This window comes from Allobosea sp. 10L422, from assembly GCF_056395345.1.
Map to the genome: position 1 here is coordinate 283,832 of NZ_JBFTJI010000005.1, position 57,671 is coordinate 341,502.

Here is a 57,671-nt window from a genome sequence, read left to right on the forward strand (position 1 = left end):
TGCTTCCAGCGGATCATGCCGTAGGCGCCATCGTTCAGCACGAGCACGACGAGGTTGAGGCCGAGCCTGACGGCGGTCTCCATCTCCTGCGAGTTCATCATGAAGCCGCCATCGCCGCAGACGGCCATGACGCGCCGCTCGGGATGGAGCATCGCCGCCATCATCGCCGAGGGCAGGCCGGCGCCCATCGTCGCCAGCGCATTGTCGAGCAGCAGCGTGTTGGCGACATGCGTGCGGTAGTTCCGCGCGAACCAGATCTTGTACATGCCGTTGTCGAGGCAGACGACGCCATCCTCCGGCATCACCGCGCGCACGTCATGGACGAGCCGCTGCGGCGTCACCGGGAAGCGGTCCTCTTCGGCGCGGGCATTGATCTTCGTCAGGATCTTCTGGCGCAGCTCCAGCATCTGCTTCTGCTCGGGCACCTTGCCTTCGAGCCGCTCGGCCAACCCCGTCACCGTCGCGCCGATATCGCCGATCACCTCCGCATCGGGGTGGTAGACCTGTTCGACATTGGCCGACTGGTAGCCGATATGGATCACCTTCGGCCCGCCCGCATTGCGCATCAGGAAGGGTGGCTTCTCGATGGTGTCGTGTCCGACGGCGATGATGAGATCGGCCAGCGCCACCGCCTCATGGACATAATCGCCCTCCGACAGCGCGGCCGTGCCGATATAGAGGTTCGAGCCGCCGGTGACGGCGCCCTTGCCCATCTGCGTGTTGAAGAAGGGCAGGCCGGTGCGGCGCACGAAGGCGGAAAGCGGTTCGACCAGTCGCGGCCGGTTGCCGGCGGCGCCGATCATCACCAGCGGCCGTTTGGCGGCAAGGATCATCTCGGCTGCGCGGTCCAAAGGCGCGTCCGGAGCGATCGGCCGATCCAGCGGATGCACCGGGATCAGCGCGGTATCCTCGATCTCCTCGGCGGCGACGTCCTCGGGCAGTTCGAGATGGACCGGGCCCGGCCGCTCTTCCATCGCGACGCGGAAGGCATCGCGCACCACCGAGGGGATGCTGGCCGGGCTGACGATCTGGCGCGTCATCTTGGTGAGCGGACGCATCGAGGCGACGACGTCGACGATCTGGAAGCGCGCCTGCTTGGCCGTCATGATCGCCTTCTGCCCGGTGATCAGGATCATCGGCATGGCGCCGAGATGGGCGTAGGCCGCGCCGGTCGAGAAGTTCAGCGCGCCCGGGCCGAGCGTCGCGATGCAGACGCCGGGGCGGCCGGTCAGCCGCCCATGCGTCGCGGCCATGAAGGCGGCGGCCTGTTCGTGGCGCGTCAGCACCAGCTCGATTTTCGATTTGCGCAGGGACTCGACGACATCGAGGTTTTCTTCGCCCGGAACGCCGAAGACGCGATCGACGCCTTCATTCTCCAGCGCCTCGACCAGAAGATCCGAACCCTTCTTCATCGCCCGTGCCTTTCGTGGAAGCGGCCTTGCCTGAACGGCCAAGCTAGGCGCTCGACGTAGGAAGGCAACAGGGGATGCGTCAGCGCGCGCGGCGCATGGCAGCCGCGCATTCCAGGGCGTATTCGCCGTTCACGCCCGCCGGCGGCGGCTGGTTCAAGCGGGTAGCGCATGTACTCGGCGAGTTTCGGGCGATACACGTGAAAGTGAGTGAAAGCAGTCAACGAGGAGTATTGGCAGCTACTGCGGGATGGTTACTTGAGCTTGACGGGTGACAAGGACAAGGTGCAGGAGGCTGTCATGCTTTCACGCAAGATCGTTGCCGTCGCCGCCGTGGTGATTCTCTCGGGGGCCGGGTCGGCCGCTTATGCCGCCGAACTCGGTGCGGAGAGCATCGTGCACGAACAGAGCGAGAGCCAGCGGGCCGCGGCGGAACAGGCGCAGTATCTGGCCTATCACAATCACTTCAATGCCCGGTCCGACCAGTCCAATCAATCAGACCAGTCGGGCGGCAATAGCGGCGTGCTGCCCCACCACAACTGAGGCCCGGCACCGCTTTCGGAGAGGGGCCGTGCATAGCGGCCCCTTTCCAACTGCCTCTCGGTGCTGCTGCCGGTTCAAGCCGCCTGCCGCAGCCCGACCAGGAAGGGCGCAAGCGTGACCTTGCCACCCTCGACCCTGGCCAGCGTATTGCAGGGCAGGGCCTGCCAGCATTCGCGGGCGGCGTCGACGGGCTCTGAGGCGACGACGACACTATCTGGCCGCGGGCAGACATAAAGGCTCGGCGGCCTCGTGTCGGAGGACCAGCGGATCGCGTGGATCGTTTCTCCGTCGGCGAGCGCGGCCGCGCAGCGCAGCGGCTCGCGGACGCCCGTCCGTTCCATCAGGGCGAGGGTGTCGGAGAGGGCGGCGGCAAGCGCTTCGCCCGGTGCCATTCCTTCGGCGAGATGGGAGAGGGCGAGCAGGAAGAGGGCCTCGGAATCGGTGGTGCCGGCGCGGGCGCCGTAGAGCGCATCCGGGATCAGCGCCTCGAGTTGCCTGCGGATCAGGCCGTAGCCGCCGATCTGGCCGTTATGCATGAAGAGATAGCGGCCATGAACGAAGGGGTGGCAGTTGGCCCGCGTCGTCGCGGTGCCGGTCGCGGCCCGGACATGGGCGAAGAAGAGATGGGAGCGCACCTGCCGCGCGATCGAGAGCAGGTTCTCGTCGGACCAGGCGGGGCGAACCTCGCGATACTGCCCCGGCTCGGCCCGCTCGCCATACCAGCCGACGCCGAAGCCGTCGCCATTCGTGCCGGTCTTGGCCTCCTCGGCATGGAGCGACTGATGGATCAGCGAATGGCAGGGCGAGGCGACGAAATCCTCGAGAAAGACGGGTGCGCCTGAATAGGCGAGGAAACGACACATCGCGGCCTCGAATCAGCCGGTTGAAGCGGTGATGGAGAATATTGTTCCCCAAAGGTGAACGCGAACATAATAAATCATCTCCGCCGTTTCTGTGGCGGGCCGGCACAGCCGTTGGCGCAAAAATGTGCAGTCCGGGGCGTCGTCCTTTGGTCCAATGGATAAGAACGACACAGTCTTGCGTGGTGCGCATCCCTCCTATACCGATCCTGCCGACAAAGGGGCGGAAACGGCGCAGAATTGCGCCCTCACGGGAGCGGGAATGTGAAGGGTCTCCTCGCCATCAGCCGTGTCATCGACGCGGTCAACGGCTTCATCGGCAGGAAGGTCGCCTGGCTGATCCTCGCGGCGGTGATCGTCGCGACGGTCAACGCGATCGTCCGCAAGATCTTCAACGTCTCGTCGAATGCCTGGCTCGAACTGCAATGGATGCTGTTCGGCGCGGTCTTCCTGATGTGCGCGTCATGGACGATGCAGGTGAAGGAGCATATCCGCATCGACATCGTGAACAGCATGCTGCCGAAGCGCGTGCGCCAGTGGATCGAGCTGTTCGGCCATATCTTCTTCCTGATGCCGTTCTGCCTGCTGATCGTCTACCACTCCTGGCCGTTCTTCCTGCGTTCCTATGCCATCAACGAGCAGTCGCTCTCGGCTGGCGGCCTGCCGCAATGGCCCGCCAAGGGCCTCGTCGTCGTCGGCTTCGTGATGCTGAGCTTCCAGGGCGTCTCCGAGATCATCAAGCAGATCGCGATCATGCGCGGCGACCTTGAGGATCAAGAGGCCGCCGCCGGCCATGCGGCCGCGGCCGAGGCGGAAGCCCAGCGCCTGCTCGATCAAGCCAAGGAACAGGGCCTCGCTTCGTGAGCGGCCCGCAAGAAGTCCGGAACGATCCCATGCACGCTCATCGCCTCCCGCGCGTCGCCGGCCTGCTGCTGGCGCTCACCGTCATCGCCTTCTTCGGCCTCCACACCGGCGACGCTTTCGCTGCCGGCGGCGGCGTCGGCGACTTCCTGCGCGTCAACATGGCGCCGGTGATGTTCGCGACGCTCGTCGTCTTCCTGCTGCTTGGCTATCCCGTCGCCTTCGCGCTCGCCGCCAACGGCCTGCTCTTTGCGCTGATCGGCATCGATCTCGGCATGTTCCAGGAGAATTTCCTCCAGGCCCTGCCGGAACGCATCTACGGCACGATGAACAACGACGTGCTGCTGGCGATCCCGTTCTTCACTTTCATGGGCTTGGTCCTCGAGCGTTCCGGCATGGCGGAGGACCTGCTCGACACCATCGGCCAGCTCTTCGGCCCCGTTCGCGGCGGCCTCGCCTATGCGGTGATCTTCGTCGGCGCGCTCCTGGCGGCAACCACCGGCGTCGTCGCCGCTTCCGTGATCTCGATGGGCCTGATCTCGCTGCCGATCATGCTGCGCTACGGCTATGACAGGCGCCTCGCCTCGGGCGTCATCGCGGCATCCGGAACGCTGGCTCAGATCATCCCGCCCTCGCTCGTCCTGATCGTGCTCGCCGACCAGCTCGGCCGCTCGGTCGGCGATATGTATGAAGGCGCCTTCATCCCCGGCCTCGTCCTGGCGAGCCTCTATGCCGGCTACGTCTTCCTCGTCACCATCGTCTACCCGCAACGTGCGCCGGGACTGCCGCCGGAGGCGCAGACGCTGCGCGATGCCGACGGCAAGACGCGGCGCTTCTCGCTGCTGGTCGTGACGCTCATCGCCTTCGCCCTGTCCTATGCCTACATGAAGCTGTTCACGAAGGTGACGGCAGGCTCGGACTTCGTCGTGCTCACCATGTCGCTGATGGTGGCGGTCTCCTTCGTCATCGCGCTGATCAACAAGTTCCTGAAGCTCAACCTGCTGTCGCGGATGACCGAGCAGGTCATCTTCGTGATGGTGCCGCCGCTGGCACTGATCTTCCTGGTGCTCGGTACGATCTTCATCGGCGTCGCCACGCCGACGGAAGGTGGCGCGATGGGCGCTGCCGGCGCGATCCTGCTCGCCTGGGGCAAGAAGCGGATGACCTTCGAGCTGCTCCGGCAGGCGACGGAATCGACCGCCAAGCTCTCGGCCTTCGTGCTCTTCATTCTGGTTGGCGCGCGCGTCTTCTCGCTGACTTTCTACGGCGTCAACGGCCATCTCTGGGTCGAGCATCTCCTCGTCGGCCTGCCGGGTGGCGCGACGGGCTTCCTGATCGTCGTCAACGTGATGGTCTTCCTGCTCGCCTTCTTCCTCGACTTCTTCGAGCTGGCCTTCATCATCGTGCCGTTGCTCGGACCGGCGGCGGACAAGCTCGGGATCGATCTGATCTGGTTCGGCGTCATCCTCGGCGTGAACATGCAGACGTCGTTCATGCACCCGCCCTTTGGCTTCGCGCTGTTCTTCCTGCGCTCGGTCGCGCCGAAGAACCCCTACAAGGATCGCGTCACCGGCAAGATGATGGCGCCCGTCACCACCGGCCAGATCTATTGGGGCGCGGTGCCCTTCGTGGTGATCCAGTGCATCATGGTCGCGCTCGTCCTGCTCTTCCCGCAAATGGTGATGCACTACAAGGCATCGGCCGTGCAGCTCGACCAGAAGGCGATCGACAAGCAGTTCGATTCGATCCAGATCCCCGGCCTCGGCGGACCGGGCCTGCCCGGCGGCTTCGATTTGAATGCGCCGCCGGTGATCGAGGCGCCGAAGCCTTGACGGCCGGTCTCTGAGATGACGCGGCGCGGGGGAGTCTTGATCGCAGCGGTGCCGGCCGTTCTGGCCGGGGGGCCGGCGCTTGCCGCCGGCGATATCGGCGGGGCGACGATGGGTGCCGGCTGGGCTCTGCCCTTCGCCGGCATGCTGCTCTCGATCGCGCTGGGCCCGGTGGTGTTTCCGCATCTCTGGGAGCGTCACTATGGCAAGTTCGCCGCCTTCTGGGCCGCCCTCATGCTCGTCCCGCTGGTGCTTCTCAGAGGGCTCGACCCGGCGCTCGGTGCACTGCTTCACACGGCGCTTCTCGACTACATCCCTTTCATCATCCTGCTCTTTGCGCTCTTCACCATCGCCGGCGGCATCCTGATCAGCGGCAATTTGCGCGGTACGCCGCTGACCAACACCACCCTGCTGGCGATCGGCACCGTGCTCGCGAGCTTCGTCGGCACGACCGGCGCTTCGATCATCATGATCCGCCCGGTCCTGCGGGCGAATGACGATCGGCGCTTCAACGTCCATGTCGTCGTCTTCTTCATCTTCCTGGTCTCGAATATCGGGGGATCGCTGACGCCGCTCGGCGACCCCCCGCTCTTCCTCGGCTTCCTGCGCGGCGTCGACTTCTTCTGGACCACGACGCATTTGCTGCCGGAGACCGCCTTCGCAGTGATCGTCCTGTTGGCGCTGTTCTACGCATTCGACAGCGTCCTCTTCCGCAAGGAGAAGGGCTATCCGACGCTCAAGGACCCGACGCCGGATCGCGCCATCAAGCTCTGGGGCAAGGTCAACATCCCGCTGCTGGCCGGCGTCATCGCCGCGATCCTGATGTCGGCGAACTGGAAGCCGGGCACCGCCTTCACCGTGCACGGTGTCGCCGTCGAAGGACAGAACCTGCTGCGCGACGTCATTCTGCTCGCTCTCGCAGGTCTCTCGCTCAAGCTCACGCCTGGCCCCGTCCGCGCCGGCAACGAGTTCTCCTGGGGGCCGATCAAGGAGGTCGCCAAGCTCTTCGCCGGCATCTTCATATGCATCATCCCGGTTCTGGCGATGCTGCAGGCGGGGCGGGAAGGCGCCTTCGCGCCGCTGGTCGCGCTGGTGACGAATGCCGATGGCGGCGCCAATACGACCGCCTATTTCTGGCTGACCGGCGCGCTCTCCTCCTTCCTCGACAACGCGCCGACCTATCTCGTCTTCTTCGAGCTCGCCGGCGGTGACCCCAGGGCACTGATGACGAACGGCGCGTCGACGCTGGCGGCGATCTCGGCGGGCGCGGTGTTCATGGGGGCGAACAGCTATATCGGCAACGCGCCGAACTTCATGGTCTACGCCATCGCCAAGGACCGAAAGGTCGCGATGCCCAGCTTCTTCGGCTACATGCTCTGGTCGGGTGCAATCCTCATCCCGCTCTTCGTGGTGCTGACCTTCCTGTTCTTCAGGTAGGGGGGGCGAGCCGATCCGTCAGGGTCGGCCTCGTGCCGATCATCCCCGTCCTCGTCGATACAGAGCGGTGTTCAAGACGGGGATGCTCGCCACAAGGGCGAGCAAGACGTTGCGAGCTTTGTGGCGGGGGGCTAGGCCGGCCCGCGGCCCCGTGCCCGGCCATGACGGCACGGTGCCTCACGGCCGCCCCGTCGGAACGCCTTCCCTGATCTTCGCGGAGAAATCCGGGTCGTCGAGCGAGAGCGTGCGAGCGTGGTCGCCGATGCGGGCGAGCCGGACCAGTTCGGCCAGCGGGATATCCTGCCGGATCGCGCCGATCTGCTGCAGATAGCCCGGCAGATAGCCGGAGAGCAGCACACGGGGGTCGAGCGGCAGCGAGAACTTCCAGCCGGGCGCGACGCTGCCGACGAGGTGGTAGACCACGGTCGTGCAATTGGTCGTCAGGGTGTTGTACCAGCGCGGCCTGGCGGCAAGGTCGTTGATATCGGCGATATAGGCGAGCAGCAGGTCGCGCGCCTGGCTGGCGGAGGCGCTGAGGCGGAAGAGCCTGGCATCCTCATGCCGCGCATGGGTGCGCAGACCTACGATGTCGCGCTCGTCCGCGGCGACATAGGCCATCTCGTAGCTGCGGAAGAAGCCGGCCAGCGCCGACCATTCCTCGCCCTTTTCGCGCCGGACCTCGATCGAGAAGGTCAGTGGCACGGAATCCGAGAAGGTGAAGCTGACCAGGAGATGCGCGATCGCCTCGCCCGACCAATAGGAGAGGAAGATGTCGGCGCCGCTGATCGCAGCGAGGTTGTAGCGGCGCGTCTCCCAGCGCCGGTCGTAGTCCTCCTCCGTGCGCCAGCGGAAATGGCGCAGGTTGGAGACGGTCAGCACGTCGCCCTCGCGTGCGATCGTCGGAAGACGGGCGAGCTCGGGAATCCAGTCGCGATCATGCGAGGGCTGGAAGCTGCTCCACCAGGAGAGCAGGCCAACAAAGACCATGGCAAAGCCGAGCGGCAGGCGCGTATCGCTCGTCCAGACGCCGATGAGGCCGGCCAATGCGGCGATGCCGAAGCCGATCGCGCCGACGATCGCGATCGCGCCCGTGAGCCGGAACAGCAGGAAGCCCGTGCCCCAGGTTGCGGCACCGAGAATGACGAGGGTCAGGAGAAGCTTCAGCASAATCRAAAAGAGGCGGCYCATSGCCGCCTCTCGTAACACATGCCGGATGGCTTGGCGTCAGGCCGCGAGCGAGTTCGTCGGGGCGGCCGCCTTCACGGCGTCGTCGACATGGGCCTCGAACTTGGCGAAGTTCTTGGCGAACATGCCGACGAGATCATTCGCTGTCTCGGCGAAGGCGGCTTTGTCGGCCCAGGTCTTCACCGGATAGAGGATGTGCGGCTCGACGCCGGGCACCGAGCTCGGCACCGCGAAGCCGAAATAGGGGTCGCGGCGGAAATCGGCGCGGTTGAGCGAACCGTCGAGCGCTGCCGAGAGCAGGCGGCGGGTGACGCGGATCGGCATGCGCCGGCCGGTGCCGTATTTGCCGCCGGTCCAGCCGGTGTTCACCAGCCAGCAATCGACATGGTGCTTGGCGATGAAGTCGCGCAGCAGATTGGCGTATTCCGACGGGTGGCGCGGCAGGAAGGGCGAGCCGAAGCAGGTCGAGAATTCCGGCTCGACGCCGGTGAGGCCGCGCTCCGTGCCGGCGACCTTGGCGGTGTAGCCGGAAAGGAAGTGGTACATCGCCTCTGCCGGGGTCAGCTTGGCGATCGGCGGCATCACGCCGAAGGCGTCCGCCGTCAGCATGACGATGTTCTTGGGGATGCCGGCGCGGCCGGTGCGCGAGGCGTTGGGGATGAAGTCGAGCGGATAGGCCGAGCGGGTGTTCTCGGTCTTCGACTGGTCGTCGAAATCGACCTCGCGCGTCAGCGGGTCCATGACGATGTTCTCGAGAACAGTGCCGAAGCGCAGCGATGCCGCGTGGATCATCGGCTCGGCCTCGGCCGAGAGGCGGATCGTCTTGGCGTAGCAGCCGCCCTCGAAGTTGAAGATGCCTTCCTTCGACCAGCCATGCTCGTCGTCGCCGATCAGGGTGCGGTCGGGATCGGCCGAGAGGGTCGTCTTGCCGGTGCCGGAGAGGCCGAAGAAGATCGCGGAATCGTCCTTCGCGCCGACATTGGCCGAGCAGTGCATCGGCACGACGCCCTTGGTCGGCAAAACGTAGTTCAGATAGGTGAAGACCGATTTCTTCATCTCGCCGGCATAGGCCGAGCCGCCGATCAGCACGATCTTGCGGGTGAAGTCGATGGCGACGACAGTCTCGCTGCGGCAGCCATGGCGCTTCGGATCGGCCTTGAAGCTCGGCAGGTCGACGATCGTCATCTCCGGCGCATAGCCGTCGATCTCGTCGCGCGGCGGGCGGATCAGCAGGTTGCGGATGAACAGCGAGTGCCAGGCCATCTCGGTGTAGACGCGGGCGCGGACGCGGTGAACCGGGTCGGCGCCGCCATAGAGATCCTGCGCGAAGAGCTCCTTGCCTTCGGCATGGGCCAGGAAGTCGCCGAGCAGCGTCTCGAAATGCTCAGGCGACATCGCCTGGTTGTTGTCCCACCAGACCGTATTCTCGGTCAACGCGTCGCGCACCGTGAACTTGTCCTTGGGCGAGCGGCCGGTGTGGGTGCCCGTATCGGCGCAGAGCGCGCCACCACGCGCCAGCTGGGATTCGCCACGGCGCAGCGACTCTTCATAGAGCTGCGGCGCTTCCAGGTTCCAGCGCACGGCCTTGAGCTTGCGGAAGCCGAAGGCCTCGGCACCATGGGCGGCGTTGAACTGACCGATATTGTCCACTGAATTCCTCCGGAGGCCGGTCCCTGTCAGGGCAACCTGTTGTCGAAACACATCCGCACGGGCCGGTCGACGGTCCGGGCGTCTAGGCAAGGCACTGGGCCACGCCCGGTCTTTACGGCCATGATCGCCCGGGCTCAAGCATTGGAAAAGCCCGGTCTACTTCCAGAATTCGCTAAATCGATTGAAATGCCGGCGTGGTGAATCGGTAGGCGGTGCCTCCCGAGCCAAGGCGCCGATCTGGTCTTCCGGCTGCGTCAGGCGGCCTGCGCACGCGCCTTTCCGGCGAGCTCGGCGAGGGTCCGGCGCAGGGCCGCAGGACCGTCTACGGAAGCAGGGAAGGGCAGGCGCACCGCGGCGCTGCCGAGCGTCATGTCGAGCCCGTCGGGGTCGAGACCGATCGCCCGCCAGCCCCCCGGCCTGGCAGCGAGAAGCCGGGTTGCATAGAGCCCGATCGCCTCGGCATGGTCGGCATTCATATGCTCCACAGCCCCTTCCTCGACATCGGCGAGCGCAGCGGCATGGGCGGGATCGCTCATCAGATCGGCCGGCGTCGGCGCGAAGGCGCGGGCGAAGCCGCCATTGAGGCTGGCCCCCTCGACCATCAGCGCGAAGAAGCTGAAATCGGGGAAATCGGCATAGAGCGCGGATTTCGGCTGGCGTGCCAGATAGCGGCGGCGGATGCGCAGGCCTTCCTCGCTCTCGCGCTCGATCTTGCGGGCCCGGACCTTGAGCGTGATGCGCGCATGGGCGAGCGGATCGCCCTTGCCGCCGGGCGAGATCAAAAGGGAAGCGCGGGGATCGGCGATAAGGTTCGCCGTATGGGCGGCCAGAGCCGAGACCAGGATGATCGGCGTGCCGTCGATGTCGGTGGCGAGCCCGACCAGGCTGGCCGATGGGTGGCCGTCGGGCCGGAGCGTGGCGAGAGCCGCCGAGCGGGCGCCGCGCAGCAATCCCTTGGCCTCCGCGCGTACGCCGTCGTCCATCGGCTGGATGACGTCTTTGGGGTCCTTGGCCATGGAACCTCTCTCCGATTTCAGGCTTGTGATACGGGGACATAGGCAAATCGCCACGTCCCGGCTAGATTGCCGCCACGCTTTGGCCTCTCTCCCGCGAGAGGGGAACCCGTTTATTGCAACGAGACCAAGAGACGAAAGCCTTATGCCAACGATTGCGCTGGTCGATGACGACCGCAACATCCTGACGTCGGTTTCCATCGCTCTCGAAGCAGAGGGCTATCGCATCATGACCTATACGGACGGTGCCTCGGCTCTCGACGGGTTGAAGCAGAACCCGCCGGATCTCGCGATCTTCGATATCAAGATGCCGCGCATGGACGGCATGGAGCTGCTGCGCCGCCTGCGCCAGAAATCCGATCTGCCGGTCATCTTCCTGACCTCGAAGGACGAGGAGATCGACGAGCTGTTCGGCCTCAAGATGGGCGCCGACGACTTCATCCGGAAGCCGTTCTCGCAGCGGCTGCTGGTCGAGCGCGTCAAGGCGATCCTGCGCCGCGCCGGYGCCAAGGACACCACCACGGTTGCCCGCGCCGAGGACGCCAAGGCGCTGGAGCGCGGCTTGCTGCGCATGGACCCCGAGCGCCACACCTGCACTTGGAAGGGCGAGCCGGTGACGCTCACCGTCACCGAGTTCCTGATCCTGCAGTCGCTGGCGCAGCGTCCCGGTGTGGTGAAAAGCCGCAACGCATTGATGGACGCCGCCTATGACGACGAGGTCTATGTCGACGACCGCACGATCGACAGCCACATCAAGCGTCTGCGCAAGAAATTCAATCAGGTCGATCCCGAGTTCGATATGATCGAGACGCTCTACGGCGTGGGCTATCGTTTCAAGGAAGTCTGAGGCAGGAAGGCGGGACGCGCCGCCTCCGGCGCATCGATCGTCTCCTGAGCGGGAAGTCAGCCGCAAACCATGGCAACCGTCGACAACCAGGCCCGGCCGTCAAAGCCAGCCGCCGGCTGGCGCGGGGCGCTGCGCCGCCGTGTCGGCCTCGTCTGGCGGCGGATGGGCCGCGCGATCTCGGCGCGCGCAGCCTCGAGCCTGACGCGGCGCATCCTCGTCCTCAACCTCGGCGGCCTTGTGGCGCTGTTGCTGGGCTTCCTCTACCTCAACCAGTTCCGCGAGGGCCTGATCGAGGCCCGCGTGCAGAGCTTGCTGACACAAGGCGAGATCATCGCCGGCGCGATCGCCTCTTCGGCCACGGTCGAGATCGACACGATCACCATCGATCCCGACAAGCTTCTGCAGCTCCAGGCGGGCGAGAGCGCCGGCATCGCCGAGGATCCGCTCGACTTCTCGATCAACCCGGAAAAGGTGGCGCCGCTGCTGCGCCGGCTGGTCACGCCGACCAAGACCCGCGCGCGGGTCTACGACAAGGACGGCCTGCTCACACTCGACTCGCGCAGCCTCTATTCGCGCGGCGACGTGTTGCGCCTCGACCTGCCGCGCGTCGGCGAGCCCGACGAGCCGCCGCTGCTGGAGCGCACCTGGAACATGCTGCGCAACCGGCTCGGGAAGGCCGACGTGCCGGCCTATGACGATTTCGAGAACGCCAACGGCAAATCCTACCCTGAGGTCGCCCGCGCACTGGCCGGCTCGCCGGCGAGCGTGGTGCGCGTGAATACCCGCGGGCAAACGATCGTCTCCGTCGCGGTGCCAGTGCAGCGCTTCCGCACAGTCAAGGGCGCGCTGCTGCTCTCGACGCAGGGCGGCGACATCGATGCCGTCATCGCCGCCGAGCGTTTCGCCATCTTCCAGGTCTTCGCCATCGCGGCGGGCGTGATGATCGTGCTCTCGGTCCTGCTCGCCGGCACCATCGCCGAGCCGATCCGCAAGCTCGCCGATGCCGCGCAGCGCGTGCGCAAGGGCGTGAAATCGCGCGAGCAGATCCCGGATTTCAGCAGCCGGCACGACGAGATCGGCCATCTGTCGGGCACGTTGCGCGACATGACCAAGGCTCTCTACAGCCGCATCGAGGCGATCGAGAGCTTCGCCGCGGACGTCGCGCATGAGCTCAAGAACCCGCTGACATCGCTGCGCAGCGCCGTCGAGACCTTGCCGCGCGCCAAGACCGACGATTCGCGCTCGCGTCTGCTCGCGGTGATCCAGCACGATGTGCGCCGTCTCGATCGCCTGATTTCGGACATCTCTGACGCCTCGCGCCTCGATGCCGAACTCGCACGCAACGACTCGGCGCCGGTCGATATGGGACGGGTTCTGGAAGCCGTGGTGACGATCCAGAACGAGACTCGCCGCGAGGGCCAGGGCAGGATCGAACTGGTGGCCGACCGTCGCAGCCAGCGCGCCGGCAATGATGCCTTCCTCGTGCTCGGCCACGATTCGCGGCTCGGCCAGGTCATGGTCAACCTCATCGACAACGCCCGCTCCTTCTCGCCGCCGGACAAGCCGGTGCGCGTCATGCTCTCGCGCATCGCCAACGATGTGCTCGTCACCGTCGAGGACGAGGGGCCGGGCATCGAGCCGCATGCGCTGGAGCGGATCTTCGAGCGCTTCTACACGGACCGCCCCAATGAGGGCTTCGGCCAGAATTCGGGCCTTGGCCTCTCGATCTCCCGCCAGATCGTCGAGGCGCATCGCGGCTCGATCCGGGCGGAGAACCGGCTGGGTCCGGTCGGGCCGGATGGCGAAGCCTGCCGGATCGGCGCCCGCTTCATCGTCTGCCTGCCGGCTGCCTATTCACATGCCGGCTGAGACGAACGCGAAGATGGGCGAGCGCATCCACGCCACGGCGATCGCGATCGGCGAGGCAGGCATCCTCCTGCGCGGCGCCTCCGGCAGCGGCAAGTCGTCCCTCGCGCTGGCTCTCATCGGCCTCGCCGGGCGGTCCGGTCGCTTTGCGCGGTTGGTCGCCGACGATCGCGTCGCCTTGACGGCGGCTGGGGGCCGTCTGCTGGCGCGGCCGGTCGCGCCGCTGGAAGGGATTATCGAACGGCGCGGCCTCGGCCTCACGCCCGAACCCTTCACCGGGGCCGCCGTCGTGCGTCTGCTCGTCGACCTCATCGGCGAAGAGCCGGCCCGGATGCCTGAGCCCGAGGAACTGGTCGATCGCATTGCCGGGTTGGATCTGCCGCGCCTGCGGATCTTCGGTCGCGCCGGCGACGAAGGGCAGGTCCTGACCGCCCTCGACTTATTCACAGAGTCGGATTTGTAACCACGATTTTGACAAGTTTAACGGCTGACACCTTGCGATTGTCTCGCACCTGCCGCATAAACCGCGACCTTGTCCGGGCGCCGATGTGCGCTCTCCGGTGCTGGATTGAATGATCGGACTGGTCCTTGTGACTCATGGGCATCTGGCGACGGAATTCCGCGCCGCCCTGGAACATGTCGTCGGCCCCCAGGCATACCTGGCGACGATCGCCATCGCTCCCGATGACGACATGGAAAGCCGCCGCCGCGACATCATCGCTGCCGTCGAGCAGGTCGAGAACGGCGATGGCGTCATCATCCTGACCGACATGTTCGGCGGGACCCCCTCCAACCTGGCTATTTCGGTCATGGAGCCCGGCCGCGTCGACGTCGTCGCCGGCATCAACCTGCCGATGCTGATCAAGCTCGCCAGCGTCCGCGAGGAGAAGACCCTCGACGAGGCCGTGACCAGCGCGCAGGATGCAGGCCGGAAGTACATCACCGTCGCCAGCCGCGTGTTGGCCGGCAAGTAAGCGCGCGCGACCGGGGAGGGCGGCTTGGACGAGAATTGTGACTGCCCCGAAATCCAGGTTCCCGACGGCGCTCTCCACGGCGAGTTCGAGATCGTCAACAAGAAGGGCCTGCACGCCCGCGCCACCGCGAAATTCGTGCAATGCGCCGCCCGCTACGATGCCGACATCACGGTGAGCCGCTGCGGCGAGACTGTCGGCGCCACCTCGATCATGGGCGTGCTCACGCTCGGCGCCGGCATCGGCTCGACGATCACCATCGTCGCCAAGGGCGCAGAGGCCAAGCCCGCCCTCGATGCGCTGGCAGCCCTGATCGCCGACAGGTTCGGCGAGGGCGAGTAACCCGGCGACCGGGCGAGGTCGGCATTCCCGTCGTTGGGAGCGAAAGCGAAGGTGGCTCCCAAGGCCGCCCCGTCATGGTCGAGCTCGTCCCCGCCATCCACGTCCTTGCCGGCCGAATGCGGTGTTCAGGACGTGGATGCTCGCCACAAGGGCGAGCGCTCGGGCGACACATAAAGACATCTTTATATCTTTGATTGCCTTCCGCCTCGGTCGCTGCTAGAGAGCCGGCACGTTTCAGGTGCCAGGATTGGAGCTCCCCGTGTCGGATTACATCGTCAAGGACATCGCGCTTGCGGATTACGGCCGCAAGGAAATCAACATGGCCCAGGACGAGATGCCGGGCCTGATGGCGATCCGCGCCGAGCACAAGGGCAAGGCGCCGCTCAAGGATGCGCGCATTGCCGGCTGCCTGCACATGACCATCCAGACCGCGGTGCTGATCGAGACGCTGAAGGAACTCGGCGCCGACGTCCGCTGGTCCTCCTGCAACATCTTCTCGACCCAGGACCACGCCGCCGCCGCGATCGCCGCGACCGGCACCCCGGTCTTCGCCATCAAGGGCGAGACGCTCGAGGAGTACTGGGAGTATGTGCTGAAGACCGCCACCTGGGGCGATGGCGGCACGCCGAACATGATCCTCGACGATGGCGGCGACCTGACCATGCTGATCATCCTCGGCGCCGAGGCGGAAGCCGGCAAGGCCGAGTTCCTCGACAAGCCCGGCAATGAGGAAGAGACGATCTTCTTCGCGCTGATCAAGCGCCAGCTCAAGGCCAATCCGGGCTGGTTCACCAAGACCCGCGCCGCGATCAAGGGCGTCTCCGAGGAGACCACCACCGGCGTCCACCGCCTCTATGAACTCGCCAAGGCCAGCCGCCTGCCGTTCCCGGCGATCAACGTCAACGACAGCGTCACCAAGTCGAAATTCGACAACCTCTATGGCTGCCGCGAGTCGCTGGTCGACGCCATCCGCCGCGGCACCGACGTCATGATGTCGGGCAAGGTCGCRGTCGTCGCCGGCTATGGCGACGTCGGCAAGGGCTCGGCCGCTTCGCTGCGCCAGGCCGGCTGCCGCGTGCTCGTCACCGAGGTCGACCCGATCTGCGCGCTGCAGGCGGCGATGGAAGGCTACGAGGTCGTGACCATGGAAGATGCGGCCCCGCGCGGCGACATCTTCTGCACCGCGACCGGCAATCTCGACGTCATCACCGTCGACCACATGCGCGCGATGAAGCACCGCGCCATCGTCTGCAACATCGGCCACTTCGACTCGGAGATCCAGGTCGCCGGCCTGAAGAATTTCAAGTGGGACAACGTCAAGCCGCAGGTCGACGAGATCGAGTTCCCCGACGGCAAGCGCATCATCCTGCTGTCGGAAGGCCGCCTGGTGAACCTCGGCAACGCCACGGGCCACCCGTCCTTCGTGATGTCCTGCTCGTTCTCGAACCAGACGCTCGCCCAGATCGAGCTGTGGAACCACCACGCGAAGTACGAGAACAAGGTCTACACCCTGCCGAAGCATCTCGACGAGAAGGTCGCGGCGCTCCACCTCGCCAAGGTCGGCGCCAAGCTGACGAAGCTCAACGACGCCCAGGCGAAATACATCGGCGTGTCGCAGGCCGGCCCGTTCAAGCCGGAGCACTACCGCTACTGACGCGCGCCAACGCACAGTCTCTCGAAGGCCCGGCATCCGCCGGGCCTTTTTTTATCCCTGTGCCATTATGGAATCACGCAGCGCGATACTACAAATTGTAGGTCGAGCCGATTTTGAATCTACTTCTTGATATTTTGCTCCCGGTGAACCGGGCTGCCCGAAAATCTCTCCATTTACCGGCGATTAAGCACTTCCTGACGGACTCCACCGATGATTACAGTGGGGGTGATTCGGGCTTCCGCCATGGCGCGGAACGGATCAAAGCTCTGATGTGATTGGCGTGGTGGTGCGCGTGCATCGGCCTTCGAGACGGCGGTTTCCGCCGGCTCTCTAAGCCGATTCCGACGAGTGTGGCGGATTTGGCGGCTGCGGCCGCCGCGAGATGATGGGCGCAGGATGAGACGGTTGAGGCAACAGAGGCGGGCTGGGGACTGGACTCCGCGCGCATTGCTGCCTGCCTTGACCGCTTCGGTCGCTTCCGCCCCCGCCTTTGCGCAGGATCACTGGCTGGCGCCGATGCGGGTCGACATGATGAGCACGGGCGCGCTTTCGCTGACGCTCACCGGACTGACGGTCTTTGCCGCGACGACCTCGCTTCTCTATGTCCGCGAGCGCGCCCGCTGGCAAAAGCGCGAAGCCAAGCTGGCGGCAGATCTCGAAGCCGCGCGCAGCCATCAGGAACGACTCTCGATCCTTCTGGGAGCTGACCCGCAAGTCGTCGTGAGCTGGAACGGGCGGGACGCGCAGCCGGTCTTCGAGGGTGACAGTGGCTTTCTCGGCGCTCCAGGAGCTGCGCTCGCACTGGCCTATGGCAGCTGGGCGGCGCCTGCCGACGCCAAGCGGCTGGAACTCGCCACCGACGCGCTGAAGGAACGCGGAGAGGCTTTTACGGTCACTTTGCGCAGCAAGGCCGGACCTTTCATCGATATCGAGGGACGGCCCGTGGCGGGCCGGGCCGTCATCCGCTTCCGCGAGGTTACCGGCGAGCGGGCGCAGGTCATGACGCTGCGCGGCGAATTGGAGCGCGTCACGGCGGATCACGCGGCGCTCGCCCATTTGCTCGCGGGGCTCCCGCACCCGGCCTGGATGCGCGACGCCGATGGTCGCCTGACATGGGTCAACGCCGCCTATGCGCGGGCTGTCGAGGCCAGCGATGCGGCGAGCGCGGTGAAGGGCGGTCTCGAGCTGCTCGACCGGGCCGAGCGCGAGGCGGCGACGCGGGCGCGGCGCGAAGGCAGCCCCTTTACGGCACGGGCTCCGGCGGTTGTCGCGGGCCAGCGCCGGACCTTGGACATCGTCGAGCTGCCGGTTGCGACGGGCTTTGCCGGGTTCGCCACGGATATGAGCGAGCTGGAAGCGGTGCGGGCCGATCTTCAGCGCCAGATGGATGCCCATGTCCGCACGCTCGACCGGCTGAAGACGGCGGTTGCGGTCTTCGACGGCTCGCAGCGCCTCGTCTACCGCAACTCCGGCTTCGACACGCTCTGGTCGCTGGACGGCGGCTTCCTCGACGGTCTGCCGACCGACGGCGAAATCCTCGATCGGCTCCGGGCCGAGCGGCGCCTGCCCGAGCTCGGCGACTACCGCAGCTGGAAGGCGGCGGCCCAGGCTGCCTACACCGCGACGCGCGCGAGCGAGGATTGGTGGTATCTGCCGGACGGGCGCACCATCCATGTCGTCGCCAGCCCCAATCCGCAGGGCGGCGTGACCTATCTCTACGATGACGTCACCGAGCGCTTCACACTCGAATCGCGCTTCAATGCGCTCTCCCGCACCCAGCGCGAGACGCTGGACTCGTTGCGCGAAGGCGTTGCCGTATTCGGCTCGGACGGGCGGCTCAAGCTTTCCAACCCCGCCTTCGCCCAGTCCTGGCGCATCCAGGGCGGCGATCTCGCCGCCAGCACCCCGCATATCGACGAGGTCATTCGGCTGTGCCGGCCGCTCTTCCCGCAGGACGAGGTCTGGAGCGAGTTGCACAGCGTAGTCACCGGCGTGCGCGATGCGCGCGAGGATTATCGCAGCCGGATGGAGCGGCGCGATGGCACCGTGCTCGACATGGCGGCCGCGCCGCTGCCGGACGGCGCGACGCTGATTTCCTTCGCCGACGTCACCGCCAGCGTGAATGTCGAGCGGGCGCTGACCGAGAAGAACGAGGCGCTGGAGCGCGTCTCGCGGCTGCGCGAGGACTTCGTCCACCACGTCTCCTACGAGCTGCGCTCGCCGCTGACCAACATCATCGGTTTCGCCCAGCTGCTGGGCACCGAAACGGTCGGCCCGCTCAATGAGAAGCAGCGCGACTATGCCTCGCATATCGTGCGCTCCTCGGGCGCGCTGCTCGCCATCATCAACGACATTCTCGACCTCGCCACCATCGACAACGGTGCGCTGACGCTGGAGATCCAGGATGTCGACGTCGCCGATACGATCGCCCAGGCCGCGGCCGGACTGCACGACCGGCTGACCGACAGCAGGCTTGAGCTCAAGGTCGAGATCGATCCGCGCACCGGGCCGCTGCGTGCGGATGGCAAGCGCTTGCGACAGGTGCTGTTCAACCTGCTCTCCAATGCGATCGGCTTCTCCTCGCCCGGCCAGGCCGTCGCCGTCAGCGCGACGCGGCAGGGCAGCGACATCCGTATCACCGTGGCCGATCAGGGCCGCGGCATCCCGGCCGAGGTCATGGAGAAGGTCTTCGAGCGCTTCGAGAGCCATTCTCTCGGTTCGAGCCATCGTGGCGTCGGCCTCGGGCTATCGATCGTCCGGTCCATCGTCGAATTGCACGGCGGCCATGTCGAGATCGACTCCGCGCCGGGCCGTGGCACGAAGGTGACGGCCATCTTCCCGGCTCAGGGCATGCCGCTGTCGGACGCTGCTGAATGACGGAAGAAGCCCGCAAGGCCGGCCTGCACCGGCTCGTGCTGGTGGATGAGGCGGCGACGCTGCGTCTCGCCGCCGACATCGCCGCGATCCTGAAACCGGGCGACATCGTCGCGCTTTCCGGCCATCTCGGCTCCGGCAAGTCGCTGCTGGCGCGCGCCATCCTGCGCGACCTCGCGGACGACCCCGCGCTGGAGGCGCCGAGCCCGACCTTCACCCTCGTCCAGAGCTACGACACCCGGCGCGGCCTCGTGCTGCACGCCGACCTCTACCGCGTGCGCTCGCCGGACGAGCTCGACGACATCGGCCTGATCGAGGATGTCGAGCGGCTGATCACGCTGGTCGAGTGGCCGGACCGCGCCGGCACGCGCCTGCCCGCAGGTCGCAGGCTCGACATCGTGCTCGACGTCGACCCCGACAATCCGGAGACCGGCCGCATTGCCGATCTCTCGGGCGGCGTGCTCTGGAAGCAGCGGCTCGCCATCGCCGTGGCCTCGCGCCGCCTGCTCGACGCTTCCGGCTGGGGCGGCGCGCGCCGCGATTTCATGCTGGGCGACGCCTCGACGCGCGCCTATGAGCGGCTGACGCAGCCAACCGGCGAGACCGCCGTGCTGATGATCTCGCCGCCGCGTCCCGACGGCCCGCCGATCCGCCTCGGCAAGCCCTACAGCACACTGGCTCACCTCGCCGAGAACGTCGACGCTTTCGTCGCGATGGATCGCGGCCTGCGCTCGCTGGGCTACTCCGCGCCCGAGATCTTCGCCGAGGATCTGAACACCGGCCTGCTCGTCATCGAAGATCTCGGCAACGAGGGCGTGATCGACGCCGAGCGTCGGCCGATCGCCGAACGCTACGAAGCCGCCGCCAGGCTGCTCGCCGACCTCCACCGTCACACCCTGCCGGCGATCCTGCCGGTGGCCGAGGGGCGAGACCATCCGATCCCGGAATACGACCGGCAGGCGCTGGCGATCGAAACCGAGCTCATCCTCGAATGGTACGCCCCGCATATCGCCGGCGTCACCCTGCCGGCGGTGACGCAGGCTGAATTCGCCCGCATCTGGAACAAGCTCTTCGACGAAATCCTTGCCCAGCCCACGACCTGGACGCTGCGTGACGTTCATTCGCCGAACCTGATCTGGCTGGAGCGGCGCGAGGGCCTCGCCAAGCTCGGTCTTATCGATTTCCAGGACGCGGTGCTCGGTCACCCCGCCTATGATCTCGCGGCGCTCGGCCAGGATGCGCGCGTCGATGTTCCCGCCTCGTTGGAACTGAGGCTGCTGGCTGCCTATGGCGCAGCCCGGCGCACTGAGGCGCCCGACTTCGACCTCGCCGGTTTCGCTCGCGCCTATGCGATCCTCGGCGCGCAGCGCAACACCAAGATCGCGGGCATCTTCGCCAGGCTCGACAAGCGCGACGGCAAGCCGGACTACCTCAAGCATCTGCCGCGCATCGAGACCTATCTGCGCCGCAACCTCGAACACCCCGCCCTCGAAGAGCTGAAGGGCTGGTATCAGGCCCATATGCCCAAGCTGTTCGAGTTGGAGTGAACGGGCTCTTCGTCATGCTCGCCCCGGGGGCGAGCATCCGCGCTTCGAACACGGCCTTGAAGACGTGGATGGTCGGGACAAGCCCGACCATGACACGCTATGGATGGCCATCCGTCCGCTTCGGGAGATTCGCGTGACTTCAACCGCTTCGCTGCCGATCCGCCGGGCGATGGTGCTGGCGGCCGGGCTCGGGCAGCGCATGCGCCCCATCACCGACACGCTGCCGAAGCCGCTGGTGAAGGTCGGCGGCAAGACGATGCTGGACCATATGCTCGACCGGCTGGCGGATGCCGGCGTCGAGGAGGCCGTCGTCAACGTCCATCATCTCGCCGGGCAGGTCGAGGCGCATGTTGCCGGACGCACCACCCCGCGCATCGCCATCTCTGACGAGCGCACCGAGTTGCTCGAGACCGGCGGCGGCGTGAAGAAGGCGCTGCCGCTGCTCGGCGCCGCGCCGTTCTTCCACGTCAATTCCGATGCGCTCTGGCGCGAAAGCGGGCGGCCCGCCATGCAGGCGATGGCCGAAGCCTGGAACCCCGGGCAGATGGACATGCTGCTTTTGCTCGCCGAGCGCGAGACCAGCCTCGGCTTCGACGGCGCCGGTGATTTCTTCCTCGGAGAGGACGGCCGCCTGACCCGTCGCGGCGCGGCAGCGAGCGCACCCTGGGTCTATGCCGGCGTCGCCATCCTGAAGCCGGAGCTCTTCGCCGAGACGCCCGAGGGGCCGTTCTCGCTGAACCTGCTCTTCGACCGCGCCATCGCCAGCGGCCGCCTGTTCGGCGAGGTGCTGGAGGGGCGCTGGCTGCATGTCGGCACGCCCGAGGCGATCGCGCCGGCCGAGGCTGCCTTCGCCGCACAGCCGGTCGATGCCTGAGCTCAACCTGTTCAGCATACCCGCCGGCGCACCCTTCCTCGAGGTGCTTGCGGGGGCGATGCTGGATGGGCGGCTGGGGCCCGTCCATGACCCGGCCGATCCGGCCGCGATGGCACGGGCGACGCTTTACCTGCCGACCCGTCGCGCTGCCCGCGCCTTCACCGCGATCCTGGCCGAGAAGCTCGGCGGCAAGCCGCTGCTGCTGCCGCGCATCGTTCCGCTCGGCGATGTCGACGAAGCCGAGACGGCGCTGATCGGCTCCGGTGCCTGGACGGGCGAGCGTCTCGCTCCGGTCGAGCCGCTGCAGCGCCGCATGCTGCTGACCCGGCTCGTCGACGCCTGGGGTCGCACCGCCAACCGCAGCCATCTCAGGCTTGACCCTTCCGAGCCGTCGCTGGTGCCGGCCACGCTGGGGGAGGCCTATGGACTCGCCGGCGATCTCGCCGCCCTGCTCGACCAGATGCAGACCGAAGGCGTGCCGGTCGAGAAGCTCGCCGGCCTCGACGCCGCCCGTTTCGACAGGGTCTGGCAGCTCAATGCCAGCTTCCTCGCCATCCTCGGCGAGGCCTGGCCGCAGATCCTTGCTGATCAAGGCGCGATCGACCCGGCCGAGTTTCGCAATCGCATGCTGGCAGCCGAGCGCGAGCGCTTGCTCGCGGGCGGGGCGAGGGGGCCGATCATCGCCGCAGGCTCGACCGGCACCGTCCCGGCCACGGCGCGGCTGCTCTCGGCCATCGCTCGGCTTCCAAGCGGGGCGGTCATCCTGCCCGGCCTGGATCTCGGGCTGGACGAGCGCGCCTGGAACGCCATCGCCAAGGAACCCGCCCCGTCGCATCCGCAGGCGGCGCTGCATCAGCTGATGGAGACGCTTCGAGCCGAGCGCGCCGATGTCCGCGAACTTGCTGTGCCCGACGCGGCACGCCATGCACGGGGGGAGCTGCTGCGCGAGGCGATGCTGCCGGCCTCGGTGACGGAACTCTGGGCCAGCCTCGGCCAGCGCTTCGCGCCCGGCGAGGCGGAAGCAGGCTTCGCCGGACTGCGTATCGTCGAGACGGCCGACGAGCGCGAGGAGGCGCTCGCTGTCGCCATCGCACTGCGCGAGACGCTGGAGCGGCCGCAGGCGCGGGCCGCGCTGGTCACGCCGGATCGCGGCCTTGCCGAGCGCGTCGCCGTCGAACTCGCGCGCTGGGGCGTCGAGGTCGATGATTCCGCCGGCCAGCCGCTCGGCCGATGGCCGGCCGGGTCGCTGCTGCGGCTGATCCTTGAAGCGGCCTTGGGACATATGACGCCGGCCTCGCTCGTCCCGCTCTTTGGTCATCCGCTCTGCCGGCTGGGCTTGGGCCGGGAAGCCCTGACGCGGGGCGCCGCGGCGCTGGAGATCGGCTGCTGGCGCGGCAATGCCGTCGGCCGGGGGCTGGCGGGCCTGCATGTCGCGCTCGCTCAGTGGAACGAGCTGCGCGAGGCCGGACACGTTCCCGGCCCGCGTAAACGATTGACGGGGGAGGATGCAGCCGCTGCGGCGAGCGTGCTCCATGCGCTGGAAGCAGCCTGCGCGCCGCTGCTCGAAGCGCTTTTCCTCGGCGAGCCCTCGCTTGCCGTTGTCGCCGTAGCCGCACGGGCGGCCGTCACCGCTGTCAGCGCGACGGAGGCCGGCACGCCGCTCGCTTTCGTCGGCCCTGACGGCGAGGCGCTGGCCGGGCTGTTCGACGAACTCGACGGGGCGAAGGAAGTCATGCCGCCCGGCGGACGGCCGCAGGATTTCGTCGCGATTCTCGACGGCCTGCTCGCCGAGCGAGCGGTCAAGCGGGCGACACCGGGCCATCCGCGCGTGGCGATCTGGGGACTGCTCGAAGCACGCCTGCTCGAAGCCGATCATGTCGTGCTCGGCGGCTTGAACGAGACGGTCTGGCCGCCGCAGACCACGACCGATTCCTTCATCAACCGGCCGATGCGCGCCGAGCTCGGCTTGTCGCCGCCGGAGCGCCGCATCGGCCAGACCGCGCATGATTTCGTTCAGGCGCTGATGGCGCGCGAGATCACGCTGACGCGGCCGCGCAAGGTCGGCGAGGCCGAGACCATCGCCTCGCGCTTCTGGCAGCGCTTGCAGGCGGTGACGCCGAAGGAGGCATGGAGCAGGGCGCGCACGGACGGGGACCGTCTGCGCGGACTCGCTGCGCTCTTGAGCGCCCCCGCAGCCGCGAAGCCGGTCGCGCGGCCGGCGCCGCGCCCGCCGCGCGCATTGCAGCCGCTCTCGCTCAGCGTCACCGAGGTCGAGACGCTCTATCGCGACCCCTACCAGATCCACGCCCGCAAGATCCTGAAGCTCGATGCGCTCGACGCGCTGATCGAGGATCCGACCGCGCAGGATCGTGGCCGGCTGCTGCACGATATCGTCGAGAGCTTCACCGCGACCTATCCCGAGCAACTGCCGGCGGACGCGTTGGGACAGTTTATCGCCATCGGCGACAGGCTGTTCCGCGACTTCGACGACGTGCCGGAGGTACGCGCTTTCTGGTGGCCGCGCTTCCTGCTGACGGCCGGGCATTACATCCGCTGGGAGGAGCGCCGGCGGCCCGTTATCGCTCGCATCGGCGTCGAGCTGTTCACCGGGGCGAGTTTCAAGCTGGCCGACGGCAGCGAATTCCGGCTCAGCGGCCGCGCCGACCGCATCGAGCTGACGCGTGAGCCGGCGCTGCGCATCGTCGATTTCAAGACCGGTGCGCCGCCGAGCAAGGCGCAGGTCGAAAAAGGATTCGCACCGCAATTGACCTTGGAAGCCGAGCTCGCGGCGCGCTCCGGCTTCAAGGGGCTCGCGGGGCCGACGCCGGTCGAGGCTGTCATCTACATGAAGCTCCACCACGACCCGAAGGGCTGGGCCAAGGACAAGCCGCTCGATTTCGACGGCGAGCCGCTGGCCGATGTCGCGGCGCGCCATCTCGAGAACCTGCTCAAGCACGTCGATGCCTTGCGCTCCGGCCGCGAGGCCTATGTCTCCCGCCGCGCGCCGGACTACATCCGCTACGCCAGCCCCTATGATCACCTGGCCCGGGTCAAGGAATGGTCGGCTGCGCCCGGCGGCGACGAAGGAGGCGAGGCGTGAAGCCGGGCTGGATCGTCCCGCCGCTGACCAACCAGCGCCAATCGCTGGCCGCCGATCCCGGCCTCTCGGCCTGGGTCTCGGCCAATGCGGGCTCCGGCAAGACCCATGTGCTGGTCAACCGCGTCCTCAGGCTCCTGCTCGACGGTGTGCAGCCGAGCCGCATGCTCTGCATCACCTATACCAAGGCGGCCGCCGCCAACATGGCGAACCGCATCTTCAAGGCGCTCGGCACCTGGGCGACGCTGGATGAGGCCGTCCTTGCGAGAGAGCTGACCAATCTGACCGGTCGTGTTCCCGCTGCGGCGGAGCGCGCCAAGGCGCGCCGTCTCTTCGCCGAGGCGCTGGAGACGCCGGGCGGGCTGCGCATCGAGACGATCCACGCCTTCTGCACCCGCGTGCTGCAGGCCGCGCCCTTCGAGGCCAATGTGCCGCCGCGCTTCGAGGTGGCGGATGATCTCGCCCAGGCCGAGATGCTGCGCGAGGCGCGGCGCGAATTGCTGGCCTTGGTCGCCGCGAATCCGGGCGGAGCGGAGGCCCGCGCGCTCGATCTGCTGGCGCAGCTCGCGGCGCAGGATTCCTTCGAGACGATGGTGCAGGAGGCTTTGCGCCAACGCGCGCTGTTCAGTGACGAGAACGGCCGTGCCCGCGACCCTGCTGTGATGAAAGCAGGCATCGCCGCCTTCCTCGGCATCGACGCGGATCTCGATGCCGACACGGTGAAGCGCCAGTTCCGCGCCGAGTTTGCCGCCTTGCCGGGTTTGCAAGCGCTGATCGAGGCGTTGCAGGCCGGCAGCGCGACGCGTCAGAACCTCGCCGCGAACCTGCGCGCCCTGCTTGCCGGGCAGGACGACGGCGACCCCATTGCCTTCTGTAGGCGCGGTTTCATCACCGAGGCCGGCACGATCAATGCGAACATCCGCGGCAAGGGCAAATCCGAATTCGACGGCGCCGTGCTGGCGACGCTGGAGGCTCTCGCCGCCTGCCTGCTGACGGCGGCGGACGCGGTCAACGCTATCGCGATCCGCGACCGCAGCGCGGCGCTCGCTTTGCTGGTCACGCGCATGCTTGCCTCCTACCAGCGCCAGAAGAGCCTGCGCTCGCTGCTCGATTATGACGACCTGATCGCCCGGACGCGCTCGCTGCTTGAGCGGGTCGAGGCGGCCTGGGTGCTCTACAAGCTCGATGCCGGCATCGACCACATCCTGCTCGACGAGGCGCAGGACACCGGCGAGGCGCAATGGGCGATCCTGCGCAAGCTCGCCGAGGAATTCACCGGCGGCGGCGACCTCAGGCCGAAGCCGCGTACGATCTTCGTGGTCGGCGACGAGAAGCAGTCGATCTATGGTTTCCAGGGTGCCGCGCCCGCCGCCTTCAGCGAGGAGCGCCGTGCGCTCGGCCGGCGCGTCGCGGAGGCGGAACTCGCCTTCGAGGCGATCAGCCTCAACACCTCCTTCCGCTCGGCACCGGATATCATGCAAGCGGTGGATGCGGTCTTCGCCTTGCCCGACCATGCGCGCGGTCTCGTCTTCGACGGCGCCGCACGGCCGGAGATGCACGACACGGTGCGCCGCAGCGCGCCCGGAACGGTCGATATCTGGCCTGTAGCTGCCAACGACACCGGCGAGCCGCCGGACGCCTGGACCACGCCGGTCGATGCGCCGGAGCGGCGCGGCGGCACGGTAAAGCTCGCCGAACGCATCGCACGGACCTTGCAGCGCTGGCATCGCGACCGCCGCGACGACCGCGGCAACCCCTTCGCCGCCGGCGACGTGATGATCCTGCTGCGCCAGCGCGGCGCTCTCTTCGAGGCGATCGTCAAGGCGCTGAAGGATGCCGGCGTGCCCGTCACCGGCCGTGACCGGCTGACGTTGGCCGAGCATCCGGCGGTGGAGGATCTCGTCGTGCTCGGCCGGGCGCTGTTGCTGCCGGACGACGACCTGACGCTCGCCACCGCTTTGAAGACGCCGCTGATCGACCTGAACGACGACGATCTGCTGCGGCTCGCGCCCGGCCGCACGGGTTCGCTCCGAGCTGCCCTGCAGGAAGCTGCGGCGAGCGAGCCGCGTTATGCCGCTGCCGAAGCCAAGCTCGCCGGCTGGGCGCGCGAGGCCGGCCGTTCCGGCCCTTTCCGCTTCTTCGCCGGGCTGCTCGGCCCCGGCGGCGGGCGCAATCTCGCTCTGGCCCGGCTCGGCGCTGAAGCGGGCGATGCGCTCGATGCCTTCCTCAACGCCGCGCTCGACCATGAGCGGCGCTACGGCCCCTCGCTCGCCGGCTTCCTCCAGCACGTCACCGGCAGCGCCGCCGACGTGAAGCGCGACCTCTCGGCCAGTGCCGGCGAGGTCCGTGTCATGACCGTCCATGGCTCGAAGGGACTCGAGGCGAAGATCGTGATCCTCGCCGATCTCGGCGTCGAGCCCGGCGCCAAGCGCCTGCCGAAGATCCTCGCCGTGCCGGCGCTGCGCACGGGCCTCGTCCCGATCTGGCCACCGGCGAGCGCCGAGGACACGCAGGCGACCGCCGCGGCCAAGGCCATCGTCGTCGCGCAGATGGTCGAGGAGCATCACCGCCTGCTCTATGTCGCCATGACTCGCGCCGAGGATCGCCTGATCGTCTGCGGCGCGCAGCCCAAGGGCGAGGCGCCGGCCGGAAGCTGGTACGCGATGATTGCGGAAGGGCTCGCCCAGTCGGAGGCGGGCTTGCGCCAGATCGGCGAGGGCGAGGAGGCGGTCTTGCGCTTCTCCGTCACGCCGCCTGTTTCGATGGGCGAGGAGATCGAAGCTCCTGGAGGCGAGCCGACCCTGGCGCCGCCCATCTGGCTGACGAAGCCGGTTGCGCGCGAGGCCGAGCCCGCGCCGCCGTTGAAGCCGTCGAGCGCCCTCTCGGCAGCCGATGGCGAGGAGCGGCCGGGCGACGGCCCGTTCCTCGCGGAGGCGGCTGCCGCCGGCCGGCTGGCGCATCTCCTGCTCCAGCTCCTGCCTGATGCGCCGGTCGAGCGTCGCGCCGGGGCGGCCGAGGCGCTGGCGCAGGCGCGCGGCGGCGCGCTGCCCCCGGAACGGCGAGCCCGCATCGTCGCCCAGGCGCTTGCTCTGCTGGATGAGCCCGCCCTTGCCGCACTCTTCGCCGAAGGGGCGCTGGCCGAGGTGCCCGTTGCCGGCGCCATCCGCTTGCCGGACGGTGCGGTGCGCGCGGTATCGGGCCGGATCGACCGCCTGGCCGTCACGGCCGACAGCGTCGTCATCGCCGATTTCAAGACGACGGCCCGGCCGCCGGAGCGAGCCGATGCGATTTCGGCCGGGACGCTGGCGCAGCTCGCGGCCTATGCCGCGCTGATGCGGGAGATCTATCCGGGTCGGACAATCCGGGCGCTGGTCGTCTACACCGCGAATCTCGCCCATTTCGAGCTTGCTGCCGCGCAACTCGACGCGGCGCTTCTCGCCTTGGCCGGTACGGCGGCGAACGATAGCGTCGGCCTCTCCTAGAGCACTCCCGCGCTTCTCCGAAACGCGGAAGTGCTCTATCTCTTTGTTTTATCGCATTTTCTTCACGCGAATCGGTGTCCGCTTCGCTCGAAAATGCTCTAGGGATCGTCCCGGCCATGAAGCTCCTGCCATCCTTGCTGCTGCGTCCGCGGCTTCTGGCGGCCCTGGGTGCCGGCGTGGGGTTGGCGGCGCTGCTACCCGGCGACTGGCGGTGGGCAACGCGCTTCCTGGTGGCCTGGGATGCCGGCGCGATCTTCTATCTCGGCCTGCTTGGCTCGACGATGTTCACCGAGTCGGTCGACGAGATCAGGGCGCGGGCCGAGCGGCAGGACGAGGGCGCCTTCGCCATCCTCATCATCGCCTGCCTGGCGGCGAGCGCCAGCCTGGTCGCCATCGTGGTTCAGCTCAGCGGCATCGGGGCGGTTCCGGCCGGCGAGCGCGGCTCCCATCTCGCACTGGGCGGTGTCACGATCCTGTGTTCATGGACGCTGCTGCACGCCTTCTTCACGCTGCACTACGCCGGCATCTACTATCGCGGTGGCAAGGCCAAGCCCTGCCTCGATTTTCCGGGCAAGACCGATCCGAACTACGTCGATTTCCTGTATTTCTCCTACACGATCGGCTGCACCTCGCAGACCTCGGACATCGGCGTGACGACGCGGCAGGCGCGCGCCGTCGTGCTGCTGCATTCTGTCCTCGCCTTCGTCTTCAACACCTCGATCCTGGCCATGGCGATCAATGTCGGCGCGAGCCTGGTCTCGGGCGGCTCGTGACGCGCCGGCCTCGCCTCAGCCCTGCGATGCACGCGCCTTGACCGGAGGGGCGGGCGTTCATAGCTTCGCTGGCGAAGGGTGGCACTGCCGCCCGTTGAAACCGAAAGGCGGCCAGTCATGGCAACGAGCAAGGTAACCGATCAGAGCTTCGAGGCCGATGTCCTGAAGTCGTCCGAGCCGGTTGTGGTGGATTTCTGGGCGGAATGGTGCGGCCCTTGCCGCATGATCGGCCCGGCGCTCGAGGAGATCGCGACCGAGCTCAACGGCAAGGTCAAGATCGTCAAGATGAACGTCGATGAGAATCAGCAGATCCCGGCGCAGTTCGGCATTCGCTCGATCCCGACGCTGATGCTGTTCAAGGACGGCAAGCTCGCCTCGCAGAAGGTCGGCGCCGCGCCGAAGAGCGATCTGTCGCGCTGGATTTCGGCCGCAGTCTGAGCCCTCGCGAATTCCTTATGAAGAAGGCCCGCTTTCGGTTGAAAGCGGGCCTTTTCGATTCGTCGAGCCGGAGGCCTTTGAATTCTGGTTCTCAGGCGCGGCTTTGCTTGTCGACCGCGAAGGCGCCCGAGCCGGCGAAGACGAAGTAGAGGAAGACGAAGCAGTAGAGGATCGCGGCGTCGCCGCCGTTGAGAGCCGGGTAGAGGCTCTTCGGCGCATGCGCCATCCAGTAGGCGAAGGCCATCTGGCCCGAGAGCACGAAGGCGACGATCCGGGTCTGGAAACCGACGAGCATCAAAAGGCCGCCGACCAGTTCGAGCGTGCCCGCGAACCACATGAGCGTAAAGGCCGAGGGCAGCGCGCCACTGGCCGGTGGGGCCGGGAAGCCGAAGAGCTTCTGCGTGCCGTGCAGGATGAAGATCAGTGCGGTGACGATACGCAGCAGGCCGAGTACATGCGGCGCATAGCGATTGAGCGAGTTCATCTGTGTCCTCTGTCGGAGAAAACGAAACGAAAGACGATAGGTTCCTGCGCGTTTCCCGCCCGGCTTGTAGGCAGGGCTTCAGATTTTGCGCAATATCCCGTTCGATGACGATTTCGTTTGCGCATTTGCAAGTTTGATCACGTTCTCGCGACGGCTGTGTCCTCCTTGCCGCGCCGCACCCTTAACCGTCCCTTAAAAGCGCCATGTTTGAATCCTGTGTGACCTGACCGCATTTGCGAAGGCGGCGTGTCGGCCGAAACGGGGCAGGATGAACGACCGGACCAAACGGGGCGAGCGGCGCGAGCCGTCCTTCGACGACGAGAGCGGCGCGAGCCGCGACGATTTCGACATGCGCGTTTCTGACGACGATCGCCCGCTTCACCGCCACCGCGCTGCGCCGCGCCCGCAGCCGCGCAGCCAGCCCGTGCGCAACAAGCGCAGCGGCGGGGGAGGCGGCGGCAAGCGCCGCGGGCGCCGGCGGCGTTCGCTGCTCGGCGGGCTGTTCTACTGGACGATGGTGCTCGGCCTGTGGTGCGCCATCGGGCTCGGCGGGTTCATCGCCTATCACGCTTCGCAGCTGCCGCCGATCGATCAGCTCACCGTCCCCAAGCGACCGCCGAACATCGCGATCCTCGCGGCCGACGGCTCGCTCCTCGCCAATCGCGGCGAGACCGGCGGGCGCACCGTCACGATCGGCGAAATTCCGCCTTATCTGCCGAGGGCCTTCGTCGCGATCGAAGACCGACGCTTCTACGAGCATTTCGGCATCGACCCGGTCGGCATCACCCGCGCCATCGTCACCAACCTGCGCGGCCGGAGCGGCATGCAGGGCGGCTCGACGCTGACGCAGCAGCTCGCCAAGAACCTGTTTCTGACGCAGGAGCGCACCGCCGCCCGCAAGATCCAGGAGGCGATCCTGGCGCTCTGGCTGGAGCGAACCTACACCAAGGATCAGATCCTCGAGCTCTACCTCAACCGGGTCTATTTCGGCTCGGGCGCCTATGGCGTCGAGGCAGCGGCACAGCGTTACTTCAACAAGTCGGCGCGCTCGGTGACGATCGCGGAGGCGGCGATGCTCGCCGGCCTCGTCCAGGCGCCCTCCCGCCTGGCGCCCAACCGCAACCCGGATGCTGCCGAGAAGCGCGCCCAGCTCGTCATCTCGGCGATGGCCGAGCAGGGCTTCATCTCGCAGGCGGCGGCCAAGACCGCGCTGACCACGCCGGCCGAGGTGCCCGAGCGCGTCGGCGCCGGTTCGGTCAACTATGCCGCCGACTACGTCATGGACGTGCTCGATGACTTCATCGGCGCGGTCGAGGGCGACGTGACCGTACTCACCACCCTCGATACCAAGCTGCAAGCCAGCGCCGAGACGACCCTGGTCGATGCGCTCTCCGCACAGGGTGCGAAGCTCAACGCCTCGCAGGGCGCGGTGGTGTCGCTCGCGCCTGATGGAGCGATCCGCGCGCTGATCGGCGGGCGGGACTACACCAAGAGCCAATTCAACCGGGCAACGGCGGCGCGGCGCCAGCCGGGCTCCTCCTTCAAGCCCTTCGTCTATCTGACCGCGATCGAGAAAGGCATGACGCCGGACACGATCCGTGACGACGCGCCGGTCTCGATCAAGGGCTGGGAGCCGGAGAACTATTCCCGCACCTTCCGCGGTCCGGTGACGCTGGCGACGGCCATGCAGCATTCGCTCAACACGGTCGCCGCCCGGCTGATCCAGGAGGTGACGCCCAAGGAAGTCGTCCGCACCGCCCAGCGCCTCGGCATCTCCTCGGCCCTGCAGCCGAACCTGTCGCTGGCGCTAGGAACCTCGGAGGTGACGCCGCTGGAGATGACCGCTGCCTACGCCACTTTCGCCAATGGCGGCCAGTCGGTGCTGCCCTATGTCATCCGCGAGGTGCGCCAGACCAATGGCAAGGTCGTCTATGCCCGCAAGGCCGCGGGTCTCGGCCAGGTCATCCAGCCGCAACAGCTCGCGATGATGGACACGATGTTCAACGGCGTGATGAACGGCGGCACCGGCAGCAAGTTCAACATCCCGGGTTGGCAGGTCGGCGGCAAGTCCGGCACGACGCAGGATTACGGCGACGCCTGGTTCATCGGCTTCACCGCCAAGCTCGTCACGGCCGTCTGGGTCGGCAACGACGACAATTCGAAGATGAAGCGCGTGACCGGCGCCGGCCTGCCCGGCGAGATCTGGGGCAAGTACATGAAGGCCGCCCATGCCGGCGCGCAGCCCATTCCGCTGCCCGGAGGCCTCTGGCAGGGCGCGCCGAAGACGATCTTCGGCGACGGCGCGCCGGTGGCCGATGCCGGCACTCCGGCGCCGGCCCAGCCGGCCAGCTCGGATCGCGCCTGGGTCAAACCGGCGCCGCAGGAGCGCAACTTCTTCGAGCGGCTCTTCGGCGGCTGATCCAGCCTAGGCCTTCGCCCCTCGGATGGAGCGCGTCGCCCGGAACAGCACGAGGGCGGCGACACCGAGCGTCGACATCACCAGCGGCAGCGGCAGCGCCGCGTTCTTGAGAAGATGGCCGACGAGCAGCCCGACGCAGGCCGAGAGCAGCATCTGGCACAGGCCGTTGAAGGACGAGGCGGCGCCGGCCCGGTCCGGGAAGGGCATCATCGCCGAGGCCTGGGCCTGCGGCATGGTGAGCCCGACGCCGCAGGCATAGAGCGCCATCGGCACGACGACGCCTGCCGCCCCGCCGAAACCGGTGAGCACGCCGACCAGCATTGCGAGACCGCCTCCGGCGAGGCAGGCGACGCCGATGGCGATGACGCCGTCCATGCCGCGCCGCCCGACCAGGCGCTGCGCGATGATCGTGCCGGTGATGTAGCCGAGCACGCCGAAGCCGAAGGAGAAGCCGTACGCGACCGGCGTCAGCCCATAGATGCCGATCAGCACGAAGGACGAGCCGGAGATGAAGGCGAAGAGGCCGGCATAGGCCAGGGCCGTCAGCGCGACATAGACGCGGAAGGCGCGGTTCTGCAGCAGGACGCCGAAGCCGCGGAAGATCGCTACGGCTGAGAGCGGCTGCGGCGAGCGCACGCGCAGCGTCTCCGGCATCACGGTCATGATGACGGCGGCGAGAGCAAGCCCGAAGGCGAGCGAGGCGAGGAAGGTCGAGCGCCAGCCGAAGGCGACCTGCAGCACGCCGCCGAGCACCGGCGCGACGGCTGGGACGAGGCCCATGATCATGCCCATGCGCGCGAGTTCCCGCCCGGCGCGCGGGCCGTCATAGAGATCGCGTACCATGGCGCGCCCGAGCACGATCGGGCCGGAGGCACCGAGCGCTTGCAGAGCCCGCGCAAATGTCAGCGCCCCGATCGAAGGCGCGAGCGCGCAGACCAGCGTCGCCAGCGTGAAGAGGCTCAAGCCCGCGAGCAGGACAGGCTTGCGGCCGAGGCGGTCCGAGAGCGGCCCCCAGAAGATCTGCCCGGCGGCGAAGCCGAACAGGAAGGAGGAGAGCGTTGCCTGCGCGCCCGCCACATCCGTCTCCATCACCCGCGCGATCTCGGGCAGCGAAGGCAGGTAGAAATCGGTGGAGAGCGGGCCGAGCGCCGTCAGCATGGCGAGGACGGCGGTCATCGCCAGCGTATCGGGACGAAGCTTCATGAACGGCCTCCGGCGCAGCCGGATCCGGCTGCGCGCCCCTGCTACGACGCCAACGCGTTATCCGGCAATCGGGGTCGGCGCGGGGCCGTCCTGTGTCTCGCCGTGATAGGCCGTGGCACGCATCGAGGAACGCTCGGAGAATTCCTGGTACCAGCGCGCCAGCCGGGGGCGCCTGGCCCGGAAATCCGGCAGCGCACGGAATTCCAGCCAGGCCAGCGCCGTTGCCAGCCCGATCTGCCCGACATCGACGGGGCCGTCGAACGGCGCTTGCTGCTCCAGCAGGTCATAGGATTCGAGCAGCTTCGCAGTCTGTCCCTCCTGGAGTGGCGGGTAGCGCAGAGGCTCCGGCCGCCGCAGCGTTTCCCAGCGCAGCGCGATGCCTGCATCGCACAGCCCCTGCGCCACGGAATGCAGCCGCAGCGCCTGCCAGCGCTCGGCCCCAGTGGCGGGGATCAGCCTGCGCCCCGTGTGCAGCGCGTCGAGATAGTCGCAGATCACCAGCGAATCGAAGATCGCTCCGGCCTCGGGCGTGATCAGCACGGGCACCTTGCCGAGCGGATTGACCGCGAAGACGGCCGGATTGCGGTTGGTCGGGCTGGTTTCATGATCGATGATGACGAGACGATCGGCGATGCCGGCCTCATGCGCGAAGACGATCGTTTTGCGCGCATAGGGCGAATGGCTCTGCGAAAAGAGCGTCAGCCGCTCGGGCTGGACCTGCGCCGATGCGGTCATGCCGCAACCTCGGCCGGCTCGAGGCCGACCAGCTCGGCGTAGCGAACGGGGTCGGTCGCGCCCTCCGTGTTGACCAGGAAGACGCGCGAGGAGGCGTCGAGCTTGAGTGCCGCCCGCGTTTCAGGGTTGCGCAGCGCCGCGATCAACCCGGCGAGCCCGGCCGCTCCGCTTTCGCCAGCGACGATGGCGGGATCGCCCGCGACGGGGCGGGCGAGGCGGTTCATCGCCTCGACGGCATCGGAATCCTCCGCCGTCAGGAAGGCGTCGGCGGCGCGATAGAGCACGCGCAGAGCCAGCGGCGAGGGATCGTAGCATTCGAGCATCGCCATCACGGTCGGCGCGCCATGGGCGATTTTGACCGGCCGGCCCAGCCGTGCCGCTTCGAAGATGCAGGCCGCCCGCGACGGCTCGACCACGGTGAAGAACGGCCGCTCATCGCCGAAGCGCGTCTGCATCTGCGCGGCAAGCGCCGCCGCGATGCCGCCGACGCCGGCCTGCACGAAGATGTGGGTCGGCTGCGCTGGCATCTGCGCCAGCGCCTCGCATGCGATGGCGGTGTAGCCTTGCATGACCAGACCGGGAATGCGTTCATAGCCGTCCCAGGAGGTGTCGGAGACGATGGTCCAGCCCTGCGCGGTCGCGACACGCGCCGCCTCGACGACGGAATCGTCATAGGTGCCGGAAACCCGCACCATCTGCGCGCCGAAGCGGGCGATCGCCGCGACGCGTTCGTCGCTGACGCCGCCATGGACGAAAATCACCGCCTTGGCGCCGAGCAGCTCGGCGCCCTGCGCCACCGAGCGGCCGTGATTGCCGTCGGTCGCGCAGGCGAAGGTCATTCCGGCGGCCACGGTGCGGACAGCGGGGTCGTTCATGTCGGCATCGCTCAGGGGGCGGCCGAGCTTTTCGGAAGCGGCCTCCAGAGCCAGCCGGATCACCGCATAGGCACCGCCCAGCGCCTTGAAGCTGCCGAGGCCGAGGCGCTGCCCCTCATCCTTGATGAAGAGCGCGCCGATCCCGAGCGCAGCAGCGAGGCCGGGCAGGCTGTGCAGCGGCGTCGGGGCATGGTTCCGGCGTTGGGCGAGATGCGCCTCGATCGCATCAGCACCCGAAGGACCGAGCGTCTCGACATCCTCGGGATGGAGAGCGGAGCGGTAGTCGGGATGGTGGTTGAGCAGGAACATGGCGACCTCGGTGCGTGCTCATGAATGGATATTGCAAGCGCGGCGAAATAGGCGCTGGATTTCCGCCAAGCCGATGCAAGTTTCTTTCTCAGGACGCGCCATGCCCGAGCCTGCCGCTCACGATCTCGACGCCTTCGACCGCGCCATCCTCGCCATCCTCCAGCAGGACAACACCACGCCGCAGCGTGTGATCGGCGAGCGCGTCAATCTCTCGGCCCCGGCCGTGCAGCGCCGCATCCGCCGGATGGAGGCGAGCGGCGTCATCCGCGCCAATGTCGCGGTGGTCGATCCGGCGGCGCTCGGCCATCCGATCACGCTCTTCGTCGAGGTCGAGCTGGTCAGCGAGACGGCTGTCGATATCGACGCGGCCAAGACGGCCTTCCTCGCGGCACCCGAAGTGCAGCAATGCTACTACGTCACCGGCGAGGTCGATTTCATGCTGGTGGTGCTGGTGCCGAGCATGGCGGCCTATGAGGCGCTGACGCGTCGGCTCTTCTTCGCCAATTCCAATATCCGCAAGTTCCGCAGCTTCGTCGCCATGGACCGGGTGAAGACGGGGCTCGCCGTGCCGGTCTCGTAGCGGCCCCGCGGCAGGCGCAGGCGCGGCATCGCCTGCGCGTCTTGTTCTGGCCGCGACGATATGCGACCGCGGGAGGATGTGACGAACGAGCCTGACGGGCCTTGCCTTGATCACTGTGAAAGCCACCCCAGCAACCGCCGGAGCGGGCGATGCGCCGCAGGGCTGGCGCGCGCTCATCCGTTCGAGCGAGATCGGCGTCGTTGTGCTGGCGTCGGTGGTCGGCGTCTTCGCTGGGCTGATCGTGCTGGCGATGTCCTTCGCGACCCAGCTGCTGCACGAGCTGATCTTCGGTCTCGCGCATAGCCAGCGCCTGTCGCTCAGCACGACGATCCCCGCCTGGCGGGCGCTCGTCGGCCCCATCCTCGGCGGTCTCGCCATCGGCGTGGCATCCTGGCTGTTCTTCCGCCGACGCAAGCAGCCCGTCGACCCGATAGAGGCCAATGCGCTGCATGGCGGGCGCATGTCGCTGCGCGACAGCGTTTTCGTCGCGCTGCAGACCATCGGCTCCAGCGGCGCGGGCGCCTCGGTCGGCCTGGAAGCCGGTTATACCCAGGCCGCGAGCGGGCTCGCCTCCCATATCGGCCGCCGCCTGCGCCTGCGCCGGGCGGATATGCGCCTGATGGTGGGCTGCGCCGCCGGCGGCGCCATCGGGGCTGCCTTCGATGCGCCGCTGACCGGCGCCTTCTATGCCTTCGAACTCATCCTCGGCAGCTACGCGATCGCGGCCTTCGTGCCGGTTATGGCGGCGACCTTCATGGCGACCGTGACCCACAGCCTGCTCGCGCCCTCGCTGCTCGCGGTCGAAGTGCCGCCGATCGGGCCGATCATCATCTCCGATCTGCCGCTCGTCGTCCTGCTGGGCGCGGCGTGCGGGCTCGCCGGCATCGTCGTCATGCGCGCCGCCGCCTTCGTCGAGGCCGGGTTCCGGCGTTCGCGGATCCCGACATGGCTGAGGCCGGCCTTCGGCGGCCTCCTCGTCGGTGCGCTGGCGATCTGGAGCCCCTCGGTGTTCTCGGCCGGCCATGGCGCCATCAATCTCTATCTCGGAGCGGACCGGGACCTGGCGCTCTTTGCCCTGGTGCTCGTCGCCAAGGCGCTGGCTTCCTCCATATCGATCGGCTCGGGCTTCCGCGGCGGCCTGTTCTTCGCCTCGCTGCTCCTCGGTGTGCTGACCGGGCGCCTCTTCATCGGCGTGCTGACGCTCGCCTTCCCGAACCTCGCCGGTCACGAGACCCTTTTTGCCCTCGTCGGCATGAGCTCGCTTGCGGTCTCGGTCGTCGGCGGGCCGATGACCATGGCGCTGCTCGCGCTCGAGATGACAGGCGATCTCAAGCTGACGCTCGCCGTCGTCGGCGCAGCCGGCGCGGCCTCGCTCGTCACGCGCCGCCTGTTCGGCTTCTCCTTCGCGACCTGGCGTTTCCATCTGCGCGGCGAGAGCATCCGCGGCGCCCATGATGTCGGCTGGATGCGGGACCTCACCGCCGGCAACATGATGCGTATCGAGGTGCCGAAGATCGCAGCCGACGCCACCATCGCCGAAGCCCGGCTGAAATACCCGCCGGGTTCCACCAATTATCTCGTCGCGATCGGCCCCGGCGAGGCCTATGCCGGCATGGTGCCGCCGGGCGCGCTCTACGAGCCGGACGCGGCGCTGGACGAGGAGGCGGAGGCCGAGCCGGCGCCGCGCACCGTGCGCCATCTCCTGCGCAATCCCGACCGCATGCTGCTGGCCGACATGTCGGTGCGCGACACGCTGAAGCTCTTCGACGAGTCGGAGAGCGAGGCGCTGCCGGTCGTCGCCGATCGCGACAGCCGTCGCCTCGTCGGCATCCTCAGCGAGGCGCATGCGATCAAGCGCTATAGCGACGAGGTCAGCCGCCGCAATCGCGAGCTGACCGGCGAGTAGCGGCCTGGCTCAGGCCGCGCAGGGCGACGCTCGCGACCACCCGCCACTCCGCGATCGGGATCTCCTGTCCCGACGTCACGATGCCGATCCGGTCGAAATGGATCGCCCGGCCGGCGAGACGTGCATGCACTTCCGCGATCGCAGCTGCCTTGGCCGCCGCTTCGACAGGTCCATAGAGCAGCGAAACATGCGGCATGAAGCTGTCGAGGCCTTCCGGATCGAGCGCGCGCTTAAGCTGCGCAAGCGGCTGCGAGATTGCGAAACGGGCATAGAACGAACGGAAGAAGGCTTCGCTCCCTTCGACCAGCGCGACGGGTTCCGAGAAGGCCGCGACCGTTTCCGCAGCAGCTGCGATCGCTCGCTCCAGCGCAGCGGTCGGCATCGCCGTGTCACCTTGCAGTGTCAGATGTGGCGCGAAGACGGGGGTGCCGAAACGCCCTGCCAGATCGCCGACGAGACCGCTCAGCATCGCCTCGTCGGAGGGAGACGCCATGAGCCAGAGAGAATGTATCTGCGCTGTCATCCAAGTTTCACAAAGCTCTTGCACATAGTGCGCCCCATACGTAATGTTTATTTCAATCACTCCAGTGAATGGAAGAAAAATTCCATTCACTGGACACAAAAACGAAGGCGGGGAGTGGGCACCTTGCAGCCGGAAACGCAAGCCAGAGCGGGTAGTGGCGCGGCCATCGGCGTGCGCGCGCTCAAGGTCTCCTATAGCGGCACGCGCGTGCTGCACGGCATCGATCTGGACTTCGCACCGGGTAGCTTCACGGCGCTGCTCGGCTCCTCCGGCTGCGGCAAGACGACCCTTCTGCGTTCCCTCTCGGGTTTCGTGCCGGTCGACTCCGGCTCGATCGTCGTCGGCGGCAAGGATGTCGCCGGATTGCCGCCGGAGAAGCGCGGCATGGCAATGGTGTTCCAGTCCTATGCGCTCTGGCCGCATATGACAGTGCTGCAGAACATCGGCTACGGCCTCAAGCTGCGGGGCAAGTCCAAGGCCGAGATCACGGCCAAGGTTGGGCAGATGCTGAGCTTTCTCGGGCTTGCCGGCTATGAGGATCGCAAGGTCACGGCGCTCTCCGGCGGCCAGCGCCAGCGTGTCGCGCTCGGCCGCGCGCTCGCCATCGACCCCGGCATCCTGCTGCTCGACGAACCGCTCTCGAACCTCGATGCCAAGATCCGCATGACGATGCGCCACGAGATCCGCGCCATCCAGCAGCGGCTCGGTCTCACCGCCGTCCATGTCACCCATGATCGCGAGGAGGCCATGACCATGGCCGACCGGCTCGTCATCATGCAGGCCGGGCGCGCCGCGCAGGTCGGGACGCCGGAAGAGGTATATGATCGTCCGGCCAGCGCCTTCGTCGCCAATTTCATGGGTGCGGAGAACGTGCTGCCGCTGCGCATCGAGCGCGGCGAGGGACGGGCTTCCGTCGCTGCCGGCGAAGCCCGCGCGACCCTTGCGGGCGAAGTCGCCGCCGGGCTGCCGGCCGGTGAGACGCTCGCCTATTTCCGCGATGATGTCGCGAGCCTCGGCGCGCTCGATGCGACGGCTGCCGATGGCGATCTCGTCGTCCCCGGCACGATCGCCGCGCGCGCCTATCCCGGTGGCATCTACCGCTACAAGGTCGAAGCCGCCGGCCGCCAGATCACGGTCGACGACGCCGACCGTCACGAACTCGGAACGAAGGTTGGACTGCGCATCCCGCTGCAGCGCCTTCACATCTTCCCGGCGACCGAGGCCGGGATCGCCGCCTGACAGGGAGTCAGACACATGCGCATTATCACGCTTGCCTGCTCGCTCGCTGCGCTGATGGTGGCTTCGCCGCTATCCGCGCAGACCCTCAACGTCGCCTCCGCGGGCGACCAGAACATGGTCGACTACGTCAAGGACTATCTCGGGCCGATGTTCGAGAAGACCCATCCGGGCGTGAAGGTCGTCTCGGTCGGCACCGGCCCCGGCGATTCCGGCTCGCAGAAGATCTATGAGAAGCTCGATGCCCAGAAGGGCGCCGCCGCGACCGATTTCGACGTGCTCGTCATCCATCAGAAGGCCGCCGGCCAGATGGTCAAGGAAGGGCTGCTGAACAAGTACACGGCCAATGTCGACACCTCGAAGCTGGTCTCCAGCGAGACGGCCAAGAACTCGCTCGGCTCGGATGTCTCCGGCTACGTCATGCCGATGTTCCAGTCGCAGACGGCGCTCGCCTACAACGCCGACATGCTGAAGAACCCGCCCGCCAACTTCGCGGAGCTGAAGGAGTGGGTGAAGAAGAACCCGAAGCAGTTCGGCTACAACGGCATCAAGGGCGGCATGTCCGGCGTCGCCTTCGTCGCCGGCTGGGTCTACGCCTTCGGCGGCGACGCCAACAAGCTGATCCAGGGCCCCTATGACGCGGCCGAGAAGGCCAAGTGGGACGCGGCCTTCAGCGAGCTCAAGGACTTCAACAAGAACGCCGTGATCACCCCCGGCAATGCCGGCACGCTCGACATGCTCAATCGCGGCGAGATCGCGATGGGCCCGGTCTGGGTCGACATGTTCTATTCCTGGCAGGCCGACGGCAAGCTGCCGCCGAGCATGAAGCTGAAGCTCGCCTCGCCCGGCATGCCCGGCCAGCCGATGTACTATGCGGTGCCTGAGAAGTCGGCGCAGAAGAAGCTGGCGGAAGAGTTCATCGCGCTCGCCACCAGCCCGCAGGTCCAGGCTGACGGCATCGTCAAGAAGTTCAACTGGTATCCGGGCATCGACGCCAAGAACCTCGAAGGCAAGCTCGACAAGGCCGCCTGGGACAAGCTCTTCACCGACATCACTCCGACGGACCTGTCGCAGAACGCCAAGCCCTTCCCGATCGCGCCCTACTTCAACGACATCCTCGAGGGCTACGAGAAGAAGGTCGCGAACTGAGGTTCGTTCTCTCGAAGGGCCGTCATTCGCGGAGTGCCTCCGCCGTCATCCTCGGGCTCGACCCGAGGATCTCATGACCAGCTCGCTCTGGTTGCCGAGATGGTCGGGTCAAGCCCGACCATGACGGCCTCTCCGGCCCGGCCATGACGGCCTTTCTCCTTTTCGCGCATAGCCGGCAGGTTCGATGTCTCTTTCCCAACGCCAGCTCGCCCTGCTGCTGATCGCGCCCGGGCTCGCGCTCGTCGCGGCGCTGTTCCTCTATCCGCTCTGCTTTTCGCTGATCTCGGCCTTCACCGGCCCGGACGGCGGCTTCTCGCTGCAGGCCTTCGCCAAGGCCTATGAGCTTTATTCCGGCGACATCCTCTTCACCGTCGTCATCGTGCTCTCCTCCTGCCTGCTGACGGGGCTTGCCGCCATCATCATCGCCGGCACGCTGACGCTGGGCGAGAACCGCTACATCGTCGGCACGCTCAAGGCGCTCTATCGCTGGCCGCTGTTCATCCCCTTCATCGTCGCGGCGCAGTGCATGCGCACCTTCCTCGCCAAGAACGGGCTGATGAACAATTCCTTCGTCGCCATGGGGCTGATGGAGCCGCTGCAGGCCGTGAGCTTCCTCGACTGGCGCGGCATCATCGCTACCTTCGTCTGGAAGCAGACGCCCTTCGTCGCGCTGCTGCTGGCCGGCGCGCTCGCCGCGCTCGACCGCGCCACGCTTGAGGCCGGCCGCAATCTCGGCGCTTCGCGCATGCGCGTCCTCGTCGAACTCGCGCTGCCGCAGGTGATGCCGCAGCTCCTCGTCGCGCTCGTCCTCTCCTTCGTGACGATGCTCTCGGTGCTCTCGGTGCCGATGATGGTGGCGGGCTCGCAGCCGACGATGCTGACCGTCGACATGGCCTTCCGCATCAATGCCTATGGCGACTACGCCACGGCCAATGCGCTCGGCGTCATCACCTATCTGATCTCGGCCGGCGCGGCGATCATCTACCTCAAGCGCGGCATGGCAAAGGAGGGCACGCCATGATCCGCGTCGCCTCCGGCCTGCGCATGGTCCTCGCCGCCTTCGCGCTCGCGGCCTTCGCCTTCTTCCTGATCGGGCCGCTGGTCAATCTGGCGCTGTGGTCGGTCGCCGAGCGCTGGTACACGCCCTATAAGCTGCCGGTCGTCTATGGCACGCGCTATTGGGAGCAGGTCTTCCGCCCGACCGGCGATGCCATGGCCTCGCTCGCCACCTCGGTCTGGATCGCGGTGCTCACGGTGATCGTCGCGCTCGTGCTCTCGATCCCGGCCGGCTACGCTCTGGCCCGGCTGAAGCTGCCGGCGCGCGCTCTCTTCATGGTCGTGTTCCTGCTGCCGCAGGCCTTCCCCTCGGTCGCGATCTACATCAACGTCGCGCGCATCTTCTACCAGCTCGGCATCAACGGCACCGTCTTCGCCGTCGTGCTCGTCCATGCCGCGCACGGCCTGGTCTATTCGGTCTGGATCGCGGCCGCGGCCTTCGCGGCGGTCGATCGCGACCTCGAGCTGGCGGCCCGCAACATCGGCGCCCCACCGCTCAAGACCTTCTTCTCCGTGACGCTGCCGCTCGCTGCCCCCGGCATCATCGCCAGCGGCATCTTCGTCTTCCTGGAATCGCTCGACGAGTTCACCGGGACCTTCTTCGTCGGCGTGCCGCAGGTCACCACGCTGCCGCTGCTGCTCTACAATGCGGCGATGGGCGGCAACTATCAGGTCGCCTCGATCACGGCGCTGATCCTGCTGGTGCCTTCGGTGCTGTTCATGCTGTTCATCGAGCGCTTCCTGCGCGCCGATGTGCTCGCCAAGGTCGGGGCCTGAGGGGGGAGGGCTTGCGCGGCCCCGGGCGATCCGCAAATCTCCCGCTCCCTCCTGCCTTGCGGATCCGCGATGACGACCGGCGTTGAACTCCCCCCATCCGGGCCAATCCCGGATTCCGTTCCGCGCGGGCGGCCGATCGCCGGGCTCCAGCCCAGCCTGATCGGCTTCGGTGGCGCGCCGCTCGGCGATCTCTACGGCCATCTCGACGAGGTGACGGCGCAGGACACGGTTCGCGCCGCCTTGGCCGCCGGCATCAACCTCGTCGACACCTCGCCGCTCTATGGCCATGGCCTCTCCGAGCATCGCATCGGCGCGGCGCTCCGCAGCGTGCCGCGCGAGAGTGTCATCGTCTCGACCAAGGTCGGCCGCTGGATGCAGGCCGGCCAGCCGAAGCGCGACGGCTCGGGCTATGCCGGCGGCCTGCCGCACCCGGCGGTGATCGACTATTCATATGATGGCGCCATGCGTTCCTTCGAGCAGTCCCTGCTCAGGCTCGGCACCGACCATATCGACATCCTGCTGATCCACGACGTCGATGTCTGGACCCATGGCGACAGGATGGAGCAGCGCTTCATTGAAGCCATGGACGGCGCCTATCGCGCGCTGGAGAAGCTGCGCGCATCCGGCGCGGTCAAGGCGATCGGCGTCGGCGTCAACGAGGCCGAGATGTGCGCGCGCTTCGCACGTTCAGGCGATTTCGACGTGATGATGCTGGCCGGTCGCTATTCGCTGCTGGAGCAGGGAGCGCTGACGGAATTCCTGCCGCTCGCGCTGGAGAAGAAGATCGCGGTGATGCTGGCCGGTGTCTTCAACTCCGGCATCCTCGCCACCGGCGCCAAGCCCGGTGCGTTCTACAACTATAAGCCGGCGCCGCCGGAGGTGCTGGCCCGCGTCGCCAGGATCGAGGCGGTCTGCGCCGCCCACGGTGTCGCCCTGCCGCAGGCGGCGCTCGCCTTCTGCGCCGCGCATCCAGCGGTCGCGACGATCGTGCTCGGCGCCGTCACCCCGCAGGAGGTCACGCGCAACCTGGACCTCGTCGCGCGGCCGGTGCCGGCCGCGCTCTGGCGTGATCTCAAGTCCGAGGGTTTGCTCGCCGCCGAGGCGCCGGTCCCCGAGGGCTGAGCCCTACTTGGCCACCGGGCCGGGCGCGCCGAGATAGTCGACCGCGCAGGCGACGTGCAGCTTCATCACCGCGATCGCCTCGTCGATGGTGACGTACTCCTCGTCGGTGCCCATGCTGATCGGGGAGGGGCCGCAGATCAGCGCCGGGACGCCGCGCCAGCGCCAGTAGCGCGTGTCGGTGCCCCCCAAGCTCGACACCGGCGGGGCGTCATGGCCGAGCAACTCGCGGATGTTGCCACGCAGGATGTTGGCCATCTCGCTGAAGGGATCGGTCAGGCTCGCCGGGTAGCTGTGGTCCTCGTTGACGACCATTTCGCAATCGGCGTCGCGGGCGAGCGCTTCGAGGTCGGCCCGGATCGCGTCGCGGTCGGAGCCGATCGGGATGCGCATGTCGAGATGAGCGATGCAATGCGTCGGGATCTGCGTCGCCTTCTGCCCACCCTGCAGGATGCCGACATTGACGGTGATGCGCCGGGCGACATCGCCTGCACCCTTGCCGAGATTGAGGTCGGCGGCGGCAATCGTCTCGGGCGAGGTCAGAACCGCATCGATCTCCAGCGGCAGCGTCGCCAGCTTGAGGTGGTAGCGGTCGTAGATCACGGTCACGAGCCGGCTGACATCCGCGATCGGGTTGCGCGCCCGGTGGGCATAGCCGCCATGGCCGCCGATGCTCTTGGCCGAGAGCGAGAAGCGCAGCGTGCCTTTCTCGGTGAAGCGCAGATTGGCGAGGCCGCTGGGCTCGCCATTGAGGCAGCAATCGGCGGCCATCTCGTCGGCGAATTCGTCGAACAGATATTTGGTGCCGTAGCGCCCGCCCGACTGCTCGTCCGAGACCACGGTCAGGGACAGCGCGCCGCTCAGCTTCTCGCGATGGGGATAGAGCTGGCAATAGGCGAGGATCGAGGCGAGCGTCCCGGTCTTCATGTCGGAAGCGCCGCGGCCCATGATCTTGCCGTCGACGATCTCGGCCTCCCACAGCTTCTCGTTGGTGACCGGGAAGATGTCCATATGGCCGTTGAGGATGAGATGGCGGCCGGGATTGCCGCCCTCCCAACGGCCGATGATGTTCGGCATCTCCGTCACGAAGGCCTCGGTGCGATGCGGCACACCGGCTTGGTCGAGCAGCTCGCGCACGAAAGCGGCAGCCTCGCGCGTATCGCCCGGCGGGTTGACGCTCTTGATGCGCAGGAAGCGGCGCAACAATTCGACGATCTCGTCGCGGCGATCGTCAATCGCCTGAAGCAGCTCTGCCTTCAGGGCGGCGGTATTCGTGGGCATGATGGGTCGTCTTCTTGGTGGTGGCGTTTCGATGAATGCGAAATCGTGTCAGGCCCGGGCGAGGAGCGACATCGGCCGCGTAAGCTCGGTCTTCTCCAGCCGGGCGGCGACGCAATAGGCGGGGTTGAAGACGTTGGCGATGTCGTAGCGCACCGCCTGGCCCAGCAGATGGCTCGCCTCGACCGGATCGACGCCGAGGTCCTCGACGACCCAGCGCAGCAGTTCCGTGGTAGCGAATTGCAAGGGCTGGTCGAGCGGGCGCCCGGCAGCGATCACCAGTAGGTCGGTCTCGGTCTCGCAGCGCGGCCAGCGCAGCCCGAGCTTCTTCACGAGCTTCACCGAGAACTCGACCTCGAACGAGGTCTCGACGCCGGTGCCGGCGATCTCGCCATCGCCCTGGCAGGCATGGCCGTCGCCGAGGAAGAACAGTGCGCCCGCCTCGAAGACCGGGAAGGCGATGGTCGCGCCCGGCCCGAACAGCCGGTAGTCCATATTGCCGCCATAGGCGCCGCTCGTCGCGGTCGAGATCGCCTGGCCGCGCTCCGGCGCGACGCCGAAGCAGCCGAGCATCGGCGCGAGCGGGAAGCTCCAGTCTTTGATGCGGGCGGAGGGCTCCAGCAGCTTCACCGTGCCGGCCTCGGCATCGACAGCCCACTCATAGCGCTCGCGCTTCGGCAGTTCTCCCAGGATCGACGGGTCGAGCACGGCAGGCGCCAGCGGCGAATAGGTCCAGCCGGTCTTCCGATTCGGAGTCATCCGCTCGATGGTGACAAGCAGCGCGTCGCCCGGCTCGGCGCCGGTGACGAAGAACGGGCCGGTCATCGGGTTGCCGCGCGGCGCGTGCTGCACGCCGTCATGGCCGAAGCCGGCGGCATCGAGCGTGGTGGTGACCACGCTGTCGCCGCTGGCGATCTCCAGAACCGGGGGCAGAGTGCCGATCACGTTCGAATAGCGGGTCGGGACGAAGTGATGGCGCGCCATGAAAGCCTTCCGGAGCAGGTTCGCGTCGATGTCGTGGCCGGGCGTTGGCCGCTTGGCGCACTGACCGTAGGGGCTCGCCCATTCCGTGAGAAGCGCTTGCCGGCGAAGGGGCGCCCTGCGTCAGGCTCGCCCCGGCTTGTCCGGCGGAGGCCTCAGTCCCTCAAGTCCTGGATGATCGGGCTTCGATAGGAGATCGCCGCCGGCAACAGCGCGAGCAGGCTTCCCACGACGCAGAGCAGGCCCGCCTGCGCGAGCTCGCCCAGGCCGATCGCAGGCGAGAGCGAAAGCCCCGTGCGAGCCGCGACGAGGCCCGAGATCGCATGGGTCGCGATCACGCCCAGCAGCAGCCCGATGAGGCAGCCCGCGGCGATCAGGACGATCGTGCCGATCCACGTGACCAGCAGCACATAGGAGCGCGGCGCGCCGAGCGCCCGAAGCGTCGCATAGCGACGCCGGCGCAGCCCGTTCACGGCAATGAGGAGAAGCACGACGCTGGCAAGGATCAGCACCGCGTTGGAGGCGGAGGCGACGACGAGGATGTCCCGCATGTCGCCGAGCGCTCCGTAGAGCGAGACGAGAACCTCTGCCGGGAAGAAGGCCATGGTTCCGCCCTGCCGGTATTGCGCGCGCAGCGCATAGGCGCCGGCGACGCTCCTGGGCTTCACCACGATCGCCGGAACGCCCGGCACGCGCTTGCCGTCGAAGGGCGGCCCGATCCGGGCTTCCTCGGCCGGGCGTCGATCGCCTGTGCCCGACCCGGCGTGCCAGAACGGAGCGTCGCCGCGTGCCTCCTCGGCATGGCCGTTGCCGAGGCCATGGACCTCCCAGACGCTCTCGATCGGCACCAGGATGGCGCGGTCCCAGGGCGAACCCAGCCGCGGCAGCCGGCCCACGGCGGTATAGCCATGGCCCTCGTGCCTGTGGCTGAGTTCCTCCTCGTCGGCCTGGCCGGGTCTGGACACATGGCCAGCGACGCCGTGGGAGGGTTCGATCGTGTCGCCCAGCCGGTATAGGACATCGGCGCCGAGCACGGCTTCGCCTTCCGTCGTGAAAAGCCGGCCTTCGCTCGGCGCGATCCGGCCCCATCGTGAGGCAAAGGCGGCCGTCGTGCCGATGACCGGATAGCCGCGGCTGACATCGCCGAAGGCGACCGGCGCGAAACTCCCGACGCGCTCGTCCAGCGCCAGCGCCTTGAGGACCCGCCCGTCGAGCAGCGGCAGCGCGTCGAGCTGCAGATAGACACTCGACATCAGCAACTGCGTTTGGCTGCCGGGAGCGCCGATGATCAGGTCGAAATCATCGGCAGCCCGGGCTGAACCCTGGCGCAGCGCCCGTTCCTGGGCGCCGATCGCGATCCCGGTGGCGACTGCGAGAGCGACGAGCAGCATGATCGCCGGCGCGGTCCAGCGCAGGGCGCGCAGATCGGCCAGCACCATCGGCCAGGGGTTCATGCCGCGTGTCCCGCCCTGAGATCGAGCCTCTGCGCCAGCCGAGCGAGCAGGCGCGGGTCATGCGATGCGCAGATAAGGGTGGCGCCGCTCTCCTGCGCAGTCTCGGCGAGCAGGTCCGCGACGCCATCGGCGTGATCGGCGTCGAGGCTGGCGGTCGGTTCGTCGGCCAGGATCAGGCGCGGTGCGTTGAAGAGCGCGCGGGCGATCGCGACGCGCTGCTGCTCGCCGCGCGAGAGAACCGCGGCCCGTCGGTGAGGGTCCTTCAGCCCGACGCGGGATGCCAACGCGAGGGCGCGTTCGCGGCCGGACGTGCTCAGGCGCCAGGAGGAGAAGCTCGCAGGCAAGGCGATGTTGCCGGCGACATCGAGCTCCGGCACCAGATGGAAATCCTGGAAGACGAAGCCGAGGGTCTGCCTGCGCCAGCGGTCGCGCCGGGCTTCGGGCAGGGCGGATACCTCGGTCTCGCCCCAGCGCACCGAGCCGGTGCCAGGGCGCAGCAGGCCGGCGATCAGATGAAGCAGCGTGGACTTGCCGCAGCCGGACGGGCCGCTGATGCCGAGCGCGGCGCCGGGCTCGATCACCAGTGCGGGAATATCGAGAACGCGGAAGGACTGCCCATCGCCGTCGCGGTGATCCAGTGCGATATCCGCGAGAACGAGCCGTTGCGCGCTCGCCTCAGGCGAGGGAGAAGCCGGCATCGGCGATCCTGATCTGGCTGACGAAGCCGGTCTCGGCATCGGTCGCAGAGCCGATCTCCAGCCGCCCGCTTACCACGACCTTGCGGCCGGCGCTGACCATCGCCGTCTCGTTCTTCATGAACACGACGACGATATCGACCGGCCAGTCGGCATCGGATTGGCAGAACGGGCAGATGGCGAGCGGTTCGCGCGTCAGCACGAAGAAATGGCTTTCCGGCTTTAGCGGCGGCGCCATGTAGCCGACCATCCGCACGGTCTTGCCGCGCAGGGCAGTGACCCTGTCGGAGAACTGGAAGCCCAGAACCCCGAAAGACTTGTAGAGGCCGTCGAAGGAGATCGACTCGGTCTCGGCGGCGGCGCGGGCCGGCTCGCCAAGGCTCGCCGCCGCGAGGCCGAACACGGCCCCGCGGCGGGTGATGGTCACGGTGGGGTTTCGCCGGCGCATGGATGCCTCCGCAGCCCCAATCATCGGCTCACTTGCCGCCGAGAGCCAGCGCTTCGGTCATGACGCGGAACACGAAGGTGTTGGGCTTGTGGCCGCGGAAGCGCTCCGCGCCGGGGCCCATCGCCGTCAGGATGACGTCGTCGGCCGAGTGGACGCCGCTATTGGCGTCGAGCGGGAGGTTGCCGACCTTGCGCGTCGCGAGCGGGCCCGAGCAGTCCTTCTCGTTGGCGATATTCGCCTTGCCGTCCGGGCCCTTCACGGCCGGAACGCGCTCGCCATCCATGGCGGGGCGGCCGGTATCGCAGGTGTCCGGATACGAGCCATAGACGACGGCCAGGCGACGCGAGGTGTTGATGTCGGTCGGATAGCCCTCGGCATCGAGCGGGCCGTAGTTCGGCGGCAGCGACTCGTTGTAGACGCCGAGCTTGTCGCGCAGCTGCTGGCCGGGGCGCTCGTCGTCATAGGTGCCGATGATCGAGATCGGATGGGCGTGGTCGGGGACGACGATGATCAGCGTGTCGTTGCGCTCGCCGGCGAAGTCCTTGGCGACCTTCACCGCGTTGTCGAGCATGATCGTGTCGAAAACCGAACGCTCCCAGTCGAGCGAGTGGCTGTACTTGTCGATGCGGGCGGATTCGACCATCAGCAGGAAGCCTTCGGGATTGCCCTTCAGCATGTCGATGGCGGCCTTGGTCTGCTCCACGACATCAGGCTGGTCCGGGAACTTCGAGATCGTGCCCTTCTTGGCGAGGCGCAGGTCGAAGGCACCGTCGATATTGCCGGTGTTGTAGAGGCCGAGCAGCTTCTTCTGGCCGGCGGCGACGGCCGCGTTCATCTCGGTCTTGGTCGTGGCGAGGGTGTAGCCGGCTTCCTTGAACTTCGCGATGAAGTCCTGCTCGTCGGTGCGCTTCGAGCCCGGCGTCGCCTTGGACAGGAAGTTCGGCGAGCCGCCGCCCATGATCACGTCGGGCTTCACGTCGAAGAACATCTTGACGATGTCGTTGAAGTCCGAGCGGCGGCGGGTATGGGCGACCATCGAGGCGGGGGTCGCGTCCTCGATCTCGGAGTTGGTCACGACGCCGACGGACATGCCGGTGCGGCGCTTGGCGAGCTCGGCAATGGTCTCGACCTTCGGATGGTCGAGGGTCAGCGCGTTCTTGGCGCAGTAGACGCCGAGCGCGTTGACGCAGGATTTATGGCCGGTGGTGTAGGCATGCGCGGCATTGGCGCTGTCGGTCACGATCGAGTCGGTGCCCGAGGTCGAGATCAGCGCCATGTTGGACATGTCGTCCATGGCGAGCTCGCCGTCATATTTGCCTTCCTTCCAGCCCTTGGAGAGGATGCGCGCGGCGGTGCGATTGGCGACCGACATGCCGTCGCCGATGAAGAGGATGACGTTCTTGGCGCGGCGCGGCTGGGCCGTGGCGAAGACGTCCCAGTTCACGGTCGCCTTGTTGCCGCCCTGCGTGGCTTCGACCACATAGCGGCCGGCCGGCAGCGAAGCGCCGCGCAGCCACAGGGCGGAGTGCTTCTGGCCTTCCTCGCTCTGGATGAAGCTGGTCGGACGGCCGAACACCTCGGCGGCCGGCTTGCCGTTGATGGTGACGTTCACATCGGCAGAGGTCGGCGCGTTCGGGAATTCGACCTTGAAATCGAACCGCGAGCCTTCGAGGATCTCGGCACGGTCGATCGGATAGACGGTCTGCGCGGCGGCTGACCCTCCCGTGACGCCCGCGGCGAGGATCGCCGCCAGCCATTGATATGCGCGCATTGTGGTTCTCCGCCTAAATGCTCGTGCCGGTGGCCCTCGCCTAAGGCCGGAACGTGACAGTTTGAACAAACTCGCGGCGACCGGGCCGCGCGATTTTCGGCTCCGTCGATCCGCCTGTCATTGGAGCCTGGCGGCGAGAGGCGCACGCATCGACGCGAACGCTATTGGGAACAATTTGAACGAAATCGCGACCCCTGTCTTAGGAACGGGGCGGCATGCTGCGGGCTGTTCACCGAGGAAAAGACATGGATATTTTCAGCATGCTGGGCCTGATCGGCTTCATTGCGCTGGCCTATGCATTCAAGCTGGCGACGGAGAGCGTGACCTAAGGATAAAGCTACCGGGGCTGGCGCATCCGGGCGCATGCAGGTAAGGATTGATTTACCTTACGTTGCGCCAGGCTGCCAACATGATCGACGTCGCTCTCAACCTGCTCGGCATAGTCGCGTTCAGCCTGCTCGGCTATGCGATGCTCATGGCGGTCAGAGGCCCGAAAGCCGAGGCTTGAATCGGAATGGCGCGCCAGCCATTCGTGCTTCTGCTTTGAATGGTCGTGCAGCCGCCTTTGCGGCAGGGCGATGCATGTTCGCGCTCAATCCCGATCCTGATTTGACCGGCTCTCGCTGAGAGCGATGGGGATCGCGACTCCCAGGCGGCGAGCGCGGCTGCGCAATGCATCGAGCGTTTCTCCTCCCAGGCGAGAGGCGCCGTCGAAACGGCTTCTGGCCTGGACTGCGCGATCTCCCGGCAGACGCGCGGGGCCGGCGCCCGGAGCCGTCCGCGAGCTGCGGATGCGATCGGCAAAACCGGAGGCGGCAGCCTCGAATTCCGCAAGGGGCCGCAACCCTTCGACCTGGATCGCCATGAACAGGTTGGCGCTGCCATAGGCGCGGGCCAGGTCGCCATAGAGTGGTTGCACCGCCTCGCCGATGCCGCCGGCCGAGAGCCCGCCGGCCAAAAGATCGACCATCACGGCAAGGCCGAAGCCCTTGGCCCCCGCGGCTGGCAGGAGCGTGCCCAGCAGCGCGTCTCGAGCGTCCCGTGTTGGCTGGCCTTCCGCCGTCTGCGCCCAGCCCTCCGGAATCGGCTCGCCCTTGCCGGCAGCCAGCCTGATCTTGCCCATGGCGCCCGCGCTCATCGCGAAATCCAGCGTAATGGGTTCTCCGCCCGTCGGGACGGCGATCGCCAGCGGATTGTTGCCGACGACGGCTTCGACAGCGCCGGGGGCCGGCAGCATGGGCCGTGTATTGGCCATGACGATGCCGATCTGTCCGCTCAGCGCGATCTTCCGCGCGAAGCGTCCGGCCGCGCCGAAATGAAAGGCGTTGCGCACCGCCACCACCGCAAGGCCATGCGCGGTGGCCCGCTCCGTTGCGATCTCGCAGGCCCGCTCGGCCGTGACCTGCCCCAGCCCGTTCCCGGCATCGATCGTCAGGCGCGAGCCCAGATCCGCGACGATCTCGCCCCTCGCGCAGGGATCGACGGAGCCTCCTGCGATCCGGTCCAGATACATTGGCAGATGCAGCAAGCCATGCGAGGCCAACCCCTCGATATCCGCATCGACGAGAGCCTCGGCCACCAGGGTCGCATTGTCGGGCGGCGCCCCGGCCGCTTCGAGCAGCGCGACGGCGAAGCCCGTCAGGATTTCCGCAGGATAGACATCCGAAACCGACATCGCTTCGCCTCGATGCAGCACGCCCGGCGCGACGACCGGGCGTGCAAGCCAGTTTTCAAATCCCGGCGGAGCCGGATCGGGACGATGTCGCTCAGCGCGCCGGCGGAGCGTATTGCAGGCCGCCGGCGGTCCAGAGCTTATTGAGGCCGCGCCCGATGCCGAGCTTCGAGCCGGCGCCGACATTGCGCTCGTAGACTTCGCCGTAATTGCCGACCTGCTTGACGATCTGGAGGGCCCAGTCTGGCTTCAGCCCCATCGACTCGCCGAAATTGCCGTTGCCGCCGAGCAGGCGCTGGGCCTCGGGAGAACCGGTGCGCTTCTGCTCCTCCGCATTGGCGGCGGTGATGCCGAGTTCCTCGGCATTGATCATGGCGTAGAGCGACCAGCGCACGATGCTGGTCCAGGTCTCGTCGCCCTGACGCACGACCGGGCCGAGCGGCTCCTTCGAAATCAGCTCCGGTAGGATGACGTATTCGGCCGGGTTGACCAGCTTGAGCCGGTAGGCGGAGAGCGCCGAGACATCGTTGCTGAACACGTCGCAACGGCCGGATTCGAAGGCCTTGGCGACTTGGTCGCCGGATTCGAAGGCGACGCCCTCGTATTTCATGCCGTTCGCCCGGAAATAATCGGCGATGTTGAGCTCCGTCGTGGTGCCCGTCGGCACGCAGACCGAGGCGCCGTTAAGGTCCTTGGCCGAGGCGATGTTCTGCGACTTGCGGACCATGAAACCCTGTCCGTCATAATAGGCGATGCCGACATAGCGCAGGCCCATCTGGGTATCGCGGCCGAGGGTCCATGTCGCCTGCCGGGACAGGAGGTCGATTTCGCCCGTCTGCAGGGCGACGAAACGGTCCTTCGGGCTGAGCGGGGTGTAGCGCACCTTCCCGGCATCGCCGAGGACGGCGGCCGCGACCGCGCGGCAGATGTCGACATCGAAGCCGCCCCAGCGCCCCTTCTCGTCGGGGACGGAGAAGCCGGCCACGCCCGGGCTGACGCCGCAGACCAGTTCGCCGCGATTCCTGACATTTTCGAGCGAACCGGCAGCGGCAGGCAGGGCGGAGGCGGCCAGCAGGCCGGCGATCAGCAGGAGGCGCTTCTTCATTTGGGATGGCCTTTCAGACGGTGCGATCCGCCGCTTCATTGAACCTGGCTCGATCTTGCCGCCTTTCTGACCAAAGGGCAGGCACGCATCAATGCATTTCGAAGCGTGAAACGCGGCAACTTCCGGCCGCGCTCGGCAGAGCTGGTGCCATCATCGCCGCCACCGAAACCGGCACGTTGCAGCATGCAAGCTCCCGCACCCAACAGCTTCCGCCAGCGCCTTCTCAGTGGCGCCTTCCTGGCCGGCAGCTTCATCAAGACACCCACCGCTCACGCCACCGAGATTCTCGGCCATAGCGGCTTCGACTTCGTCGTCGTCGACCAGGAACACGCCCCCTTCGACCGCAACGCGACCGATATCGCGCTGCTGGCGGCGCGCGCGGCCGGCATCTCCGGAGTCGTCCGCGTTCCCACGCTCGCGGCGGACGCGATCCTGTCGGTGCTCGACTGCGGCGCAGTCGGGGTCCTCGCGCCCCATATCGCTGATGTGGCCGATGCCGAGGCGCTCGTCGCCGCCTGCCGTTATCGCGGCGGCCGGCGCGGCTTCTCCGGCGTCACCCGCGCCGGCCGCTATGGCGGCTCGAAGATGTGGGACCTCGTCGATGCCTCCGACGCGGCCGTAGCCACCATCGCCATGATCGAGGACCCGTCGGCCATCGAACGGATCGACGCGATCCTCGCCGTTGAGGGATTGGATGCGGTCTTCATCGGTCGCGGTGATCTCACGGTCGCCTTCGGCGCGCCCAATCGCGACGCTCCGGTGGTTCGCGATGCTGTGGACGCGATCTTCCGGGCGGCGAAAGCGGCCGGCAAGCCGGTCTGCGTGATGACGGATAATGGCGAAGAATCCGCCGCCTTCGCCGAGCGCGGCGCCAGCGCCTTCATCCTTTCTTCGGACCAGGGCTTTTTGCGCAAGGCCGCAACCGACGCGCTCTCACAAATGCAGGCAGCCCGAAGCCGGGTCGAAGCCTCCGCAGCGCGATAGGAGTACCGAACCCGTGTCGAACTATCCTTCCAGCGATCCACGCTCGCAATTGTCGGCGCAGCCGGCGGCCAAGGCACCTGCGGTCAAAGCCTATGCCGGCGCCGACTACGCCCGCTTCTATGCGCAGGAGCCGCAGCAGGCCGGCGACGGTTTCAAGACCTGGCTGGCGCGCGGGCAGAACTTCATCGTCGCCTATTCCGATGTCGAGGCCGGAGCCGTGCTGGAGCGAGCATCGCAGCCCGACGAGTATTGCCTGATCCTGCCCGAGAAGACGCTCGGTGCGACGGTTTCCGCCGGGGGCGCGACCGTCGACGTGCCGGGCGGCTCGATCGCCTTCATCCCGCCGGGCGCATCGCGCATCACGACGACGGGCACGGGCCGCCTCATTCGCATCTTCTCCAGCGCCGCGCCCGATCTTGCCGCGGCCTGCTCCAATGCGGCTTCCTACGCGCAGCCCCACGCCAATGTCGCGCTGCTCAAGCCATGGCCGGAGCCAACAGGCGGCTGGAAGATCCGCAGCTACAGTCTCGATGCCGGTGGCGGCGAAGGGCGCTTCGGGCGCATCTTCCGCTGCACCACGCTGATGGTGAACATCCTCGATCCGCGCATGGGCTTGCGCGACATCACCGCGCTCTCGCCGCATCACCATGACGATTTCGAGCAGGGCTCGCTCGTCATCGACGGCGGTTATATCCACGACATCCGCTGGCCCTGGACGCCGGACATGCGGATCTGGCGCGAGGACGAGCACGAGCTGATGGCGGCGCCTTCGCTCACCGTGATCCCGCCGCCGTCGATCCACACCTCCCGCTCGGTGCTGCCCGGGCTGAACCAGATGATCGACATCTTCTCCCCACCCCGCCTGGATTTCTCGCAGAAGCCCGGCTGGGTCATCAACGCCGCGGATTATCCGATGCCCGGCGAAACCGCGTGAGGGCCATGGACATGACTGCCACTGCCATGAATGCCGATGCGCGCAGCCGCCAGATCGCCGACCTCCTGGTCGGTGCCGTCGACCTTCACTGCCATAGCGGCCCGGCCGCCATGCCGCGTATCCTCGACCATCACGAGGCCATGCTGGACGCCGCCGAAGCCGGGTTTCGCGCCGTCGTCTACAAGGACCATTTCTACCTCGGCACGGCCCATGCGATCCTGCTCGAGAAGCTCGTGCCCGATACCGGCGTCAGGCTGTTCTCCGGCATCGCGCTGAACAATGCCTCGGGCGGATTCAACCCGCATGCGGTCGACCATGCCATCAAGCTCGGCGGCAAGATCGTCTGGCTGCCGACGCTCTCGGCGAAGAACCACATCGACGTGCTCGCCTCGGGCGCGGTGAAGACCTTCCCGAAGACAGCGCAGAAGATGCTCGATCCAATCCCGCTGACGGCCTTCGGCGCGGATGGCAAGCTCATCGACGAGGTCAAGCAGATCCTCGACCTGATCGCGGCCGGCGACATCATCCTCGCCGGCGGCCATCTCTCGACGCCGGAGCTTTTCGCGGTGTTCGAGGAAGCGAGGGCGCGTGGCGTGAAGAAGCTGCTCGTCGATCACCCGACCTACATGGTCAACCATTGCAGCGATGCGGAAATCCGCCATCTCGTCGATCTCGGCGCGGTGATGGAGCATTCGATCTGCATGTTCGTCGAGGGCAAGTCGAAGAAGTTCGAGCCGTCGGAGCTGCGCCGCGTCATCGAGGTCGCCGGCGTCGAGAAGACCGTGCTGTGCTCCGATCTCGGCCTCGTCGGCTCGCCGCGCCCGGTTGACGGCTATCGCGAGATCGTCGGCCATCTGCTCGACCTGCAGTTCACGGAAGCCGAGATCAAGCGAATGACCGGTGGCCATGCGGCGGAGCTGCTGGGGTTGGACGCTGCTTAGGACCCAACCCGATCCATCTCTAGTCTCGCGGACTCTTCTTCCGGGTAGGAGCGTTGGAAAAATGAAGGGCGCGGGGAACCCTTCTCCCGGATGGGAGAAGGGCAGGGATGAGGGCCTGTCCTACCCGCAGGAGACACAACGGGACCGCCGCGCTCCAATGAACAGCGGCGGTCCCTCGCCCCTGCCCGTCTCCCATCCGGGAGAGGGGTTCTCCGCGCGCATCCCTGCGCCATCGTTAGCTGGAAAACCTAGTCGAGTGAAATCCCCGCGGCCTTGATCACATCCGCCCACCGCGCGATTTCCTGCGTCTGTGCGACCCGCAGAGCGGCGGCATCGCCGGTGCGGGCCCGCACGCCGATCACTGCGAGTTTTTCGCGCCCCTCGGCACTGTCGACATAGGCGCGGGTGATCGCGGCGAGGCGCGTCGCCACCGGCTCGGGCAGCCCCTTGGGGCCGACGAGCCCGAACCAGCCCGTCGCGTTGACATCCGCAAGCCCCGCCTCCGCCACGGTCGGTACCTCAGGCAGTTGCGGTGCGCGTTGATCGCTGGTGACCGCGAGCGCGCGGATTGCGCCGCTCTTCACATGCGGGATGTAGCTCGGCAGGAAATCAATGGCGACGTTGACGGTTCCCGCCAGCAGGTCGGTCGCGAGCGGTGCCGAGCCGCGATAGGGCACATGCGTCATCTCGAAGCCGGCCTTGCGCTGGATCAGCTCGCCCGTGATGTGCCCCATCAGGCCGAAGCCGGGGCTGCCGAAGGTCAGCTTGCCCGGATTGGCTTTCCCATAGGCGACGAGCTCCGCGAAGGACGAAACCGGCAGCGAGGGGTGGACCGCGACGATGCCCTGGACGTCGCCCAGCAGCGCGATCGGCGCGAAATCGGCGAGCGGATCGAAGGACAGCTTCTTGTAGAGCAGCTTGTTGGTCGCGAGCGGCCCCGAGGAAGAAAACATCAGCGTATAGCCGTCCGGCGCTGCCCTGACGACGCTGGTCGCCGCGATGTTGCCGCCGGCGCCCGTCTTGTTCTCGACGACGAAGCCCTGCCCCAGTTCGCCACGCAACCGCTCCGCCAGCAGCCGGGCGACCACATCGGTCGAGGCGCCGGCCGGGAAGGGAACGACGATGTTGGTGGGGCGGCTTGGCCAGGTGTCGGCGAGCGCCTGCCGCTGGCCGGCCAGGAGCCCGGCTCCGGCGATCGAGGCCATGAAACTGCGGCGTGAGAGCTGTCGCTCCATCGAGATCTCCTCCGGACAACGCCTCTTCGGACGTGTTGGCCGGAGACTAGGGGCCGCCGGCCGGCGGCCCGCGGAAAAGGCAGGCTATTTCTCACCTTGAAATGCGACGCCCATCGACTGCGACAGCGCTTCGAGCTGTGCCTCGATGCTGGCCGCAGCCTTCTTCAGGGGATGGATGATCCGCGCCTTGTCGTCGGGGTTCGCCACGGCCGAGCGAAAGAAGGTGACGCCGAAGGTTGCGAGCACCCGC

Annotated in this window: 48 protein-coding genes (2 of these 48 running past the window's edge); 28 read left to right on the top strand and 20 right to left on the bottom strand. The window is 67.4% G+C overall.

What is annotated here, in order from left to right; translation table 11 throughout:
• A protein-coding gene (locus AC1DEZ_RS13085; RefSeq protein WP_441509337.1) for an acetolactate synthase large subunit crosses the window boundary here: on the bottom strand, positions 1 to 1,412 show its 5' portion. The gene continues 244 nt to the left of window position 1, outside the view; the window shows 1,412 of its 1,656 coding nt (coding positions 1–1,412); the start codon lies at positions 1,410 to 1,412; its stop codon lies off the left edge, out of view.
• Positions 1,413 to 1,619: 207 nt separating this feature from the next.
• Between AC1DEZ_RS13085 and AC1DEZ_RS13090 the strand changes: the two genes are divergently transcribed.
• Complete coding sequence (locus tag AC1DEZ_RS13090; RefSeq protein WP_441509336.1) at positions 1,620 to 1,952, top strand: hypothetical protein; 333 nt, start codon at positions 1,620 to 1,622, stop codon at positions 1,950 to 1,952.
• A 74-nt stretch (positions 1,953 to 2,026) separates the two neighbouring features.
• Here the strand turns inward: AC1DEZ_RS13090 and AC1DEZ_RS13095 are convergent, their stop codons facing one another.
• Positions 2,027 to 2,815 (bottom strand): class II glutamine amidotransferase, encoded by a 789-nt coding sequence (locus AC1DEZ_RS13095; protein WP_441509335.1) that lies wholly within the window; start codon positions 2,813 to 2,815, stop codon positions 2,027 to 2,029.
• 261 nt (positions 2,816 to 3,076) lie between these two features.
• Here AC1DEZ_RS13095 and AC1DEZ_RS13100 point away from each other — a divergent pair, with 261 nt between their 5' ends.
• From AC1DEZ_RS13100 to AC1DEZ_RS13110, 3 genes are all read left to right on the top strand, one after another.
• Positions 3,077 to 3,676: a TRAP transporter small permease subunit gene (locus tag AC1DEZ_RS13100; RefSeq protein WP_441509334.1), complete on the top strand. Its 600-nt coding sequence runs from the start codon at positions 3,077 to 3,079 to the stop codon at positions 3,674 to 3,676.
• A 158-nt stretch (positions 3,677 to 3,834) separates the two neighbouring features.
• The gene (locus AC1DEZ_RS13105) at positions 3,835 to 5,505 is read left to right on the top strand and encodes a TRAP transporter large permease (RefSeq protein ID WP_441510091.1); all 1,671 of its coding nucleotides are present in this window, start codon (positions 3,835 to 3,837) and stop codon (positions 5,503 to 5,505) included.
• Positions 5,506 to 5,520: 15 nt separating this feature from the next.
• Positions 5,521 to 6,939 (top strand): sodium:proton antiporter, encoded by a 1,419-nt coding sequence (locus AC1DEZ_RS13110; RefSeq protein WP_441509333.1) that lies wholly within the window; start codon positions 5,521 to 5,523, stop codon positions 6,937 to 6,939.
• Between the two features lie 177 nt (positions 6,940 to 7,116).
• On the opposite strand, the gene AC1DEZ_RS13115 is transcribed toward AC1DEZ_RS13110, so the two are convergent.
• The 3 genes from AC1DEZ_RS13115 to AC1DEZ_RS13125 form a co-directional block, all read right to left on the bottom strand.
• A complete protein-coding gene (locus AC1DEZ_RS13115; RefSeq protein WP_476779786.1) occupies positions 7,117 to 8,127 on the bottom strand; it encodes an Lnb N-terminal periplasmic domain-containing protein in 1,011 nt (336 codons plus the stop codon).
• A gap of 36 nt (positions 8,128 to 8,163) precedes the next feature.
• Positions 8,164 to 9,774: a phosphoenolpyruvate carboxykinase gene (locus AC1DEZ_RS13120; RefSeq protein WP_441509331.1), complete on the bottom strand. Its 1,611-nt coding sequence runs from the start codon at positions 9,772 to 9,774 to the stop codon at positions 8,164 to 8,166.
• 254 nt (positions 9,775 to 10,028) lie between these two features.
• Positions 10,029 to 10,790: a HugZ family pyridoxamine 5'-phosphate oxidase gene (locus AC1DEZ_RS13125; protein WP_441509330.1), complete on the bottom strand. Its 762-nt coding sequence runs from the start codon at positions 10,788 to 10,790 to the stop codon at positions 10,029 to 10,031.
• Between the two features lie 142 nt (positions 10,791 to 10,932).
• On the opposite strand from AC1DEZ_RS13125, the gene AC1DEZ_RS13130 reads away from it, so the two are divergent.
• From AC1DEZ_RS13130 to trxA, 13 genes are all read left to right on the top strand, one after another.
• On the top strand, positions 10,933 to 11,634 hold the full coding sequence (locus AC1DEZ_RS13130) for a response regulator transcription factor (protein WP_441509329.1): 702 nt from the start codon (positions 10,933 to 10,935) through the stop codon (positions 11,632 to 11,634).
• Between the two features lie 69 nt (positions 11,635 to 11,703).
• Positions 11,704 to 13,503, top strand: a complete 1,800-nt coding sequence (locus AC1DEZ_RS13135) for a stimulus-sensing domain-containing protein (RefSeq protein ID WP_476779787.1) — start codon at positions 11,704 to 11,706, stop codon at positions 13,501 to 13,503.
• A 13-nt stretch (positions 13,504 to 13,516) separates the two neighbouring features.
• A complete protein-coding gene (locus tag AC1DEZ_RS13140; protein ID WP_441509327.1) occupies positions 13,517 to 13,963 on the top strand; it encodes an HPr kinase/phosphorylase in 447 nt (148 codons plus the stop codon).
• 109 nt (positions 13,964 to 14,072) lie between these two features.
• Complete coding sequence (locus AC1DEZ_RS13145) at positions 14,073 to 14,474, top strand: PTS sugar transporter subunit IIA (RefSeq protein ID WP_149131162.1); 402 nt, start codon at positions 14,073 to 14,075, stop codon at positions 14,472 to 14,474.
• 24 nt (positions 14,475 to 14,498) lie between these two features.
• Positions 14,499 to 14,813, top strand: coding sequence for an HPr family phosphocarrier protein (locus AC1DEZ_RS13150; RefSeq protein WP_441509326.1), 315 nt, complete (start codon positions 14,499 to 14,501; stop codon positions 14,811 to 14,813).
• Positions 14,814 to 15,072: 259 nt separating this feature from the next.
• Positions 15,073 to 16,467, top strand: coding sequence for an adenosylhomocysteinase (gene ahcY, locus AC1DEZ_RS13155; RefSeq protein ID WP_441509325.1), 1,395 nt, complete (start codon positions 15,073 to 15,075; stop codon positions 16,465 to 16,467).
• Between the two features lie 396 nt (positions 16,468 to 16,863).
• Positions 16,864 to 19,344, top strand: a complete 2,481-nt coding sequence (locus AC1DEZ_RS13160) for a sensor histidine kinase (RefSeq protein ID WP_476779788.1) — start codon at positions 16,864 to 16,866, stop codon at positions 19,342 to 19,344.
• On the top strand, positions 19,341 to 20,888 hold the full coding sequence (tsaE, locus tag AC1DEZ_RS13165; RefSeq protein ID WP_441509323.1) for a tRNA (adenosine(37)-N6)-threonylcarbamoyltransferase complex ATPase subunit type 1 TsaE: 1,548 nt from the start codon (positions 19,341 to 19,343) through the stop codon (positions 20,886 to 20,888). Before AC1DEZ_RS13160 ends, tsaE begins: the two co-directional genes overlap by 4 nt.
• Positions 20,889 to 21,057: 169 nt before the next feature.
• Positions 21,058 to 21,762, top strand: a complete 705-nt coding sequence (locus tag AC1DEZ_RS13170; protein WP_441510090.1) for a nucleotidyltransferase family protein — start codon at positions 21,058 to 21,060, stop codon at positions 21,760 to 21,762.
• A complete protein-coding gene (addB, locus tag AC1DEZ_RS13175) occupies positions 21,755 to 24,862 on the top strand; it encodes a double-strand break repair protein AddB (protein WP_441509322.1) in 3,108 nt (1,035 codons plus the stop codon). Before AC1DEZ_RS13170 ends, addB begins: the two co-directional genes overlap by 8 nt.
• Positions 24,859 to 28,341: a double-strand break repair helicase AddA gene (gene addA, locus AC1DEZ_RS13180; protein ID WP_441509321.1), complete on the top strand. Its 3,483-nt coding sequence runs from the start codon at positions 24,859 to 24,861 to the stop codon at positions 28,339 to 28,341. The genes addB and addA overlap by 4 nt, the downstream gene beginning before the upstream one ends.
• A gap of 116 nt (positions 28,342 to 28,457) precedes the next feature.
• Positions 28,458 to 29,114 (top strand): DUF1345 domain-containing protein, encoded by a 657-nt coding sequence (locus tag AC1DEZ_RS13185; protein ID WP_441509320.1) that lies wholly within the window; start codon positions 28,458 to 28,460, stop codon positions 29,112 to 29,114.
• 117 nt (positions 29,115 to 29,231) lie between these two features.
• Positions 29,232 to 29,552 carry a thioredoxin gene (gene trxA, locus AC1DEZ_RS13190; RefSeq protein WP_038366779.1) on the top strand — a complete coding sequence of 107 codons (321 nt, stop codon included), beginning with the start codon at positions 29,232 to 29,234 and terminating at the stop codon, positions 29,550 to 29,552.
• Positions 29,553 to 29,643: 91 nt separating this feature from the next.
• Here the strand turns inward: trxA and AC1DEZ_RS13195 are convergent, their stop codons facing one another.
• Positions 29,644 to 30,036: a DoxX family protein gene (locus AC1DEZ_RS13195; RefSeq protein WP_441509319.1), complete on the bottom strand. Its 393-nt coding sequence runs from the start codon at positions 30,034 to 30,036 to the stop codon at positions 29,644 to 29,646.
• 268 nt (positions 30,037 to 30,304) lie between these two features.
• On the opposite strand from AC1DEZ_RS13195, the gene AC1DEZ_RS13200 reads away from it, so the two are divergent.
• Complete coding sequence (locus AC1DEZ_RS13200) at positions 30,305 to 32,455, top strand: transglycosylase domain-containing protein (RefSeq protein WP_441509318.1); 2,151 nt, start codon at positions 30,305 to 30,307, stop codon at positions 32,453 to 32,455.
• Positions 32,456 to 32,461: 6 nt separating this feature from the next.
• Here AC1DEZ_RS13200 and AC1DEZ_RS13205 read toward each other — a convergent pair whose 3' ends face one another.
• Genes AC1DEZ_RS13205 through AC1DEZ_RS13215 form a run of 3 tightly spaced genes read right to left on the bottom strand, consistent with a single transcriptional unit; the run spans position 32,462 to position 35,577 of the window.
• Positions 32,462 to 33,658: a multidrug effflux MFS transporter gene (locus AC1DEZ_RS13205; protein WP_441509317.1), complete on the bottom strand. Its 1,197-nt coding sequence runs from the start codon at positions 33,656 to 33,658 to the stop codon at positions 32,462 to 32,464.
• A gap of 57 nt (positions 33,659 to 33,715) precedes the next feature.
• Positions 33,716 to 34,360, bottom strand: coding sequence for a glutathione S-transferase family protein (locus AC1DEZ_RS13210; protein ID WP_441510089.1), 645 nt, complete (start codon positions 34,358 to 34,360; stop codon positions 33,716 to 33,718).
• 29 nt (positions 34,361 to 34,389) lie between these two features.
• Entirely contained in the window at positions 34,390 to 35,577 is a 1,188-nt protein-coding gene (locus tag AC1DEZ_RS13215; protein ID WP_441509316.1) for a diaminopropionate ammonia-lyase, read from the bottom strand.
• Positions 35,578 to 35,677: 100 nt separating this feature from the next.
• Here AC1DEZ_RS13215 and AC1DEZ_RS13220 point away from each other — a divergent pair, with 100 nt between their 5' ends.
• Positions 35,678 to 36,157 (top strand): Lrp/AsnC family transcriptional regulator, encoded by a 480-nt coding sequence (locus AC1DEZ_RS13220; RefSeq protein WP_441509315.1) that lies wholly within the window; start codon positions 35,678 to 35,680, stop codon positions 36,155 to 36,157.
• 115 nt (positions 36,158 to 36,272) lie between these two features.
• A complete protein-coding gene (locus AC1DEZ_RS13225) occupies positions 36,273 to 38,063 on the top strand; it encodes a chloride channel protein (RefSeq protein ID WP_441510088.1) in 1,791 nt (596 codons plus the stop codon).
• Here the strand turns inward: AC1DEZ_RS13225 and AC1DEZ_RS13230 are convergent.
• A complete protein-coding gene (locus AC1DEZ_RS13230; RefSeq protein WP_476779789.1) occupies positions 38,029 to 38,586 on the bottom strand; it encodes a hypothetical protein in 558 nt (185 codons plus the stop codon). The two genes, AC1DEZ_RS13225 and AC1DEZ_RS13230, sit on opposite strands and share 35 nt — an antisense overlap.
• Before the next feature lie 114 nt (positions 38,587 to 38,700).
• Here AC1DEZ_RS13230 and AC1DEZ_RS13235 point away from each other — a divergent pair, with 114 nt between their 5' ends.
• The 5 genes from AC1DEZ_RS13235 to AC1DEZ_RS13255 all read left to right on the top strand — a co-directional run bounded on the left by AC1DEZ_RS13235 (position 38,701) and on the right by AC1DEZ_RS13255 (position 43,926).
• Positions 38,701 to 39,825, top strand: a complete 1,125-nt coding sequence (locus tag AC1DEZ_RS13235) for an ABC transporter ATP-binding protein (RefSeq protein ID WP_441509313.1) — start codon at positions 38,701 to 38,703, stop codon at positions 39,823 to 39,825.
• A 15-nt stretch (positions 39,826 to 39,840) separates the two neighbouring features.
• The gene (locus AC1DEZ_RS13240) at positions 39,841 to 40,971 is read left to right on the top strand and encodes an ABC transporter substrate-binding protein (RefSeq protein WP_441509312.1); all 1,131 of its coding nucleotides are present in this window, start codon (positions 39,841 to 39,843) and stop codon (positions 40,969 to 40,971) included.
• Positions 40,972 to 41,155: 184 nt separating this feature from the next.
• Positions 41,156 to 41,992: an ABC transporter permease gene (locus tag AC1DEZ_RS13245; protein ID WP_441509311.1), complete on the top strand. Its 837-nt coding sequence runs from the start codon at positions 41,156 to 41,158 to the stop codon at positions 41,990 to 41,992.
• The gene (locus AC1DEZ_RS13250; protein ID WP_441509310.1) at positions 41,989 to 42,804 is read left to right on the top strand and encodes an ABC transporter permease; all 816 of its coding nucleotides are present in this window, start codon (positions 41,989 to 41,991) and stop codon (positions 42,802 to 42,804) included. Before AC1DEZ_RS13245 ends, AC1DEZ_RS13250 begins: the two co-directional genes overlap by 4 nt.
• 69 nt (positions 42,805 to 42,873) lie before the next feature.
• A complete protein-coding gene (locus tag AC1DEZ_RS13255) occupies positions 42,874 to 43,926 on the top strand; it encodes an aldo/keto reductase (RefSeq protein ID WP_441509309.1) in 1,053 nt (350 codons plus the stop codon).
• 3 nt (positions 43,927 to 43,929) lie between these two features.
• Here AC1DEZ_RS13255 and AC1DEZ_RS13260 read toward each other — a convergent pair whose 3' ends face one another.
• From AC1DEZ_RS13260 to AC1DEZ_RS13295, 8 genes are all read right to left on the bottom strand, one after another.
• Positions 43,930 to 45,204, bottom strand: a complete 1,275-nt coding sequence (locus AC1DEZ_RS13260; RefSeq protein ID WP_441509308.1) for a M20/M25/M40 family metallo-hydrolase — start codon at positions 45,202 to 45,204, stop codon at positions 43,930 to 43,932.
• A 48-nt stretch (positions 45,205 to 45,252) separates the two neighbouring features.
• A complete protein-coding gene (locus tag AC1DEZ_RS13265; RefSeq protein WP_441509307.1) occupies positions 45,253 to 46,185 on the bottom strand; it encodes an acetamidase/formamidase family protein in 933 nt (310 codons plus the stop codon).
• A gap of 152 nt (positions 46,186 to 46,337) precedes the next feature.
• Entirely contained in the window at positions 46,338 to 47,636 is a 1,299-nt protein-coding gene (locus AC1DEZ_RS13270) for an FtsX-like permease family protein (protein WP_441509306.1), read from the bottom strand.
• The gene (locus AC1DEZ_RS13275; protein ID WP_441509305.1) at positions 47,633 to 48,334 is read right to left on the bottom strand and encodes an ABC transporter ATP-binding protein; all 702 of its coding nucleotides are present in this window, start codon (positions 48,332 to 48,334) and stop codon (positions 47,633 to 47,635) included. The genes AC1DEZ_RS13270 and AC1DEZ_RS13275 overlap by 4 nt, the downstream gene beginning before the upstream one ends.
• A complete protein-coding gene (locus AC1DEZ_RS13280) occupies positions 48,312 to 48,779 on the bottom strand; it encodes a hypothetical protein (protein ID WP_476779790.1) in 468 nt (155 codons plus the stop codon). The genes AC1DEZ_RS13275 and AC1DEZ_RS13280 overlap by 23 nt, the downstream gene beginning before the upstream one ends.
• A gap of 28 nt (positions 48,780 to 48,807) precedes the next feature.
• Complete coding sequence (locus AC1DEZ_RS13285; protein ID WP_441509303.1) at positions 48,808 to 50,550, bottom strand: alkaline phosphatase; 1,743 nt, start codon at positions 50,548 to 50,550, stop codon at positions 48,808 to 48,810.
• A 592-nt stretch (positions 50,551 to 51,142) separates the two neighbouring features.
• Positions 51,143 to 52,225, bottom strand: a complete 1,083-nt coding sequence (locus AC1DEZ_RS13290) for an Ldh family oxidoreductase (protein WP_441509302.1) — start codon at positions 52,223 to 52,225, stop codon at positions 51,143 to 51,145.
• A 91-nt stretch (positions 52,226 to 52,316) separates the two neighbouring features.
• A complete protein-coding gene (locus AC1DEZ_RS13295) occupies positions 52,317 to 53,327 on the bottom strand; it encodes an amino acid ABC transporter substrate-binding protein (protein ID WP_476779791.1) in 1,011 nt (336 codons plus the stop codon).
• Positions 53,328 to 53,510: 183 nt separating this feature from the next.
• On the opposite strand from AC1DEZ_RS13295, the gene AC1DEZ_RS13300 reads away from it, so the two are divergent.
• From AC1DEZ_RS13300 to AC1DEZ_RS13310, 3 genes are read left to right on the top strand one after another with little or no spacing between them, the layout of a single operon-like run.
• Positions 53,511 to 54,311 (top strand): HpcH/HpaI aldolase family protein, encoded by an 801-nt coding sequence (locus AC1DEZ_RS13300; RefSeq protein WP_441509300.1) that lies wholly within the window; start codon positions 53,511 to 53,513, stop codon positions 54,309 to 54,311.
• A gap of 13 nt (positions 54,312 to 54,324) precedes the next feature.
• Positions 54,325 to 55,245, top strand: coding sequence for a cupin domain-containing protein (locus tag AC1DEZ_RS13305; protein ID WP_441509299.1), 921 nt, complete (start codon positions 54,325 to 54,327; stop codon positions 55,243 to 55,245).
• Between the two features lie 11 nt (positions 55,246 to 55,256).
• On the top strand, positions 55,257 to 56,186 hold the full coding sequence (locus AC1DEZ_RS13310; RefSeq protein ID WP_476779792.1) for a DUF6282 family protein: 930 nt from the start codon (positions 55,257 to 55,259) through the stop codon (positions 56,184 to 56,186).
• A gap of 248 nt (positions 56,187 to 56,434) precedes the next feature.
• Here the strand turns inward: AC1DEZ_RS13310 and AC1DEZ_RS13315 are convergent, their stop codons facing one another.
• Both AC1DEZ_RS13315 and AC1DEZ_RS13320 read right to left on the bottom strand, forming a co-directional pair.
• A complete protein-coding gene (locus AC1DEZ_RS13315) occupies positions 56,435 to 57,421 on the bottom strand; it encodes a Bug family tripartite tricarboxylate transporter substrate binding protein (protein WP_441509297.1) in 987 nt (328 codons plus the stop codon).
• Between the two features lie 84 nt (positions 57,422 to 57,505).
• Positions 57,506 to 57,671, bottom strand: partial view of a DNA-binding transcriptional regulator gene (locus tag AC1DEZ_RS13320; RefSeq protein ID WP_441509296.1) — the final stretch only. 638 nt of this gene lie beyond the right edge of the window; the window shows 166 of its 804 coding nt (coding positions 639–804); its start codon lies off the right edge, out of view; it ends in the stop codon at positions 57,506 to 57,508.

Coding starts and splice junctions, on each gene's coding strand:
- AC1DEZ_RS13310 (WP_476779792.1), top strand. CDS start 55,257: ATGACTGCCACTGCCATGAATGCCGATGCGCGCAGCCGCCAGATCGCC.
- AC1DEZ_RS13275 (WP_441509305.1), bottom strand. CDS start 48,334: ATGCCGGCTTCTCCCTCGCCTGAGGCGAGCGCGCAACGGCTCGTTCTC.
- AC1DEZ_RS13255 (WP_441509309.1), top strand. CDS start 42,874: ATGACGACCGGCGTTGAACTCCCCCCATCCGGGCCAATCCCGGATTCC.
- AC1DEZ_RS13260 (WP_441509308.1), bottom strand. CDS start 45,204: ATGCCCACGAATACCGCCGCCCTGAAGGCAGAGCTGCTTCAGGCGATT.
- AC1DEZ_RS13280 (WP_476779790.1), bottom strand. CDS start 48,779: ATGCGCCGGCGAAACCCCACCGTGACCATCACCCGCCGCGGGGCCGTG.
- AC1DEZ_RS13290 (WP_441509302.1), bottom strand. CDS start 52,225: ATGTCGGTTTCGGATGTCTATCCTGCGGAAATCCTGACGGGCTTCGCC.
- AC1DEZ_RS13270 (WP_441509306.1), bottom strand. CDS start 47,636: ATGAACCCCTGGCCGATGGTGCTGGCCGATCTGCGCGCCCTGCGCTGG.
- AC1DEZ_RS13200 (WP_441509318.1), top strand. CDS start 30,305: ATGAACGACCGGACCAAACGGGGCGAGCGGCGCGAGCCGTCCTTCGAC.
- AC1DEZ_RS13095 (WP_441509335.1), bottom strand. CDS start 2,815: ATGTGTCGTTTCCTCGCCTATTCAGGCGCACCCGTCTTTCTCGAGGAT.
- AC1DEZ_RS13285 (WP_441509303.1), bottom strand. CDS start 50,550: ATGCGCGCATATCAATGGCTGGCGGCGATCCTCGCCGCGGGCGTCACG.
- addB (WP_441509322.1), top strand. CDS start 21,755: ATGCCTGAGCTCAACCTGTTCAGCATACCCGCCGGCGCACCCTTCCTC.
- AC1DEZ_RS13125 (WP_441509330.1), bottom strand. CDS start 10,790: ATGGCCAAGGACCCCAAAGACGTCATCCAGCCGATGGACGACGGCGTA.
- AC1DEZ_RS13300 (WP_441509300.1), top strand. CDS start 53,511: ATGCAAGCTCCCGCACCCAACAGCTTCCGCCAGCGCCTTCTCAGTGGC.
- AC1DEZ_RS13170 (WP_441510090.1), top strand. CDS start 21,058: ATGGTGCTGGCGGCCGGGCTCGGGCAGCGCATGCGCCCCATCACCGAC.
- AC1DEZ_RS13145 (WP_149131162.1), top strand. CDS start 14,073: ATGATCGGACTGGTCCTTGTGACTCATGGGCATCTGGCGACGGAATTC.
- AC1DEZ_RS13315 (WP_441509297.1), bottom strand. CDS start 57,421: ATGGAGCGACAGCTCTCACGCCGCAGTTTCATGGCCTCGATCGCCGGA.
- AC1DEZ_RS13295 (WP_476779791.1), bottom strand. CDS start 53,327: ATGAAGAAGCGCCTCCTGCTGATCGCCGGCCTGCTGGCCGCCTCCGCC.
- AC1DEZ_RS13110 (WP_441509333.1), top strand. CDS start 5,521: ATGACGCGGCGCGGGGGAGTCTTGATCGCAGCGGTGCCGGCCGTTCTG.
- AC1DEZ_RS13230 (WP_476779789.1), bottom strand. CDS start 38,586: ATGACAGCGCAGATACATTCTCTCTGGCTCATGGCGTCTCCCTCCGAC.
- AC1DEZ_RS13220 (WP_441509315.1), top strand. CDS start 35,678: ATGCCCGAGCCTGCCGCTCACGATCTCGACGCCTTCGACCGCGCCATC.
- AC1DEZ_RS13105 (WP_441510091.1), top strand. CDS start 3,835: ATGGCGCCGGTGATGTTCGCGACGCTCGTCGTCTTCCTGCTGCTTGGC.
- AC1DEZ_RS13215 (WP_441509316.1), bottom strand. CDS start 35,577: ATGTTCCTGCTCAACCACCATCCCGACTACCGCTCCGCTCTCCATCCC.
- AC1DEZ_RS13265 (WP_441509307.1), bottom strand. CDS start 46,185: ATGGCGCGCCATCACTTCGTCCCGACCCGCTATTCGAACGTGATCGGC.
- AC1DEZ_RS13135 (WP_476779787.1), top strand. CDS start 11,704: ATGGCAACCGTCGACAACCAGGCCCGGCCGTCAAAGCCAGCCGCCGGC.
- AC1DEZ_RS13160 (WP_476779788.1), top strand. CDS start 16,864: ATGAGACGGTTGAGGCAACAGAGGCGGGCTGGGGACTGGACTCCGCGC.
- AC1DEZ_RS13195 (WP_441509319.1), bottom strand. CDS start 30,036: ATGAACTCGCTCAATCGCTATGCGCCGCATGTACTCGGCCTGCTGCGT.
- AC1DEZ_RS13140 (WP_441509327.1), top strand. CDS start 13,517: ATGGGCGAGCGCATCCACGCCACGGCGATCGCGATCGGCGAGGCAGGC.
- trxA (WP_038366779.1), top strand. CDS start 29,232: ATGGCAACGAGCAAGGTAACCGATCAGAGCTTCGAGGCCGATGTCCTG.
- tsaE (WP_441509323.1), top strand. CDS start 19,341: ATGACGGAAGAAGCCCGCAAGGCCGGCCTGCACCGGCTCGTGCTGGTG.
- AC1DEZ_RS13250 (WP_441509310.1), top strand. CDS start 41,989: ATGATCCGCGTCGCCTCCGGCCTGCGCATGGTCCTCGCCGCCTTCGCG.
- AC1DEZ_RS13245 (WP_441509311.1), top strand. CDS start 41,156: ATGTCTCTTTCCCAACGCCAGCTCGCCCTGCTGCTGATCGCGCCCGGG.
- AC1DEZ_RS13185 (WP_441509320.1), top strand. CDS start 28,458: ATGAAGCTCCTGCCATCCTTGCTGCTGCGTCCGCGGCTTCTGGCGGCC.
- AC1DEZ_RS13240 (WP_441509312.1), top strand. CDS start 39,841: ATGCGCATTATCACGCTTGCCTGCTCGCTCGCTGCGCTGATGGTGGCT.
- AC1DEZ_RS13205 (WP_441509317.1), bottom strand. CDS start 33,658: ATGAAGCTTCGTCCCGATACGCTGGCGATGACCGCCGTCCTCGCCATG.